Origin of the sequence: Aeromonas sp. SrichE-2G (genome assembly GCF_017939565.1) — a bacterium.
Classification (GTDB): domain Bacteria; phylum Pseudomonadota; class Gammaproteobacteria; order Enterobacterales; family Aeromonadaceae; genus Aeromonas; species Aeromonas taiwanensis.
This window is the reverse complement of sequence record NZ_JAGKRG010000006.1, coordinates 1-56,585: the sequence shown is the minus strand read 5'-3', so window position 1 is coordinate 56,585 and position 56,585 is coordinate 1. Positions and strand designations below refer to the sequence as shown.

The 56,585-nt window shown below is 63.6% G+C and carries 51 protein-coding genes and 1 tRNA gene (1 of these 52 running past the window's edge); 16 read left to right on the top strand and 36 right to left on the bottom strand.

Translation table 11 applies throughout. From position 1 onward, the window contains the following. From mshE to J9885_RS10075, 8 genes are all read right to left on the bottom strand, one after another. Positions 1–1,416, bottom strand: partial view of an MSHA fimbrial ATPase MshE gene (gene mshE / locus J9885_RS10110; protein WP_210549262.1) — the 5' portion only. Its footprint begins 297 nt before the window's first position; only the first 1,416 of its 1,713 coding nucleotides appear in the window; the start codon lies at positions 1,414–1,416; its stop codon lies off the left edge, out of view. Between the two features lie 80 nt (positions 1,417–1,496). Further along, positions 1,497–2,684, bottom strand: coding sequence for a tetratricopeptide repeat protein (locus J9885_RS10105; RefSeq protein ID WP_210549260.1), 1,188 nt, complete (start codon positions 2,682–2,684; stop codon positions 1,497–1,499). Continuing rightward, positions 2,681–3,571, bottom strand: coding sequence for an AAA family ATPase (locus J9885_RS10100; protein ID WP_043756868.1), 891 nt, complete (start codon positions 3,569–3,571; stop codon positions 2,681–2,683). Before J9885_RS10100 ends, J9885_RS10105 begins: the two co-directional genes overlap by 4 nt. A 95-nt stretch (positions 3,572–3,666) precedes the next feature. Beyond that, on the bottom strand, positions 3,667–5,349 hold the full coding sequence (gene mshL, locus J9885_RS10095) for a pilus (MSHA type) biogenesis protein MshL (RefSeq protein WP_134696239.1): 1,683 nt from the start codon (positions 5,347–5,349) through the stop codon (positions 3,667–3,669). Positions 5,350–5,419: 70 nt separating this feature from the next. After that, on the bottom strand, positions 5,420–5,722 hold the full coding sequence (locus J9885_RS10090; RefSeq protein WP_210549528.1) for an MSHA biogenesis protein MshK: 303 nt from the start codon (positions 5,720–5,722) through the stop codon (positions 5,420–5,422). Positions 5,723–5,777: 55 nt separating this feature from the next. Further along, entirely contained in the window at positions 5,778–6,425 is a 648-nt protein-coding gene (pilO, locus tag J9885_RS10085) for a type 4a pilus biogenesis protein PilO (RefSeq protein ID WP_210549258.1), read from the bottom strand. Further along, the gene (locus J9885_RS10080; protein ID WP_210549255.1) at positions 6,425–7,018 is read right to left on the bottom strand and encodes a PilN domain-containing protein; all 594 of its coding nucleotides are present in this window, start codon (positions 7,016–7,018) and stop codon (positions 6,425–6,427) included. Before J9885_RS10080 ends, pilO begins: the two co-directional genes overlap by 1 nt. Continuing rightward, on the bottom strand, positions 7,015–7,881 hold the full coding sequence (locus J9885_RS10075) for an MSHA biogenesis protein MshI (protein ID WP_210549254.1): 867 nt from the start codon (positions 7,879–7,881) through the stop codon (positions 7,015–7,017). The genes J9885_RS10080 and J9885_RS10075 overlap by 4 nt, the downstream gene beginning before the upstream one ends. A gap of 69 nt (positions 7,882–7,950) precedes the next feature. Between J9885_RS10075 and J9885_RS10070 the strand changes: the two genes are divergently transcribed. Further along, the gene (locus J9885_RS10070) at positions 7,951–8,898 is read left to right on the top strand and encodes a pyridoxal-phosphate dependent enzyme (RefSeq protein ID WP_210549252.1); all 948 of its coding nucleotides are present in this window, start codon (positions 7,951–7,953) and stop codon (positions 8,896–8,898) included. Positions 8,899–8,929: 31 nt separating this feature from the next. Here J9885_RS10070 and J9885_RS10065 read toward each other — a convergent pair whose 3' ends face one another. Further along, positions 8,930–10,849: an EAL domain-containing protein gene (locus J9885_RS10065; RefSeq protein WP_210549250.1), complete on the bottom strand. Its 1,920-nt coding sequence runs from the start codon at positions 10,847–10,849 to the stop codon at positions 8,930–8,932. A gap of 514 nt (positions 10,850–11,363) precedes the next feature. Here J9885_RS10065 and J9885_RS10060 point away from each other — a divergent pair. Further along, on the top strand, positions 11,364–12,884 hold the full coding sequence (locus tag J9885_RS10060) for an EAL domain-containing protein (protein WP_210549248.1): 1,521 nt from the start codon (positions 11,364–11,366) through the stop codon (positions 12,882–12,884). Positions 12,885–13,057: 173 nt separating this feature from the next. Continuing rightward, positions 13,058–14,155, top strand: a complete 1,098-nt coding sequence (locus tag J9885_RS10055) for a calcium:proton antiporter (RefSeq protein WP_210549246.1) — start codon at positions 13,058–13,060, stop codon at positions 14,153–14,155. Positions 14,156–14,401: 246 nt separating this feature from the next. On the opposite strand, the gene hutH is transcribed toward J9885_RS10055, so the two are convergent. The 10 genes from hutH to ftsY form a co-directional block, all read right to left on the bottom strand. Continuing rightward, the gene (gene hutH, locus J9885_RS10050; RefSeq protein WP_210549244.1) at positions 14,402–15,934 is read right to left on the bottom strand and encodes a histidine ammonia-lyase; all 1,533 of its coding nucleotides are present in this window, start codon (positions 15,932–15,934) and stop codon (positions 14,402–14,404) included. Between the two features lies 1 nt (position 15,935). Next, positions 15,936–17,639, bottom strand: a complete 1,704-nt coding sequence (hutU, locus tag J9885_RS10045; protein WP_210549242.1) for a urocanate hydratase — start codon at positions 17,637–17,639, stop codon at positions 15,936–15,938. A gap of 45 nt (positions 17,640–17,684) precedes the next feature. Further along, positions 17,685–18,635: a formimidoylglutamase gene (gene hutG, locus J9885_RS10040; protein ID WP_210549240.1), complete on the bottom strand. Its 951-nt coding sequence runs from the start codon at positions 18,633–18,635 to the stop codon at positions 17,685–17,687. After that, positions 18,628–19,863, bottom strand: coding sequence for an imidazolonepropionase (gene hutI / locus J9885_RS10035; protein WP_210549238.1), 1,236 nt, complete (start codon positions 19,861–19,863; stop codon positions 18,628–18,630). Before hutI ends, hutG begins: the two co-directional genes overlap by 8 nt. 156 nt (positions 19,864–20,019) lie before the next feature. Next, complete coding sequence (hutC, locus tag J9885_RS10030; protein WP_043756830.1) at positions 20,020–20,724, bottom strand: histidine utilization repressor; 705 nt, start codon at positions 20,722–20,724, stop codon at positions 20,020–20,022. A gap of 9 nt (positions 20,725–20,733) precedes the next feature. After that, on the bottom strand, positions 20,734–21,393 hold the full coding sequence (can, locus tag J9885_RS10025; RefSeq protein ID WP_042076162.1) for a carbonate dehydratase: 660 nt from the start codon (positions 21,391–21,393) through the stop codon (positions 20,734–20,736). Positions 21,394–21,520: 127 nt separating this feature from the next. Further along, positions 21,521–22,375 carry an RNA polymerase sigma factor RpoH gene (gene rpoH, locus J9885_RS10020; RefSeq protein ID WP_043756826.1) on the bottom strand — a complete coding sequence of 285 codons (855 nt, stop codon included), beginning with the start codon at positions 22,373–22,375 and terminating at the stop codon, positions 21,521–21,523. 452 nt (positions 22,376–22,827) lie between these two features. After that, on the bottom strand, positions 22,828–23,781 hold the full coding sequence (ftsX, locus tag J9885_RS10015) for a permease-like cell division protein FtsX (RefSeq protein WP_210549236.1): 954 nt from the start codon (positions 23,779–23,781) through the stop codon (positions 22,828–22,830). Further along, positions 23,781–24,449, bottom strand: a complete 669-nt coding sequence (ftsE, locus tag J9885_RS10010; protein WP_042076158.1) for a cell division ATP-binding protein FtsE — start codon at positions 24,447–24,449, stop codon at positions 23,781–23,783. Before ftsE ends, ftsX begins: the two co-directional genes overlap by 1 nt. Before the next feature lie 131 nt (positions 24,450–24,580). Next, the gene (gene ftsY, locus J9885_RS10005; RefSeq protein WP_210549233.1) at positions 24,581–26,302 is read right to left on the bottom strand and encodes a signal recognition particle-docking protein FtsY; all 1,722 of its coding nucleotides are present in this window, start codon (positions 26,300–26,302) and stop codon (positions 24,581–24,583) included. Positions 26,303–26,412: 110 nt separating this feature from the next. On the opposite strand from ftsY, the gene rsmD reads away from it, so the two are divergent. Both rsmD and J9885_RS09995 read left to right on the top strand, forming a co-directional pair. Beyond that, entirely contained in the window at positions 26,413–27,042 is a 630-nt protein-coding gene (gene rsmD / locus J9885_RS10000; RefSeq protein ID WP_210549231.1) for a 16S rRNA (guanine(966)-N(2))-methyltransferase RsmD, read from the top strand. A 110-nt stretch (positions 27,043–27,152) separates the two neighbouring features. Continuing rightward, on the top strand, positions 27,153–27,467 hold the full coding sequence (locus tag J9885_RS09995; protein WP_043756809.1) for a DUF1145 domain-containing protein: 315 nt from the start codon (positions 27,153–27,155) through the stop codon (positions 27,465–27,467). 37 nt (positions 27,468–27,504) lie between these two features. On the opposite strand, the gene J9885_RS09990 is transcribed toward J9885_RS09995, so the two are convergent. Together J9885_RS09990 and fabR are read right to left on the bottom strand one after the other, a co-directional pair. Continuing rightward, positions 27,505–27,870 carry a YijD family membrane protein gene (locus J9885_RS09990; RefSeq protein WP_134697068.1) on the bottom strand — a complete coding sequence of 122 codons (366 nt, stop codon included), beginning with the start codon at positions 27,868–27,870 and terminating at the stop codon, positions 27,505–27,507. 19 nt (positions 27,871–27,889) lie between these two features. Then, positions 27,890–28,510 (bottom strand): HTH-type transcriptional repressor FabR, encoded by a 621-nt coding sequence (fabR, locus tag J9885_RS09985; protein WP_043756803.1) that lies wholly within the window; start codon positions 28,508–28,510, stop codon positions 27,890–27,892. A gap of 149 nt (positions 28,511–28,659) precedes the next feature. Between fabR and J9885_RS09980 the strand changes: the two genes are divergently transcribed. Beyond that, a complete protein-coding gene (locus J9885_RS09980) occupies positions 28,660–29,778 on the top strand; it encodes a fatty acid desaturase (RefSeq protein WP_210549229.1) in 1,119 nt (372 codons plus the stop codon). A gap of 470 nt (positions 29,779–30,248) precedes the next feature. On the opposite strand, the gene J9885_RS09975 is transcribed toward J9885_RS09980, so the two are convergent. Continuing rightward, entirely contained in the window at positions 30,249–31,502 is a 1,254-nt protein-coding gene (locus tag J9885_RS09975) for a phospholipase D family protein (protein ID WP_210549227.1), read from the bottom strand. Positions 31,503–31,577: 75 nt separating this feature from the next. Between J9885_RS09975 and J9885_RS09970 the strand changes: the two genes are divergently transcribed. Then, complete coding sequence (locus J9885_RS09970) at positions 31,578–31,739, top strand: hypothetical protein (protein ID WP_167576917.1); 162 nt, start codon at positions 31,578–31,580, stop codon at positions 31,737–31,739. A gap of 4 nt (positions 31,740–31,743) precedes the next feature. Here the strand turns inward: J9885_RS09970 and J9885_RS09965 are convergent, their stop codons facing one another. The 3 genes from J9885_RS09965 to tatA all read right to left on the bottom strand — a co-directional run bounded on the left by J9885_RS09965 (position 31,744) and on the right by tatA (position 33,912). Continuing rightward, positions 31,744–33,207: a lytic transglycosylase F gene (locus J9885_RS09965; RefSeq protein WP_210549225.1), complete on the bottom strand. Its 1,464-nt coding sequence runs from the start codon at positions 33,205–33,207 to the stop codon at positions 31,744–31,746. Positions 33,208–33,434: 227 nt separating this feature from the next. Next, complete coding sequence (locus J9885_RS09960; protein WP_043756792.1) at positions 33,435–33,737, bottom strand: YfcZ/YiiS family protein; 303 nt, start codon at positions 33,735–33,737, stop codon at positions 33,435–33,437. 10 nt (positions 33,738–33,747) lie between these two features. Beyond that, complete coding sequence (gene tatA / locus J9885_RS09955; protein ID WP_043756790.1) at positions 33,748–33,912, bottom strand: twin-arginine translocase TatA/TatE family subunit; 165 nt, start codon at positions 33,910–33,912, stop codon at positions 33,748–33,750. A 293-nt stretch (positions 33,913–34,205) separates the two neighbouring features. On the opposite strand from tatA, the gene J9885_RS09950 reads away from it, so the two are divergent. After that, positions 34,206–35,183: a LysR substrate-binding domain-containing protein gene (locus J9885_RS09950; RefSeq protein ID WP_210549223.1), complete on the top strand. Its 978-nt coding sequence runs from the start codon at positions 34,206–34,208 to the stop codon at positions 35,181–35,183. 36 nt (positions 35,184–35,219) lie between these two features. Here J9885_RS09950 and J9885_RS09945 read toward each other — a convergent pair whose 3' ends face one another. Both J9885_RS09945 and J9885_RS09940 read right to left on the bottom strand, forming a co-directional pair. Continuing rightward, positions 35,220–35,819 (bottom strand): YhgN family NAAT transporter, encoded by a 600-nt coding sequence (locus J9885_RS09945; RefSeq protein ID WP_043756783.1) that lies wholly within the window; start codon positions 35,817–35,819, stop codon positions 35,220–35,222. Between the two features lie 102 nt (positions 35,820–35,921). Beyond that, the gene (locus tag J9885_RS09940; RefSeq protein WP_134697063.1) at positions 35,922–36,167 is read right to left on the bottom strand and encodes a YecH family metal-binding protein; all 246 of its coding nucleotides are present in this window, start codon (positions 36,165–36,167) and stop codon (positions 35,922–35,924) included. A 208-nt stretch (positions 36,168–36,375) separates the two neighbouring features. Here J9885_RS09940 and J9885_RS09935 point away from each other — a divergent pair, with 208 nt between their 5' ends. Continuing rightward, complete coding sequence (locus J9885_RS09935) at positions 36,376–37,659, top strand: dicarboxylate/amino acid:cation symporter (protein WP_167576919.1); 1,284 nt, start codon at positions 36,376–36,378, stop codon at positions 37,657–37,659. Positions 37,660–37,676: 17 nt separating this feature from the next. Here the strand turns inward: J9885_RS09935 and J9885_RS09930 are convergent, their stop codons facing one another. Both J9885_RS09930 and J9885_RS09925 read right to left on the bottom strand, forming a co-directional pair. Next, positions 37,677–37,991, bottom strand: coding sequence for a DUF2007 domain-containing protein (locus J9885_RS09930; protein ID WP_043756772.1), 315 nt, complete (start codon positions 37,989–37,991; stop codon positions 37,677–37,679). A gap of 243 nt (positions 37,992–38,234) precedes the next feature. After that, the gene (locus tag J9885_RS09925) at positions 38,235–39,137 is read right to left on the bottom strand and encodes a LysR family transcriptional regulator (protein WP_134697061.1); all 903 of its coding nucleotides are present in this window, start codon (positions 39,135–39,137) and stop codon (positions 38,235–38,237) included. A 97-nt stretch (positions 39,138–39,234) separates the two neighbouring features. Between J9885_RS09925 and J9885_RS09920 the strand changes: the two genes are divergently transcribed. Together J9885_RS09920 and J9885_RS09915 are read left to right on the top strand one after the other, a co-directional pair. Next, positions 39,235–40,287 (top strand): HlyD family secretion protein, encoded by a 1,053-nt coding sequence (locus J9885_RS09920; RefSeq protein ID WP_210549221.1) that lies wholly within the window; start codon positions 39,235–39,237, stop codon positions 40,285–40,287. Then, entirely contained in the window at positions 40,287–41,840 is a 1,554-nt protein-coding gene (locus J9885_RS09915; protein ID WP_210549219.1) for a DHA2 family efflux MFS transporter permease subunit, read from the top strand. The genes J9885_RS09920 and J9885_RS09915 overlap by 1 nt, the downstream gene beginning before the upstream one ends. A gap of 62 nt (positions 41,841–41,902) precedes the next feature. On the opposite strand, the gene J9885_RS09910 is transcribed toward J9885_RS09915, so the two are convergent. Then, complete coding sequence (locus tag J9885_RS09910) at positions 41,903–42,529, bottom strand: lysoplasmalogenase (protein ID WP_043756759.1); 627 nt, start codon at positions 42,527–42,529, stop codon at positions 41,903–41,905. Between the two features lie 172 nt (positions 42,530–42,701). On the opposite strand from J9885_RS09910, the gene J9885_RS09905 reads away from it, so the two are divergent. Next, the gene (locus J9885_RS09905; RefSeq protein WP_005332188.1) at positions 42,702–42,860 is read left to right on the top strand and encodes a hypothetical protein; all 159 of its coding nucleotides are present in this window, start codon (positions 42,702–42,704) and stop codon (positions 42,858–42,860) included. Between the two features lie 369 nt (positions 42,861–43,229). On the opposite strand, the gene J9885_RS09900 is transcribed toward J9885_RS09905, so the two are convergent. The 5 genes from J9885_RS09900 to J9885_RS09880 all read right to left on the bottom strand — a co-directional run bounded on the left by J9885_RS09900 (position 43,230) and on the right by J9885_RS09880 (position 50,647). After that, positions 43,230–45,794 (bottom strand): TRAP transporter permease, encoded by a 2,565-nt coding sequence (locus tag J9885_RS09900; protein WP_210549216.1) that lies wholly within the window; start codon positions 45,792–45,794, stop codon positions 43,230–43,232. Positions 45,795–45,881: 87 nt separating this feature from the next. After that, positions 45,882–46,853 (bottom strand): TAXI family TRAP transporter solute-binding subunit, encoded by a 972-nt coding sequence (locus tag J9885_RS09895; RefSeq protein ID WP_042076184.1) that lies wholly within the window; start codon positions 46,851–46,853, stop codon positions 45,882–45,884. 543 nt (positions 46,854–47,396) lie between these two features. Continuing rightward, positions 47,397–49,550 carry a S9 family peptidase gene (locus tag J9885_RS09890; protein WP_210549215.1) on the bottom strand — a complete coding sequence of 718 codons (2,154 nt, stop codon included), beginning with the start codon at positions 49,548–49,550 and terminating at the stop codon, positions 47,397–47,399. 295 nt (positions 49,551–49,845) lie between these two features. Then, positions 49,846–50,277: a DUF411 domain-containing protein gene (locus tag J9885_RS09885; RefSeq protein ID WP_043756752.1), complete on the bottom strand. Its 432-nt coding sequence runs from the start codon at positions 50,275–50,277 to the stop codon at positions 49,846–49,848. A 46-nt stretch (positions 50,278–50,323) separates the two neighbouring features. Beyond that, entirely contained in the window at positions 50,324–50,647 is a 324-nt protein-coding gene (locus J9885_RS09880; protein WP_210549213.1) for a hypothetical protein, read from the bottom strand. 229 nt (positions 50,648–50,876) lie between these two features. On the opposite strand from J9885_RS09880, the gene J9885_RS09875 reads away from it, so the two are divergent. The 4 genes from J9885_RS09875 (at position 50,877) to J9885_RS09860 (ending at position 55,031) form a co-directional block, all read left to right on the top strand. After that, positions 50,877–51,479 (top strand): NAD(P)H-dependent oxidoreductase, encoded by a 603-nt coding sequence (locus tag J9885_RS09875; protein ID WP_210549211.1) that lies wholly within the window; start codon positions 50,877–50,879, stop codon positions 51,477–51,479. A 37-nt stretch (positions 51,480–51,516) separates the two neighbouring features. Next, positions 51,517–53,373, top strand: a complete 1,857-nt coding sequence (locus tag J9885_RS09870) for a monovalent cation:proton antiporter-2 (CPA2) family protein (protein WP_210549210.1) — start codon at positions 51,517–51,519, stop codon at positions 53,371–53,373. Then, positions 53,370–53,756 carry a SirB2 family protein gene (locus tag J9885_RS09865; protein WP_210549207.1) on the top strand — a complete coding sequence of 129 codons (387 nt, stop codon included), beginning with the start codon at positions 53,370–53,372 and terminating at the stop codon, positions 53,754–53,756. The genes J9885_RS09870 and J9885_RS09865 overlap by 4 nt, the downstream gene beginning before the upstream one ends. A 288-nt stretch (positions 53,757–54,044) precedes the next feature. Then, a complete protein-coding gene (locus J9885_RS09860; RefSeq protein WP_043756739.1) occupies positions 54,045–55,031 on the top strand; it encodes a WYL domain-containing protein in 987 nt (328 codons plus the stop codon). Positions 55,032–56,329: 1,298 nt separating this feature from the next. Here the strand turns inward: J9885_RS09860 and J9885_RS09855 are convergent. Then, a tRNA-Asp gene (locus J9885_RS09855) sits at positions 56,330–56,406 on the bottom strand. Between the last annotated feature and the right edge of the window lie 179 nt (positions 56,407–56,585).

Genomic DNA, 56,585 nt, shown 5'->3' with positions numbered 1-56,585 from the left:
CTGCCCCTCGTCCGGTGCTGTCTCGCAGGCGCAGTGTTCACACACCCGCCGCACCAGGCGCTGGGCCACCACGGCCCGCAGCGCACTCGCCACCAGGTAGCCTGGCGCCCCCATGTCGATGAGACGCAGGGCGCTGGTGACGGCGTCGTTGGTATGCAGGGTGGTCAGCACCAGGTGACCCGTGATGGCGCCGCGCAGGCCGATCTCCACCGTCTCGTTGTCCCGCATCTCCCCCACCAGAAGGATGTCCGGATCCTGGCGCAGAGTGGAGCGCAGTACCTGGGAGAAGGTGAGCCCTATCTTGGGGTTGACCTGTACCTGGTTGATCCTCGGCAGACGGTATTCCACCGGATCTTCCACCGTGATGATCTTGTGGCTCGCCTGGTTGAGCTCGGAGAGCGCACCATAGAGGGTGGTGGTCTTGCCGCTGCCGGTGGGGCCCGTCACCAGGATCATGCCGTGGGGACGCTTGAGCTGGCGGCGGAAGCGCGCCAGCATGGCCGGCGGCATGCCGGTCTCGACCAGGGAGAGGATGCCGGAGGACTGATCCAGCAGGCGCATCACCACGGACTCGCCGTACTGTACCGGCATGGTGGACATCCGCACATCCACGTCGCGGCCGCGCACCTTCATGTTGAAGCGGCCATCCTGGGGCAGCCGCTTCTCCGAGATGTCGAGCCCCGCCACCAGCTTGAGGCGCAGCACCAGCGCCTGGGCGATGCGCACCTCGCTCAGTATGTTCTCGTGCAGCACGCCGTCTATCCGCTGGCGGATGCGCAGCACCTTCTCGTCCGGCTCGATGTGGATGTCGGAGGCCCCCACCTGCACCGCGTCCTCGAACAGGGAGCGCAGCAGCTTGGCCACCGTCGCCTCTCCCTCGTCGGCACCGGTATTCAGGCCGCTGTTGCCGAGCTCGAAGCCGGTCTCCTGGTGCTCCTCGTGCAGTTGCACCGCGAAGTTCTCTATCTCCCGGGTGCGGCGGTAGAGGCGGTCGAAATACTCCAGCAGCTGCCCTTCCCTGGCCACCGCCAGCACCAGCTCCCGCGGGCTGAGCAGGGCGGCGATGGCGTCGAGGGCGCTCAAGTCGGCGGGGTCCGACATCACCACGGTGACCTTGTCGTCGGTGAGGTTCACCGCCAGCGCCCGGTAGCGGCGCGCCTGCACCTCGGGCAGCAGGGTCACGGCCGAGGCGTCTATGGTTAGGTTGTTGAGATCGAAGAAGGGCACGTCCAGCTGGCGGGCGAGGAAGGTCAGCAGCTGCACCTCGCTGATGAAGCCGAGATCGATGAGGGTGGTGCCCAGCTTGCGGCCGGTGTGACGCTGCTGCTGCAGGGCGAGCTGCAGCTGATCATCCGAGATGATCTGCTCCTGAACCAGCAGGTCGCCGAGGCGCATCTTCAGTCTGGGTTGTGCCATTTACACTCCGAATCGGTTGCTTCACTCCCGCCCTTGGGCCGCCCGACCTGTGCCGGTCGCCCCCGGGTCACGGCGGGTTCTTAGGGGTTCAACTGGGCGATGCGCTGCTCCAGCCACTGGGTCGAGGCCTCGCCCAGCTCGCCGTGCAGCTGGGCGTTGCGATAGGCATCCAGCGCCCGCTGGCGGTGGCCCTGGCCGTCCTCGGCCACGCCGAGCCCCAGCCACCAGCGCCCCTGATCCGGCTGCTGGCGCAGCAGCCTGACGTACAGCTCGGACGCCTGGCCGGACTGGCCCAGCTCCTGGGCGAGCCCGGCCCAGGTGGCGTAGTAGTCGAGGTTGGTGGCCAGCTCGGGCCGATAGCCGGTGAGCCAGTCCAGCGCCTTCTGGCGCTCGCCACCAGCGATGGCCACCCGGGCCAGCAGCAGGCGCAGATCGGCCTGGGCCGGATCCAGGCTCAGCCCCTCCTCCAATACACGAGCCGCCTCCGCCAGCCGCCCCGCCCCGTAGAGCAGGCCCGCCAGCTGTTCGCGCGCGCCCTGATTGTGGGGGTCATGGGCCAGCACCTCGTAGTAGTTGTCCTGGGCTTCCTGCATCTGTCCCTTGGCCATGGCGGTGGTCGCCTTGCGTTCCGCCAGGGCGGCCAGCTCGGAGGGGGAGAGCTCCACCGTCTCGATCTTCAGGATCCCGGGTTTACGCGGGGCCGGGACGGCCGGCGCCGCCTCCTGTGCCTCCTGCTCTGCGGCCAGCTCGGCATAGAGATCCGGCTGCAACTCCTCGTCGCTCGGGATCGCCTCGTCCACCGGCACCTCGTCTACCTGGTTCTCATCCGCCAGATCCTCATCGGCCTGGGCCCCGGACGCCGGCTGGGCCTCGTCGACAGGCGCCTGCGTCTGGGCCGGGATCGACGCCCTCGCGGGGGACGCCGCCAGCACGCTCGTCCCACCCACCGAAGAGGCGCTGGGCACTGCCGTGCTCACCATCGCAGGGAGAGCGGACGAAACGATTGGAGTGACAACCGCAGACGACACCTGGGCCGGAGATGCGACGGCCCGGAGCTCGACCCTCGCCGTTGGCTGGGTGGCCCGCTGGCTCTGCTGCCAGTAGATCCAGGTGCGCCAGCCGAGGATCGCCAGGGCCAGGGTACACAGCAGGGTCAGCACCAGCATCCACCAGCCCTGCTGGCGCACCGGCGCCACGTAGACGGCGCCCTCCTCGGCGCCCGGCTGGCGTCGCTCCAGATCCTTCAACATCTGATTGATCACGCTCATGACCAGACTCCATAGGCCAGGGCGGCCCCCAGCAACAGCAACAGGGGCCACCAGCGGGAGACGCTGCGCACACCGGCATCATCGGTATCGCGGATGGCGAGACGCACCAGGGCGCTGTCGACCCGGCGCACCCCGCGGCCGTAGGCCAGCATCAGGCACTTCTGGGCCAGCACGTTGATGAGCCGGGGGATGCCGCGGGAAGCCCGCCACAGCCGGCGCAGGGCTCGCCCCTCGAACAGCGCAGCCCCGCGATAGCCCGAGACTTGCAGCCGGTATTCCAGATAGGCCCGGGTCTCGTCGAGCCGCAGCGGCCGCAAACGGTAGGAGAAGCCGATGCGCTGGCGCAGCTGGCGCAGATGGGGTTTGCCGAGCCGCTTATCCAGCTCGGGCTGGCCGAACAGCACGATCTGCAGCAGCTTGCTGGATTCGGTCTCCAGGTTGCCAAACAGCCGGATCGCCTCCAGGGTCTCGTCCGGCAGGGCCTGCGCCTCGTCGATGAGCACCACCACCCGGCTTCCCTGCCTGTGCAGGGCGATGAGGTGTCGGTGGATGCGATCCGTGAGATCCAGCTCGCTCTCCCCCGCCAGCGGCAATCCCAGCTCCAGGGCCAGGGCAGTGCGCAGCTCCCCCGGGGTGAGGTGAGGGTTGGGCAGCCAGGCCAGGCGCACCGGGTTCGCCTCCGAGCCCAGCTCGCTCAGCAGCTTGCGACAGAGCAGCGTCTTGCCGGTACCCACCTCGCCGGTCACCTTGATGAAGCCCTCTCCCTGCCCCAGCGCCCAGTTGAGCACCTGCATCGCCTCCTCGTGGGGCGGCAGGCCGTAATAGAAGCCGGTGTTCGGGGTCAGGCCGAAGGGGGCCTCCCGCAGGCCGAAGTGGTTCAGATACATGTTCCCTCCCCGTTCCCGTCAGCCCCAAGACTGGGGGCAGCTGCGGCAACAGGCCGGCGAGATGGCGCTGGCACTATGGGGGTGCGCATCATGGCTTAGCCCTTGGGCGGATACCACTTGTCGAGCAGCTCGGAGGAGCGTTGCAGCTCCTGCTGCCAGGTGTCCTTCTCCACCACGGTCGGCTTGAGCATGATCACCAGCTCCACCTTGCGGTTGCTCTCGCGGCGGTTGGTGAAGGCCTCGCCGACCCAGGGAATGTCCCCGAGCAGGGGCACCTTGCTGACGATCTCCTGCTTGTCGGTCTTCATCAGGCCGCCGATGACCACGATGTCGCCGTTGTTGGCCTGCACCACGGTATCCGACTCGCGGATGGAGCTCTTGGCGAGCGGCAGCACCAGGGGATCGGTGGTGCCGACGTTGATGGTCTTGCTCTGCTCCTCGGTATCGATGACGGAGGGGTGGATGTGCAGCAGCACCCGGCCCTGCTCATCGATCTGCGGCGTCACGTCCAGGGCAATGCCCGAGAAGAAGGGGGTCAGCTCCACGTTCGGGGTGACGATGGGGGCCGAATTGCCCGAGGTGGTGGTGGTGGTCGAGGCGTTGGTGACGAAGTACTCGTCCGTCCCCACCTTGATCACCGCTTTCTGGTTGTTGGTGGCGGTGACGCGCGGGCTCGACAGGGTGTTCACGTCCCCCTGGGTCTTGAGCAGGCTGACCGCCACATTGAAGTTGCCGTCGGAGATGGTGAAGCCGGCACCGCCCCCCAGTGCCCGGAAGATCTGGTTGGGGGTCGAGGCGATCGGGCTGTCGAGCAGGGAGCCGCCCCCCGTGATGCCCTTGCCGCCGTCCCAGCTCGCGGAGAGACCGCTCCAGTCCACCCCCTGTTCGTAACCCTCGTTGAGGGAGACTTCCAGGATCCGTGCCTCCAGCACCACCTGGCGCTTGAGGTGTTCGCCGGACTGTTCCAGGAAATCGCGCACCGCCTTGAGCTCCTTCGGATAGGCGCGCACCGTGACGAGGCCCGCCTGGGGGCTGGTGATGACAGCTCTCCCCTCGCCGCTGCCGATCAGGGTCTGCAGGGCATCCCGCAGATCGGTCCAGTAGTCGTTGTTGCTGTCCGTCTCGATCCGTGTGCCGTTGCTGTTGCCGTTACCGTTGTTGCCGTTGTCGAAGCTGTTGCTGTTGTTGTTGCTGCCGCTATTGTTCAGGCCGTTGTCGAAGTTGTTGTTATTGCCGTTGTCATTGTTGTCGTTGGCCGTCACCCCGCCGGTGCTCACCGAGGTGCGAGAGAGGCCGCGTCTGGCCATCATCAGGTAGTTGACCGGGATGGTCTCGGTGCGCAGGCCCGCCGGATAGACGTGGAAGACGTTGCCCTTGCGCTGCACGTCGAAGCCGTACATGTCCCCCACCGTGGCCAGCGCCTCCTGCAGGGTCACGTCTTTCAATTCCACCGAGATGACGCCCGCCACCCCGGGGTGGACGGCGACGCTGTAGCGGGAGCCCTTGAACAGGGAGCCGAAAAATTCCACCGCATCCACGTCGTGGGCCGCGATGCGCATCCGCTTCTCGGGCACGCTCAGGGGCTGCTGGGGACGGTTGAGCTGCAGCAGTTCGCTCTGCACCGAGGGAGGCAGGGTGGTCAGCGGGGCGGTCGGGGTCTGCTCGCTCATGGCCTGCTTGATCGCATCCTTGGCCTGTACCGGCTCGGGATGACGATAGGTAGTGCAACCCGCCACCGCCAGTGCGAGGGGAAGCAGACAAAAAGGGTGTTTTTTCATGTTATTCGTGCACCTGACTCGCAATGAAACTCGACACATCTGGCCCGCAGCATCCCGCGCGGCAACCACTTCACATCCGGATCTTGCTGCCAAACAGGGTCAGTGTCTGGCGCTTGCCCGCCTTCTCCAGCACCACGCTGTCGGCGCTGATGCCCACCAGCCGGAACCCGTTGACCTGCTGGCCCACCCGGTAGCTCTGGCCGTTCAGCACCGCCAGGGCAGGCCCGTTGCCCAGGATGACGCTCTGCAGACGGGGCAGGCCGGCCTCCCTGGTCGCGTTCGCCGCCGGCACCGAACCGGCCAGGGGGGTGGTGGGATCCTGCAACACCTCGGCCTGGGCCAGCGATCCCAGCAGGCAGCCCCACAGGGCCAGCCAGCGGCAGGACGAGAGCGCGAAAACGCGGGATCCCGTCCCGCCGATACGCCACTTAACCACGGATAAACTCCTTGCTGGTGCTGAGGGTGTAGATCTCCATCTCCACCACCGCCTTGGGGTGCTCGACCACCCTGTAGTCGAAGCCCTTCCAGTAGAAGTGGCGAGGCAGGGCCTCCAGCGCCTTGAGGTACTGGTAGACGTCGAAATAGCCCCCCTCCAGCTGAAGCCGGATCCCGTGCCGGAACAGGTTGGCCTTCTGCTGCCCGGCCATCAGCGGCTCGGGTTTGAGGGTGGTGAGCGCCAGCATATGCAGGTTGGCGGAGCGAGACAACAGGGCCTCCAGCACCGCCGGCATCTCCCGGGCCGGGATCAGATCCACCGTCTGGGCCTGCAGCCTGGCATCCAGCTGGGCCAGGGAGGCCTCCACACTGGCCAGCTGCTCCCGGGCGCGGGCGTTGGGATCCCGCCCCAGCCGGGCCTGCTTGCCCTGGTTCTCCAGGGTCAGGATCTCCAGATCCCGCTCGGCTGCGGTCAACGCCTGCCGTGCCTGGTTCAGGCGGGTATCGGCGGCATCCAGCCAGCCATAGACGCCGGCGGCGCCCAGCAGGATCACCCCGGTCAGCAGGATCAGGACCCGCTCCCGCAGGCTGAGGGCGGCGACCCGCGTCGCCCATGCCTGCCACTGTGCCTTCATCTCCATCAAGGGGTCTCCCGCGCTATGCCGCTGAGCTGGAAGGCCAGCTGGCCCTGCTTGTCCCGGCTCAGGGTGAGCTCGCCAAACTCCTTGCCCGCCAGGGAGGACGTCTGCTTGAAGCGGTTCACCCAGGCGGGCACATCCTGGCTGCGTTCGGCCACCCCGGAGAGGTTGATCCGCCCCTCGCTTATCTCTATCCGCTGCAGGGAGAGACGGGCATCCCGCAGGCGGGCCAGATCCGCCATCACGCCGGCGTACCCCCGGGATTTTTGCAGGGAGAGGTCGCCGAGCTGCTGCATCAGCGCCTGCTTGGCCCCCAGTTCTTCCCGCTTGTCGGCCAGTTGCTGCTGCAACCTGGCGTCCGCCTGGTGGCGTGCCAGCTCGCCGTCGAGCCGTGCCGCCTCGCCGCGCTGCACGTCGAGCTGCGCCCGCAGTTGGGCCAGCTCGCGATCGACGCCCCGCTGCTGCCAGCCATAGGCCAGGGTGACCGCGGCCAGCACCAGCAGAACGGCTCCCCATACCAGGCTCATCTGGGAGAGGCTGGCCCACAGGCGCCTTGGCCGGAATTCGGCCCCATAGAGGTTGATATGATGCTTCATCGCTCGCTCCTGCCCAGGGCCGCGCCATAGGCGCAGAGGTATTCAACCCCCGCGAGGACCGCCTTGTTGGCCATGGCGGAGACCGGGAAGCCGAAGGCCTGCTCCAGGTGGCGGACCAGCAGCCCGATGGCGGAAGAGGCGATGGCGAGTTGCAGCTGGCCCGGCTCCGGCAGCTTGAGGTGGCCGGCCAGGTAGTCGATGGAGCGCTGGAGCTCCAGCGCCAGCCCGTCGAGCTGTTCGATGTCGGGCTCACGGGGGCCAGTGAGGGCGGCAAAGCCGCGCAACTGGCGGGAGAAGCAGAGCCCGCCCCGGTGGAAGACCAGCAGTTGCAGCTCCTGCCCCCTGGGTTGCCAGAGCAGCATGCGCACCGTCTGATCCTCCTCGTAGAGGGCCGTCATGGCCAGCTCGTCGCTGATGATGGCGTCCAGGGTGGCCACGCCCTTGACCGCGTCCGCCACCAGCTGGATCCGGCTCTTCGGCACGCAGATCACGTTGATCCTCGGGCTGCCCGCGGGGGGAGTCGGCAGATCCACGTAATCCATGGCGAGCTGCAGCACAGGCTCGTTGACGAAGTCCTTCACGGCCCAGGGCAGAGCCCCCGCCATCTCGGCATCGGGCACGGCGGGCTTGTCGATCTGGATCTGCTGATAAAGGCTGGCCCCGAGGGCCACCCGCACCTTAGACTTGGCCAGACCGTGCTGGGCGAACAGCTCCGTCGTGGCCCTGGCCCATTCGTGGGGACCATTGACGGCGCGACTGGTGAACACGGGCGCGGATCCCGGACAGGCCAGCAGGATGCGATCGCTGGCCAGCAGGAGTCCGACCTGATGGCTGGGAGGCGAGCGTCTGAACAATGATTTCATCTGGACCTGCACCTGGCGGTATGAAACGGATTAAACCTTAACATAAACAGGCGATTAGCCTCCAACTTTATGACAGACGATGCCTTGAAGGACGAGGGGGCGCCCTCCGGATGCAATCCGATTGAACCTCTGCAACTTCCCTCCCCCCTGCACCGGATCCACCACCCGCTGCTGACGGCCCATGGGGTCACGCTCTGGTGCAAACGGGACGATCTCATTCACCCGAGCCTGTCCGGCAACAAGTGGCGCAAGCTCAAGTACCATCTGCAGCAAGCCCGGGCACAGGGCAAGACCCACATACTGTCGTTTGGCGGTGCCTACTCCAATCACATCCACGCCCTGGCGGCGGCAGGGTGCAGATTGGGGCTGCGCACAACAGGCATCATACGCGGCGAAGCCGCCAGCGTCAGCAACGCGACCCTGAGCGCCGCCAGAGGCTGGGGAATGGATCTCGTTTTTGTCGATCGCCAGAACTACCGGCGCCGCCAGGATCCCGCCTGGCTGGCCCAGTTCGAGGATGCCGACACCCTGATAGTCCCGGAGGGGGGGAGCAGCCCGCTGGCCCTCCCCGGGGTGGCTGAACTGGTGGACGAGCTGCCCTTCTCGCCGGATCTCTGGGTGTTGCCCTGCGCCAGCGGCGGCACCCTGGCAGGGCTCATCGCGGGCAAGCGTGAACGGGAGCGGATCCTGGCCATCGCCGTGATAAAGGGGGGAACCCAGCTGCGTGACGAGGTGTGCCGGCTCCATCCCGGGGCGGCCACCACGGAGGGTTGGCGCATCGCCCTGGATCACCACGACGGCGGCTACGCCAGGTTCAGCCCGGCGCTCTGGCAGTGGGTGCAGGCGTTCAGCGCCGAGACCGGCCTGCCGCTCGAACCCATCTACAGCGGCAAGGCGATGTGGGGACTGTTTAGGGAGCTGGAGGCCGGCCGCATCCCCCGCGGCAGCGAGGTGGTCTTCCTCCACACCGGCGGCCTGCAAGGGCTGGCGGGGCTGCGGGAACAGGGACGCCTGTAGTCGTCCTCCCTGTTGTCGCCCCGCCGGGCGGTCAGACGGACATGGTGAGCGGCGCGGGCTCGGCGAACCAGGGCCCCTGCCCCGCGTGCACCCCGAGGTGGCGCAGCATCTTCCACTCGTCGCCGCTCTCCACCCCCACTGCTATCACCCGGGTCTGGGTGTTGGCGCAACCCCCCACCAGGCTGCGCACCGCCATCTGGTTGACCTGGCGCAGGTGGATCTCCCGCACCAGGCTGGGATGCAGCTTGAGGAAGTGGATCTCGAACTCCTTGATGTACTGGGTGCTCACCACGTCCTGGCCCGCGTGATCGATGGCCAGCCTGCAACCCAGCATGCGCAGCGCCCGCAGCGGTCGCTTGAGCGCCTCGTAGTGGCGGGTCACCTGGGATTCCGACAACTGCAGGATCAGCCCCTCGTTGGTGCTGCGTGGCAGCTGGAACAGCTCGAAGAAGAGCTCGCGCTGGAACTCCCGGTTGAGCAGGTTCTGGGCGCTGAGGGAGAGGCTGACGGGGCAGCTCGACGCCGGCCGCTGGCGCAGCAGGCGCAGGGTGCTGGCGATCACCAGCCGGTCCAGCGGCAGCAGGAGCCCGGCCTTCTCCGCCATGGGCATGAAGACCCCCGCCTGCAACTCCCGCCCCTGCTCGTCGTGGATGCGGATCAGCAGCTCCTGCTGCAGCACCACCTGATCCCGCTCCTGCTGTACCGGCTGCAGGTAGAAGGAGATCCCCTGCTCCTCGATACGCCGGGAGATCAGGGTACGCCAGCGCACCGTCCCCTTGTTGCTCGCCTCCTCGTTGAGGGACTTCTCGAACAGGAACCAGCCGCTGTGCCCCTGCAGGCGCGCGCTCTTGAGCGCCAGCTCGGCCTCCTCCTGCACCTTGAGCAGGGAATCGTCCGCCTGATAGCAGACGGCCCCCAGATAGACGGCCGTCTCCACATTGACCGACTCCGGCCAGTGCAGACGCTGCAGGCTCTTGAGCAACTGGCTGGCGCCGTCCACCATCTCGCTCTCGGACATGTTGGGCAGCAGCACCGCAAAGACCTGGCCGGCATAGCGGGCCTGCAGAGCGCCGCTGTGCTTGCGCACGAAGGTACCGATGGAGGCACTCGCCTCCATCAGCAGATCCTGGCTCGGGCGACTGCTGAGCTCGGGATCCAGCTCCTCCAGACCGGCCAGCTCGATCAGCAGCACACCGCCACTGATCACGCTCGCCTCCATGATGGCGCTTTCCAGCCGGTTGTCGAAGAAGAGGCGGTTGCCGATGCCCGTCGTCTTGTCGACGAAGGCGTTGCTGCGGATGAAGTTGTCGAACCGGCTGCGCTCCTTGCGGGCGTCCGCCAGCTCGGCCAGCAGGTAGTCGAGGGCCTGGCTGGCGGGAGCCGGCCACTCCTCGGCGGGATCATGGGCCAGCTTGGTGAGCTTGCCGTCCAGGATCAGCTGGGCGCGATCCGCCAGCAGCTCGGCGCCGCGCAGCTGCTGGCGCAACCAGCGGATGGAGTACCAGAGCCCGAACACCACGATGAAGACCCCGAAGGAGATGCCGAACATGGCCCGCATGGAGTACTCGAACTCCTTGAACGGCCTGTCCAGCTTGAACTCGGCCCGCATGCCGGCCTGGTTCGGGATCGCCTTGCTGTAGGGGATCAGCAGGCTCTCGTCCGTCTGCTGCTGCACGTCGCGAAACCAGTAGACCCGCTGCTTGTCCTGGCGGATCTCCAGCTCGACCACGTGGGAGGCGCGCAGCAGGGAGGGCAGCCAGCGGGCCAGGGCCTGCTGGTCGTCGGTCACCCCGAGCTGCTTGTCGATGATTTCCACCAGGGAGTCGACCCGGTTCTGCTGCAGCTCCATCCCCATCTGGCGGAAACTGAAGACCCCCCCCAGCATCACCATGGCCATGGCCGAGATCACGCACAGGGTAATAAAGGAGACGAGTTGAGTGGTCAGTTTCATGTGCCTTTCCGTAGCCGACAGCATCCATTGACCCTCATGGTATCAGCCTTGGCCAAAGGGCGCCTATGGATGAAGATCCCGCTTCTGCAAATAAGCGATGGCAGGCGTCAGACCGCTGCGCCACGGCGTGCGGGAAAAATGGGGAACGGGAGCGAAATCAGGAAGAAAGGAGGTGACAAACGGGCAGAAAAATGGTCCCACTATGGGGACCAAAAGAAACACTCATATCAAAACTAACACTCTGTGCTACTGACAAAAATAGATACAGGAGTATTGAACACACGGTGAGTCAAACCGCACTGCTACTCTAGCCATTTCAGATAAGCTGGACAATTGTCATTTATGACAGGTCAGCGATTGAATCTTCACCGCTCGCTTTGTCATATTGGTTGTTTATCAAGGAATTAGCATTTTTGTTCCAAGTGTGACCGATTCGACTCAAATCGATGTAGCTAATGTTATGCTGGTTGAGCCTCAATCGAGTGACCTTGTTTCATGGAAGAAGGGTTTCCCTATGTCGACACGCTCTCCGTTATGGATTTCTTTGGGGCTGTTCTGTGCCCCCCTCCTCCTGATGCTGCTTCTCAGCCCCCTGCTGACCGACTGGCTGGCTCGCCACCTGCTCGAGTCGAAGGGAATGGAGCTGGCGGAGTTCCAGAAGGAACGCACCCGGATACTGGATCACCATGTGCCCCTCCAGCTGGATCGCTTCGTCTTTGACTGCGGCCCCAAGGACATGGCCCTGCTGAGAGAACCGGAATATTACAACCGCCATATCCGCCTGGCCGGCCTGCAACTGGCCAATGGGACGGGCTGCTCGACCCTGGGGCTTGCAGTCCCCCTGCTGTCCGGTGCGACTATGCCTACCGACCCGGGTCTCCACTTCACCAGTACAGTCCCCATGTTCGACACCGAGCGAGAGACACTGGTCTACGGGAAGCGCGACAATAACCTGGCCTTCTGGGTCCTCGACAGCAGCTGGAGCCATGAGTTGCTGCGCACTCCATGCGACGACTGCTTCTACCTCGAATTCAACCACAAGGATCCGGCCCGGGCCGGGCTCTACTTCCCCCGGGGCAACAAGCACATACGGGAAGAGGCAAACGCCATCCGCGTGACCAGCATGGACGAGCTCCATCGGGTGGAGCAAGACCTGTGGGCGGGCAAGGCGTTGCACGACTATGCGAGAGGCCAGGTTCGCCATGACGGCCTCTGGTTCGGCGGAGCCCTGGGGCTGCTGCTGGTCGCCGCCTACTGGGGGCTGCGCAACTACCGGCGCTCCCTCAAGGGCCTGCTGCAGGCCGGGCTGGCACGCAAGGAGTTCATCCCCTTCTACCAGCCCGTGGTGGACAGCCGTACCCGGCAGGTGGTGGGGTTCGAGGCCCTGCTACGCTGGCAGCGGGGGGGCGGCCTGGTCCCCCCAGGGGCCTTCATCGGTTATGCGGAGGAGCAGGGGCTGATCCTGCCCATGACCAGCCAGTTGCTGGAGAAAGTGATCGCCGATCTGCCCAAGCTCGCCGACGGACAGTGGGTCAGCGTCAACATAGTGGCCACCCACCTCGAGCACCCCCACCTGCGCGAGCTGCTGCAGCAGAACGACTGGCCCTCCCCCATCAGGCTGACCTTCGAGTTCACGGAGCGTGAGCCCATCAAGGATATAAAGACCGCCATGGGGGAGATCACCACGCTGCAGGAGAAGGGGTATCACATCAAGCTGGACGATTTTGGCACCGGCTATGGCGGCTTTGCCTACCTGCAGCGCCTCGGCATCCGCCAGATCAAGATCGACAAGATGTTCGTCGACACCATAGGCACGGACGATCTCAAGCGCAGTGTGCTGGACGCCATCATCGCCTTCGGCCGCAAGTCGGGTATGGAGATGATCGCCGAAGGGGTCGAGACCCAGGCCCAGGTCGACTATCTGAGCGAGCATGGCGTGTATCTCATCCAGGGTTATGTCTATGCCAAACCCATGTCCCTCAGCCAGTTGAAGATCTGGCAGATGGCCTGGAGTCAGAGCCGCGCGAGCACCTGATGGCGGCGCCGGATCCAGGTGACGGGTCCGGCGTCCTCGTGATTTGTAACAAAATGATTTTCCCCTGAACGGACAACAGCCTTTATCATCTGCGGGTGCGTCACGCCGGTGACGACGCCAAGTCGCTCCATACCCTGTCGGCCACCGCCGCCCCGAGATGAGAACCACTGCCTATGAAGTCATTTATCCGCCAAGAGATTGCCCTGCCCGCCGGCCTGCTGACCCTGCTCTTCTTCAAGACGCTCGGCAGCGAGCTGCTGACGGAGGCAACCCCCCTTGCGGTGTACCTGCCGGTGTCGCTGCTCCTGCTGGCCGTCGTCACCTGGGCCATCTTCTCCGTCGTCCGTCACTCCGATGCCCTTGCCATCAAGCTCGGCGAACCTTTCGGCACCCTGATCCTCACCCTGTCAGTCATCTCCCTGGAGGTGGTGATGATCTCCTCCGTCATGCTGACCGGCGAGCCCAACCCCACCATGGCCCGTGACACCATGTTTGCGGTGGTGATGCTGGTGACCAACGGCCTGGTGGGCTTCACCCTGCTGTTTGGCGGCTGGCGCTACCACACCCAGAACTTCAATCTGGACGGGGTCAAATCCTATCTGGTGGCCATCATTCCCCTGGCCCTGCTCTGCCTGGTGCTGCCGAACTTCACCCAGGGGGGCTCCCAGGGCGGCCTGTCCGGCGCCATGTCCTGGATGCTGATCATCATCTCGCTGCTGCTCTACGGCGTCTTCCTGCTGATCCAGACTCGCAGCCACAGCCACTTTTTCGTCGACAGCGACCACGAGGATCACGAGGAGCACCACGGCCCCCTGCAGAGCAACGTCTATCACACCCTGCTGCTGCTGGCCTACCTGGTGGTGGTGATCCTGCTGGCCAAGACGCTGGCCATCCCCATCAATCACGGTGTCCATGTGATGGAGGCCCCGGCGGCCCTGGGTGGCTTCATCGTCGCCTGTATCGTGCTGGCGCCGGAGGCGGTCGGCGCAATCAAGGCGGCCTTCAACAACCAGCTGCAGCGCGCCATGAACCTCTACTTCGGCTCCGTGCTGGCCACCATCGCCCTCACCGTTCCCTCGGTGCTCTTCATCGGCTCCCTGGTGGGCCACGACGTGCGCCTCGGCCTATCCCCGGCCGACATGGTACTGCTCGTCACCACCCTCATGGTGTGCAAGGTGACCTTCAGCAGCGGCCGCACTCACGCCCTGCACGGCGCCACCCATCTGGTGCTCTTCGTGGTCTACCTGTTCCTGATGTTCGAACATGGCTAACGGCGCCAACTCTTCATGGTGCTCTTCGTGGTCTACCTGTTCCTGATGTTCGAGCATGGCTAACGGCGCCAACTCTTCATGGTGCCCTTCACGGCCCACCGGTGCCTGATATTCGAACACGGATAACAGTGTCCGCAGCTGGTCAGCCCGCTCCCGATGGCCAAGGACAGGAGCGGCACCCAAAGCCCAGAAATAAAAAGACCGCCCCATGGGCGGTCTTTTTTTATGGTTTGCTCAGGCTTCGATTCAGAGGCTGGGCAGGGTCCCGGCCGGGATCAGGTCGTTGTAGCTGGCACGGCCCAGCAGCGCGGCCGCCGCCTCGATGTCCGGCGCGAAATACCTGTCCTTGTCGTAGAAGCTGACCTCTTCACGCAGACGGCCCTTGGCCAGCTCGATGAGCTCGGTAGAACGCAGGGGCGCGCGGAAGTCGAGCCCCTGGGCCGCCGCCAGCAGCTCGACTGCCAGGATACCGCGGGTGTTCTCCGCCATGTCCGCCAGACGGCGACCGGCGAAGGTGGCCATGGAGACGTGGTCCTCCTGGTTCGCCGAGGTGGGCAGGCTGTCCACCGAGGCCGGGTGGGCCAGGGTCTTGTTCTCGGAGGCGAGCGCCGCCGAGGTAACCTGGGCGATCATGAAGCCGGAGTTCACGCCACCGTTGTTGACCAGGAAGGCCGGCAGACCGGACATGCGCGAGTCGATGAGCAGCGCCATGCGACGCTCTGACAGGGAACCGATCTCGGCGATGGCCAGCGCCAGGTTGTCGGCGGCGAAGGCCACGGGTTCTGCGTGGAAGTTACCGCCGGAGATGATCTCTTCATCATCGGCAAACACCAGCGGGTTGTCGGAGACCGCGTTGGCCTCGCACACCAGCACCTCGGCCGCCTGACGGATCTGGGTCAGACAGGCACCCATCACCTGGGGCTGGCAGCGCAGGGAGTAGGGATCCTGCACCTTCTCGCAGTTGTGGTGGGACATGCCGATCTCGCTGCCATCCACCAGCAGGTGACGGTAGCAGGCGGCCGCATCGATCTGGCCACGCTGGCCGCGCACCTCGTGAATGCGGGCATCGAACGGACGGCGGCTGCCGAGGGCCGCCTCCACGCTCATGGCACCGATTGTGATGGCACCGGCGTAGAGGTCTTCGGCGTGGAACAGCCCTTCCAGCGCGAAGGCGGTGCTCGCCTGGGTGCCGTTGAGCAGGGCCAGCCCCTCTTTCGGCGCCAGGGAGATGGCCTCCAGGCCTGCAATCTTCAGGGCAGTGGCGGCGTCGATCAGCTCACCCTTGTGGCGCGCCTTGCCTTCCCCGATGAGCAGGCAGCTCATGTGGGCCAGCGGCGCCAGGTCGCCGGAGGCGCCGACGGAGCCCTTCTTCGGCACCACGGGATAGACCTCGGCGTTGATGAGGCGCATCAGGGCCTCCAGCACCACCAGGCGGATGCCGGAGAAGCCGCGGGCCAGGGAGTTCAGTTTCAGCACCATCATCAGGCGCACGGTGGCGTCATCCATGTACTCGCCGATGCCGGCGGCATGGGAGAGCACGATGGAGCGCTGCAGCTCGTCCAGCTGCTCCACCGGAATGCGGGTGTTGGCCAGGAGGCCAAAGCCGGTGTTGATGCCGTACACCACGCGATTCTGCTCGATCACCTTGGTGACCACGGCGGCGGAGGCGTGGATCCCCGGCAGAGCGGACGGATCCAGGCTGACGTGTACCGGCTCGCGGCTAACGCGGCGCAGGGTGTTGAGGCAGAGCTTGCCCGGTTGCAGATTGAGTTCAAACATCTTATTTCACCCCTTTACCGGCTGCGTGCAGCATCGGCAGATCCAGTTTCGCCTCGTGGGCGCAGTTGATGGCAATCTCGTAGCCCGCGTCCGCATGACGCATCACGCCGGTGGCCGGGTCGTTGCGCAGCACGCGGCCGACCCGCTTGGCGGCGTCGTCGCTGCCGTCACAGACGATGACCACGCCGGAGTGCTGGGAGAAGCCCATGCCGACACCGCCACCGTGGTGCAGGGAGACCCAGGTCGCGCCGCCTGCGGTGTTGAGCAGGGCGTTGAGCAGCGGCCAGTCGGAGACGGCATCGGAGCCATCCATCATGGATTCGGTTTCACGGTTCGGGCTCGCCACCGAACCGGAGTCCAGGTGGTCGCGACCGATGACGACCGGCGCCTTCAGCTCGCCGTTCTTGACCATCTCGTTGAAGGCCAGACCGAGGCGCACCCGATCCTTGACCCCGACCCAGCAGATACGCGCCGGCAGGCCCTGGAAGGCGATGCGCTCACGGGCCATGTCGAGCCAGTTGTGCAGGTGGGGATCGTCCGGGATCAGCTCTTTGACCTTCTGGTCGGTCTTGTAGATGTCTTCCGGATCGCCGGAGAGCGCGACCCAGCGGAACGGACCTATCCCTTCGCAGAACAGCGGACGGATGTAGGCCGGGACGAAGCCGGGGAAGTCGAAGGCATTCTTGACCCCCTCTTCCAGCGCCATCTGGCGGATGTTGTTGCCGTAGTCCAGGGTCGCTGCGCCGCGGGCCTGCAGGGTCAGCATGGCTTCAACCTGACGGGCCATGGAGCGGCGGGCGGCGACATTGACCTCTTCCGGCGCGCTCTTCTGCAGATCGCGCCACTGGGCCACGCTCCAGCCCTGGGGCAGGTAGCCGTGTACCGGGTCATGGGCGGAGGTCTGGTCGGTCACCACGTCCGGGGTGATGCCGCGGGCCACCAGCTCGGCGAAGACGTCGGCGGCGTTGCCGAGCAGGCCGACGGAGACGGCGGTGCCGCTCTGTTTGGCTTCCTCGACCATGGCCAGCGCCTCATCCAGGCTGTAGGCCTTCTTGTCGACGTAGCGGGTCTTGAGGCGGAAGTCGATGCGGGTCTCGTCACACTCCACGGCGATCATGGAGAAGCCGGCCATGGTGGCGGCCAGGGGCTGGGCGCCGCCCATGCCGCCGAGGCCCCCGGTCAGGATCCAGCGGCCCTTGGGCTCGCCGTTGAAGTGCTGGTTCGCCACGGCGAAGAAGGTCTCGTAGGTGCCCTGGACGATGCCCTGGGTACCGATGTAGATCCAGGAGCCGGCGGTCATCTGGCCGTACATCATCAGGCCCTTCTTATCGAGCTCGTTGAAGTGCTCCCAGTTGGCCCAGTGCGGCACCAGGTTGGAGTTGGCAATCAGCACGCGCGGCGCGTCCTTGTGGGTCTGGAACACGCCGACCGGCTTGCCGGATTGCACCAGCAGGGTCTGATCATCCTCGAGACGGGTCAGTACCTCGACGATCTTGTCGTAGCACTCCCAGTTGCGGGCGGCGCGACCGATACCGCCGTACACCACCAGGGACTGGGGATGCTCGGCCACTTCCGGATCCAGGTTGTTCATCAGCATCCGCAGGGGCGCCTCGGTGAGCCAGCTCTTGGCAGTCAGCTGGGTACCGTGGGGAGCACGGATGATCCGGCTCGGATCGTGGCGGGGATCCTGGTGTTGTACAGACATAGACACTCCTTGTTTATCGATACGGTCAGGCGGCGCGGTGCGCCGCTACTTGGTCAACTGGTGGACCAGGCGCGCGGCCACTCGGGCACTGCGGTTGTCCTGATCCAGGTTCGGGTTGTACTCGGCCAGATCGGCGAGCCTGAGCTTGCCGCTGGCCCGGATATGGGCGATCAGGGGTTCGATGACGGCCAGCTCCACGCCGCGGGCGGCGGGAGCGCTCACCCCCGGCATCACGGCGGCGGGCAGCACGTCCAGATCGATGGTGAGATAGAGGTGGTCACAGCGGGCAATGAAGGCATCCAGCCCCGCCAGCAGCACCGGCAGATCGGCCTGGGTCATGGCGTCATCCAGCATGTGCCACACCCCCAGCGCCTCGGCGCGGGCAAACAGCGCGGCGGTGTTGGCGGTCTCGGCCACCCCGAGGCAGGCGTAATGGAACGCCGTGCCCTGGGCCGCGCACTGTTCGGCGATCTGGTAGAAGGGGGTACCGGAACTCGCCTGCTCCTGCTTCATGCGCAGATCGAAGTGAGCGTCGAAGTTGATGATTCCGACCTTGCCACGGCCAGCGTTCTGTTGCAGAAGGTGGCGGTTGAGGCCGCTCCAGCTGCCGAAAGCCACCTCGTGGCCGCCCCCCAGCACCAGCGGGAACTGGCCCTGTTCGAGGGCAGCGGCGACCCGCTCGGCCAGCCGGCCGTGGGCGGCATCGAGATCCCCGTCCTCGCAGCGCACGTCGCCGCCGTCATAGACGGGCTGGTCCAGGTGCCAGGCGCTGTTGGCGAGCAGCTTGCGCACCGCCAGCGGTGCACCGGCGGCACCGACACGCCCCTTGTTGCGGCGCACCCCTTCGTCACAGGCGAAGCCGAGCAGTACCACGCCGGGTTCACCCCGTCCCTGCCAGGGTTGCACCTTGTCGTGCCAGCGCAGGGCCAGGGCGCCGTCTTCCGGATCCTGGCGACCCTGCCAGACCGACATGTCGACCGGGTTGAACTTATCCATGGAGCGTCTCCTCGCCGTTGAGTACCCGGCTCACCAGCTGATCGACGCCGATGAGGTAGCTGAGTTCGGCCGGATGGCCGCAATTCCAGATGAGAAAATCGGCCTGCATGCCCACTCTCAGCTGCCCCAGGCGCTCCTGCTCGCCGAGCGCCCGGGCGGCGTGGCGGGTCACCCCGGCCATGGCCTCCACCGGGGTCAGGCCGAACAGGGTGCAGGCCATGTTCATGGCCATGCGCAGGGAGACGATGGGGGCCGTACCCGGGTTGATGTCGGAGGAGACCGCCATGGGCACACCGGCACGGCGCAGGGCCTCCACCGGTGGCAGCTTGGTCTCTTTCAGGAAGTAGAAGGCGGTGGGCAGCAGGGTAGCGACCACCCCGCGATGGGCCAGCGCCTGGATGCCGTCCTGATCCAGGTATTCCAGATGGTCCACCGAGAGGGCGCCGAAGTTGGCGGCCAGCGTGCTGCCTCCCAGGTTGGAGAGCTGATCCATGTGCCCCTTCACCGCGAGATCGTACTGGGCCGCCGCCAGATAGACCTGCTCGGTCTGGGCCAGGGAGAAACCGATGTGCTCGCAGAAGACGTCTACCGCATCGGCCAGCCCTTCTTCGGCCGCTGCCGGGATGATCTCCTGGCAGATGGTCTCGACCCAGGAGTCGGGATCGTCCCGATACTCCGGCGGCACCGCATGGGCCGCCAGCAGGGTGGTCCTGACCCGGATGGGCAGGGCGTCGCCCAGACGGCGGGCGACCCGCAGCATCTTGAGCTCGTCCGCCAGAGTCAGTCCGTAGCCGGACTTGATCTCCACCGTGGTGACCCCTTCCCGGATCAGGGACTTGATCCGCGGCAGGGCCAGATCGTAGAGCTGATCCTCGCTGGCTGCTCGGGTGGCCCTCACCGTGGAGAGGATGCCACCCCCCTTGCGGGCGATCTCCGCATAGGGCACGCCTTTCTGGCGCAGCTCGAACTCTTCGGCTCGGCTGCCCGCGAAGATGAGGTGGGTATGGCAGTCGATGAGGCCGGGGGTCACCAGCCTGCCCTTCATGTCGCGCCAGTGGGCGGGATAGGGCCCCTTGAGATCCTGCATGGGGACCATGGCGTGGATCCGCCCCTCTTTCACGCCGAAGGCGTGGGGCTCCAGCAGACCGTAGTCCGCCAGATCGGAGCGCAGGGTGGCGGGTGTCACGTTGAGCCAGACCCGCTCGCAGTTCAACAGTTCCTTGTTCATACCGACCTCTAAATGTATATACAATAATTTATAGCCGATCTCTGATGAGAAAGAAAGGATCAAGTTCACATCTTGATAACAGCGGCTTCATTAGAGTTTAAACACAAAAAAGCCCACCGAGGGGTGGGCTTTTAAAGGCTTAATTTGTATATACAATCATGCGAGGCGCGTCTTGGAGCTCAGCTTGTAGCGGGAGCCCGGCGAGAGCAGCCTGGCATAGGAGACCAGGTAGCCATCCGACCAGGTGCGCCGGTGCAGCAGCAGGCAGGGGGTATCGACCCGTACCTGCAACAATCCGGCTTCCCCTGCGCTCGGCAGCACGGCCTCCACCACGTGTTCCATCTCGGAGAGGGGGCAGACTTCCATCAGATAGCTGTTCGGCGTCTGCTGGGTGAAGTCCTGCTCGCCGTAGTCCGGCAGGCGCTCCGCATCGACGAAGCGCTCCTCCAGCTGCAGCGGCTCCCCGTCGGCCTGGTGGACGATGAGGCTGTGAAAGGTGGGCGCACCCACCCGCAGGCCCAGACGCACCGCTACCTTCTCGTCGGCGGCCTGGCGTTGCAGGCGGATCACGCGTGCACTGTACTGGCTGCCACGCTCGGCGATTTCGTCGGCGATGTTGCGAATGGCCAGCAGCGGCGACTCGGTGCGCCTGTCGGCCACGAAGCTGCCGGATCCGGCGGTACGCACCAGCCAGCCCTCGGCCACCAGTTCACGCAGCGCCTTGTTGACCGTCATCCGGCTCACGGCAAACTGCTCGCACAGGGCTGCCTCGGTCGGGATCCTGTCGCCCGCCTGGTAGTGGCGTTCGCGGATCCCGTCCAGGATGTGCTGCTTTATCTGCAGGTAGAGTGCGGGGGCCACCTAGGCGCCTCAGCGACGGCGGTGGGGCGGACGCATGTCCGGCCAGGCGCGGTAGACGTCCGGGATCTGGTCCGGACCGCTGATGCAGAGATCGAGATCGTGCAGCAGGCCGTCCTTGATGCCATAGATCCAGCCGTGCACCGCCAGCTCCTGCCCCTTGCGCCAGGCATTCTGGATGATGGTGGTGTGGCAGACATTGGCTACCTGCTCGGCCACGTTCAGCTCGCACAGGTAGTCGAAGCGCTCGTGCTCGTCTTCGATGGCCTCAAGCTCTTCGCCGTACTTGAAGTAGACGTCCTTGATGTTGCGCAGCCAGTTGTCGATGAGGCCCAGCTCCTGGTTCTGCATCGCCGCCTTGACGCCGCCGCAGCCATAGTGGCCGCAGACGATGATGTGCTTCACCTTGAGCACTTCCACCGCGTATTGCAGCACGGAGAGGCAGTTGAAATCGGTGTGCACCACCAGGTTGGCGACGTTGCGGTGGACGAAGACATCCCCCGGCAGCAGCCCCATCAGCTGGTTGGCGGGCACCCGGCTGTCGGAGCAGCCGATCCAGAGATACTCGGGGGCCTGCTGGGCGGACAGGGTAGCGAAGAAATTGGGATCCTCGGCCTTGATCCGTTCCGCCCACTCGCGGTTATTGGTAAACAGGTCGTTCAACAGTTTCACTTCTGCTCTCCCTACTGTGGCAGTGGCGGCAACATACCATACACAAGGGTAACCAAGGCAAGGCCGACCAGCACCCCGTGAAACAAAAACAGGGCCATCAGGCCCTGCTTAATCTCGGCGGAAGCCCTCAGGCATCCATCGCGTCTTTCAGCTTCTTCAGCGCGTTTTTCTCGAGCTGGCGGACCCGCTCCGCGGAGACGCCGTAGTTGTCGGCCAGCTCCTGCAGGGTGGTCTTGCTCTCTTCATCCAGCCAGCGGGCACGGATGATGTGCTGGCTGCGCTCGTCCAGAGTGGCCATGGCCGCGCTCAGACGGCGGGTGGCGTGGCTGTCCCAGTTGTCGTTCTCGATGGTGGCGGCGAGATCAGAAGACTTGTCTTCCAGATAGTGCACAGGTGCGAAGCCACCCTCGTCTTCATCGTCACCGACCAGATCGAAGGCCTGATCGTAATTGCTCATGCGCGCTTCCATCTCGGTGACGTCCGCGGCGGAAACCCCGAGATCGGCGGCCACGGCCTGCACCTCTTCGTGGTTCAGCCAGCCCAGACGCTTCTTGGACTTGCGCAGGTTGAAGAACAGCTTGCGCTGGGCCTTGGTGGTCGCCACCTTGACCATGCGCCAGTTGCGCAGCACGTATTCGTGGATCTCGGCCTTGATCCAGTGCACGGCGAAGGAGACCAGGCGCACCCCGACACTCGGGTCGAAGCGCTTGACCGCCTTCATCAGGCCGATGTTGCCTTCCTGCACCAGATCGGCCTGAGGCAGGCCATAGCCGGAGTAGCTCTTGGCCACGTGAACGACAAAACGCAGATGTGACATGACCAGCTGGCGGGCAGCCTCGAGATCACCGTCCTGCTGCAAACGCATCGCCAGTTCGCGCTCTTCCTCTGCGCTCAGCACAGGGATCGAGTTGACGGCCTGGATATAGCCTTCCAGACTACCTTGCGGAATCAGAGCCATAGTGCGCTGCAATGAAGTTCCCATGTTCTACCTCTTACTTTTCAATCGAATCAGTCTAACACCCTGAGAAGACGTGTCTACCGACCAGGTATCATTCTGCGGGCTGCATCATACATAACCCCAGCATGAACCCGGCCTATCTTAGGCTGACGGCATGAATCATAAATGAACAATCAAAAAAAAGGGGTCACAGTGAAGGACCCCCGAAAAGTAGCATGCTAAGTCCATTGTTGCGGAGCTCGCAACCTTCACATGCTTGCCAAGTCAGACGAGCAAGGCATAGGGGCCATACCCGTATAAATTTGTCGAACTAGTAGACCGCTAACAAATTGGAAGGTTCCCAAGACTCGGAGAAGCGCCTGATGATTCAGGTACAATTCAGATTACCCCGAGAAAGTGGGCCTTGCCAGAAACGGGCCACTCTTTTACTTGATCCAGTTCTCAAAATCCAGTGCTTTGCACTGCTGGTAAATTCATCAGGAAGGTTCGATGTCGCGAATATGCCTGTGGACCGAAAACCAGGAGGCGATCAACCCCAGCAAGGCCCCGAGCAGTATGAGGTTGAAGCCGTCGAACGCCCCCATCCCCACCAGCCGGAAGTTGCTGTTGTAAAGTCCCGCCAGCTCCTTCACCACCCCCTCGCTCCAGATCACCATCACCTCGGTCAGCCACCAGGCCAGCATGCCGCCGATGACACCGAACCAGATGCCGGTATAGAGGAAGGGACGATGAATGAAGGCATCGGTCGCCCCCACCAGCTTGAGCACCTCGATCTCGGAGCGCTGGTTCAGGATATTCAGGCGCAAGGTGTTACCGACGATCAAGAGCACGGCGGAGAGCAGCAGGACGGCGATCCCCGTGATGGTGTGGCGCAGCAGGTTCATGATCCCCTGCAGCCGCGTCAGCCACTGCAGGTCCAGCTTGCCCTGCTCGATGCCGGGTTCATTCTCCAGCTTGGCGAGCAGCTCGGCGGCCCCTTCCGGGCTCTGCCAGCGCGGATCCGGGATCACGCTCAGTACCGGTGGCAGCGGGTTGCTGTCGAGGTAATCCAGGGCATCGCCGAAGCCGGAGATCTCGCGAAACTCCTTGAGCGCCTCGTCCCGGTTCATGTAGGTAACGGACTCCACCTCGGGGTAGAGCAGGATCCGCTGCTTCATGTCGAGGATGCTCTGCTCCGGCAGATCCTTGCGCAGATAGAGGGAGATCTGGGAACTGGTCTGCCAGCTCCCCTCCACCACCTCGGCGTTCTTCAGCAGCACGTGGAAGCAGGAGGGCAGCGCCAGACTCACCCCCAGCACCGCCAGGGTCATCAGGGAGGCGAGCGGATTGCGCCACAGCTCTCCCAGGCTGGCAAAGGCCTGACGCACGTGATCCACGCCATACATCATCAGGCGACGCAGCGGCGGCTGTTTATGACGAACAATAGCCATCAGAGTTCCTCCCCGGACGAGTACATGCGCCCTGCCTTGAGGGTCAGGGTGCGATAGCGCATGCGGGCAATCAGCCCCAGATCATGGGTGGCGATCAGCACGGAGACGCCGAAGCGGTTGAACTCCTCGAACAGGCGCATGATGTCCATGGAGAGCTGGGGATCCAGGTTGCCGGTCGGTTCATCCGCCAGCAAGAGTGGCGGCTTGTTGACGATGGCGCGGGCGATGCCGACCCGCTGTTGCTCCCCCCCGGAGAGCATGCGCGGCTGGTAACGCTCCTTGCCGAGCAGGCCCACCTTGTCGAGCGCCGCAGCCACCCGCTTGTTGATGTCGGCGTGGCTGTAGCCGTCGATGACCAGGGGCAGGGCCACGTTGTCGAACACGGTTCTGTCCATCAACAGGCGGTGATCCTGGAAGATCATGCCGATCTGGCGACGAACGTAGGGGATCTGGCTGCGCTGGATGTGGCTGACGTCATCGCCGTGGAAGAAGACGCGACCGTCGGTCGGGCGCTCCATCACGCTGATGAGCTTGAGCAGGGTGCTCTTGCCCGCCCCCGAGTGGCCGGTCAGGAAGGCCATCTCCCCCTTGCGCAGGTGAAAACTGACCTTCTGCAGCGCCTGGTGGCCACCGCTGTATACCTTGCTGACCTTGTCAAAACGAATCATAACGGTTCCCTGACAGTGACAAACCCCGATCGGTATCGAGGGGGATCATACCCTGAGAGTGACAAGCCCCGACCTGAGTCGGGGCTGGGACACTGGCTCATCGCGGCTGAGCTGGCGCATCGCGGCCAGACTCATTCATCGCGACTGAACAACGCCTCGATAAAGTCGTTGGCCACGAACGGACGCAGATCGTCGATCCCCTCGCCCACCCCGATGTAGCGGATCGGGATCTGGAACTTGTCGGCCACCGCGAAGATGACGCCCCCCTTGGCGGTCCCATCCAGCTTGGTGAGGGTGATGCCGGTCAGGCCCACCGCCTCGCTGAACAGCTTGGCCTGGCTCAGGGCGTTCTGGCCGGTGCCCGCATCCAGGGTCAGCATGATCTCGTGCGGCGCTTCCTCGTCGAGCTTCTTCATCACCCGCACCACCTTCTTGAGCTCCTCCATCAGGTTGCTCTTGTTCTGCAGGCGGCCGGCGGTGTCGGCGATCAGCACGTCGGCGCCGCGTGAGCGGGCAGCCTCGATGGCATCAAAGATGACGGAGGCGGAGTCGGCGCCGGTGTGCTGGGCGATCACCGGAATGTTGTTGCGCTGACCCCACACCTGCAGCTGCTCGACGGCGGCGGCGCGGAAGGTGTCGCCGGCGGCCAGCATCACGCTCTTGCCCTCGGCCTGGAACTGTTTGGCCAGCTTGCCGATGGTGGTGGTCTTGCCGACGCCGTTCACACCGACCATCAGGATCACATAGGGCTTCTTGCTGGTGTCGATGACCAGGGGCTGCTCCACCTTGGCCAGCATGGCACCCATGTCCTGCTTGAGCAGGCCGTAGAGCGCCTCGGCGTCCTTGAGTTGCTTGCGATCCGCGTGCTGCACCAGACCCTCGATGATGCGGCTGGTGGTATCCACGCCGAGATCCGCGGTCAGCAGCTGGGTCTCCAGCTCCTCGAACAGATCGTCATCGATCTTCTTGCCACGGAACAGGCCGAAGAAACCGGAACCGATGTTCTCCTTGGTGCGTACTAGGCTGCGCTTGAGACGGGCAAAGAAGCCCTCCCGCTGCGGCTTGTCCTGGGTGTCGTCCTCCACGGCGGCGGCCAGCGGCAGGGCAGCCAGGGCGGCGGCCTCCGCCTCCATCTCGGCGACCAGGCGCAGATCTTCCGCGCGCTGGGCCTCTTTAGCGAGACGGGCTTCCTCGGCTGCCTGAGCTTCGGCAGCAATACGCGCCTCTTCCGCAGCGCGAGCCTCGGCGGCAACACGGGCCTCTTCCGCGGCCTGAGCGGCGGCGGCAACACGGGCTTCTTCCGCGGCCTGAGCCTCGGCGGCAAGGCGAGCCTCTTCAGCGGCGCGAGCCTCGGCGGCAAGGCGAGCCTTTTCAGCGGCGCGGGCTTCGGCGGCAAAGCGAGCCTCTTCCGCAGCCTGAGCCTCGGCAGCAAGGCGGGCCTCTTCTGCGGCGCGAGCCTCGGCGGCAACACGGGCCTCTTCCGCAGCGCGAGCCTCGGCGGCAACACGGGCCTCTTCCGCGGCCTGAGCCTCGGCGGCAACACGGGCCTCTTCCTCGGCCAGCAGGGCGTCATTGACGATCACCGGCTCCAGCTCGGACGCACACTCCTCGACCACTACGGGGCCATGGTCATCCAGCTCGGCGGAGGGGGCGCACTCCTCTTGCACACCAGCATTCTGTGCGCTGGCCGGCGTCTCGACAGCCTCGGGCTGCGCGGTATCGGAAACGGGGGCAGGGCTGGTCGCGACCTCGGGACCTGGCTCGGGGGTGGCTTGGGGTGTCTGTGGTTGGACGGCCTCAGCCTCTTCTTTCTTGCGGCCGAAACCCAGCCAGGAAAACAAACCTTTTGCCATCTAAAAATACTCACATCAAAGGCTGACTGCTAAGATAGCCGTCCCTCGGCGGGTCGGCATAAAAATGAACCGCCTTATACTATCACTTTATTTTCTGACGACGAAACGCGATGCCCAGAGTGAAATCCAGCCGTAGCAGCCCGAGCAAGAGCCCGGCCCCCCAGGGGCGAGCGGGCGTGGTAAGAATCATCAGCGGCCAGTGGAAGGGTCGCAAACTGCCGGTCAGGGATGTGGAAGGTCTCAGACCCACCACGGATCGCGTCAAGGAAACCATCTTCAACTGGCTGGCGCCCCATGTGCGCGGTGCCCGCTGCCTCGATCTGTTTGCCGGCAGCGGCGGCCTGGGACTGGAGGCGCTGTCCCGTTACGCCGAGCAGGTGACCCTGATCGAGATGGACAAGGGCGCCGCCGACCAGATCAGGAAGAATCTGGCCGTGCTCGGCAGCAGCCAGGGCCAGGTGATCCAGGCCGATGCGGTGAGCTGGCTGCAAGGCCCGGTCACCCCCTTCGATCTGGTGTTCCTGGATCCGCCGTTTCGCCGCGAGCTGCTGCCCCAGGTGTGCGACCTGCTGGAGCAGCGCGGCTGGCTGGCGCCAGACGCCCTCATCTATCTGGAGCGGGAAAAGGAGATGGCCGATCTGGCCCTGCCCGCCAGCTGGCAATTACTCAAGGACAAGCAGGCCGGTCAGGTCTGCTATCAGCTCTATCTGCGGGACACCAGGAATGACGCTGAAGTTTAAAGGGGGGAGATGGGCGCAGTGCCCCTCCCCGTCAATCTGGACAACGAATCAAGGACAGGCAGGTCGATCACATCAGGTCTGCCATCAACTCTATGTACGGGAGGTAGGTGATGAAGCGGGTGTTTAATCTGTTGGCGATGGGGGTATTGCTGTTCTTCTGGTTCGGCGTGGCGCTCGCCCTGCTGGGCACCCTGCCCGGCAAGCTCAACGGCTTCCTGCCGGTCTGCGGCGTCATCGTGATACTGATGCACTGGGTACAGGCGAGCATGATCAAGGCGGCCTGTAAACCCTACTTCGCGGTCACGCGCCTGGAGTTCACCCAGGTGTTGATCTTCGGCGTGTTCGGCATGATGGAGATCCGCGCCAAGCTGCAGGCCATCATAGACGCCAGACAGAAGGGCGAGAACCCGCCCAGGGTCGACTAGCGTCGAACCGCCATGCCCGACCAGAAGGAGTGATGCGTCACTCCTTCGTTGTTTTTCCGAGGCTGATCCCGAGCCTGATGGAGAGCACGGCGAGCAGCAACAGCATGGCGATGAGGGAGAAGAAGTTGCTGCCAAGCTCGGGGTACTGCACCTTGATCAGGGCAGAGTGGCCGAACGCGCCGATGAAGAAACAGAGCAGGATGCAGCTGGGGGTATTGCCCACCATGGGCTCCTGGCGGTAGTACTGATAGAGCTGGCTGGCCGCCAGCAGCAAGGCGATCAGGGGGAAGAAGGAGAAAGGCACCACGGATTCAGTCACCACCGCGAGAAAAGCATCACCGCAGATGCCTATCAACAGGGCCAGTAACAGGGGCTTCTTCGGGATCGGGGTCGGTTCGTGCATGGGGCTGTCCATCCTTGCGTTAAGAGAGTGATTCGCGACGCTTGCGGTTCTGTACCTCGGCGCCCATAGCGATCATCCGCAGCTGGCTGATAGTGCGCTCCGACAGGGCCCGGCACTCTTCACTGGTCATGTCGAGGGCATCGGCGCCGGCACTGAAGACGATGGTCACCATGGCCTCGGCCTGGATGTAGGCCTCTTCCCGTGGCGCCTCCGTGGTGGCCTCCAGATAGTCGGTCAGCTCGGCGATGAAGTGCTGGATCTCCCGGGCCACCGCCTGGCGGAACGCCGCCGAGGTGCCGGAGCGCTCGCGCAGCAGCAAGCGGAAGATGTTCGGGTTGTTTTCGACAAATTCCATGAAGGTCTGCACCGAGGTGCTGATGACGCTGCCGCCACCGGCGATGCGCTGGCGCGCCTGGCGCATCAGCTGACGCAGGGTCAGGCCACCCTCGTCCACCAGGGTCAGCCCCAGCTCCTCCATGTCGCGGAAGTGACGATAGAAGGAGGTCGGCGCTATGCCCGCCTCCCTGGCCACTTCCCGCAGGCTGAGGTTGGAGAAGCTGCGGTTGGCACAGAGTTGACTGAACGCCGCCTCGATCAGCGTACGCCGGGTCTTTTCTTTTTGTTGCGCGCGAATACCCACGAAAACTGTCACCTTGAGATGAGCGAGGCCAGATGATAACCCGAAGGGAGGGGCGGGATCAGGTTTGTCTCCGACTTTTTTACCATTGACCCGCATTCCGGCTCAATGGAGAATAGTGAACAGCTGTTCGCTGAAAGGAACCGAGTGAGATGGAACGCCCCCCGATCATCATGACCAACACCCTGCTGTTTGCCCTCTCCGGGCTGACCGCACTGATCGCCGTGCCCTGGTACGGCATGACCCATGGCTATGACCTCTGGCAGTGGGGCAGCTTCCTGCTGCTGTTCTGCTATTGCGGCATCTCCATCACCGCCGGCTACCACAGGCTCTGGTCCCACAAGGCCTACAAGGCGCACCCCGCCCTGCAATGGATCTTCGCCATCGGCGGGGCCCTCGCCCTGCAAAACTCGGCGCTGCACTGGTCGTCCGATCACCGTCGCCACCATCGCCACGTGGACGACAACCACAAGGATCCCTACAGCGCGGGCCGCGGATTCTGGTTCTCCCACATCGGCTGGATGCTGCGGGAATACCAGCGCGACACCTATCACGACTACACCAATGTGCGGGATCTGCAGAACAACCCCATCGTCGCCTTCCAGCACAGGCACTATCTGGCGCTGACCCTCTGCACCAACATCGGCATTCCGCTGGTACTGGGGCTCGTCCACGGGGATCTGCTCGGCATGCTGCTGCTGGCGGGAGTGCTGCGCATGGTGATGACCCACCACACCACCTTCTTTATCAACTCCCTGGCCCACATCTGGGGCAGCCAGCCCTTCACCGATCGCAACAGCGCCCGGGACAACGGCATCCTGGCCTTCTTCACCTTCGGCGAGGGGTACCACAACTTCCACCACCTGTTCGAGAACGACTATCGCAACGGCATTCACTGGTGGCAGTTCGATCCCACCAAGTGGCTCATTCGCAGCGCCGCCTGGTGCGGTCTGGCGAAGGACCTGAGATCCTGCCCGGAGGAGCGCATCGAGCAGGCCAGGCTGGAGATGCAGCTCAAGCGCGCCCAGGCAAGGCTGCACAGGGGAGAGGACAGGGAGCGGTGGCAGGCCCTGCTGCAAGAGGAGTACGACAAGCTGAGCCTGCAGATACAGCACTACTACGCCAGTCGCAAGTCCCTGCTGGAGCAGCGCAAGCGCACGGCCATGGCACGCTACGACAGGCTCAAATTGCAACTGGAGTATCGCACGCTGCGCGATGGCTTCCTCGCCAGCAAACGCAACTGGAGCCGCCTCCTGGCCGGCATTGCCTGACGTCGGAACGCCTTGCCGACAAGACCGCCTCCGGGCGGTCTTTTCATTGGTCCCGGCTGGAAGCGGGCATAAAAAAATGGGGCGACATTCGCATGTCACCCCCTCGCAAATAGCATGTTCCATATTGGGATCCGGCAACGACGGGGAGCCGTTGTGCCTCACGGGTTTCCGCTCCCGATCCGCGCTGCCAGCCGAAGCAATCCGGCCAGCCCATTTCCCCTGCTGCTTTCGCCCACACGGCAGACCAGCCGCCGTGTTTGTCCTTGCAACCGAAATACTACGCAGTTCAGTAAAATAAAAAACCGCTTTATCCGGCCCGCCATGGAGACCGGGTGGCGATCGCATCGCCAGCCTCAAGAGATAAACCGATTAAAAACAATACGATAAAATCCCAACCTGGTTTTGGATGGCAAACGTTATCCTCGAAGGCGCACAAGGCTTTGCGAGATCTCGCACAAGCCCTGCGCCCCTCACAGCCAGCGGTGCAACGGTAACCAATCGCTCAATTGCGCCAGCAGCCGCCGCCATGCAGAGGGGGACGCCGCCACCGGGTGAACGGCCTGCTGCAACCAGCCATCGATGAGTTGCTGCAACTCGTCGCACAGCACCGGGCACCTGAGGTGCAGCATCAGCTCGGTGTTGAGCATCAGGGAGCGGGGGTCCAGGTTGAAGCTGCCGAGCAGCGCCTCCTCCCGCCCCATCAGGATCAGCTTGGCGTGCAGGCTGACCTCCTCCCCCACCAGCTCGAACAGCCCTATCCCCTGGCGTTCGAGCCAGGGGCGGTGACGCCGATAGGCGCCATACACCAGGGGGACGTCCGTGCTGGCCAGGGAGTTGGTCAGGATCTCGATGCCGACCCCCGCCCTGCGCTGCCCCCTGAGCTGGCGGCGCAGGCTCCGGGTCAGGATCAGGTAAGGGCTCACCAACCTGAGGTCCCCCAGATTGCCGGCCAGCTTGCGACCCAGCAGAGGCGCCGTGGCGGGCCGGGAGACCAGCCCCTTGCCGGGCCGGTCAAACCAGCACTCCCCCCGCCCGGGGTGCCAGCGCAGGGAGACAGGTTCGTCGTCGAACAGGCTGGCGGGCAGATCGTAGACGGCAGCCACCGCGGGCTCGGTCAGGGTCAGCAGGAAGTCGTTCAGCACCGTGACCTCGGCGGGCGACAAGGCGCGCCGCAACAGGCGCCGCACGGGATGGCTCCAGCGGCTGTACCAGAACAGGTCGAATCCCTGCTCGGCCTGCTGGCAGAGCGGGCCCCGGCAGAGCAGATCCAGATCGATGAAATGGGGGGGTGGCCCGAGATCGAAGTAGCGGTCGCCGATGTTGCGCCCCCCGATCACCGCCTGGCAGCCGTCCACCAGCAGCAGCTTGTTGTGCATACGGTGGTTGATGCGCCGAAAGCTCAGCAGACCCTCCAGCAGCAGGGTCAGGGGGCGCCAACCCCTCAGCCAGAACGGGTTGAACAGGCGCACCTCGATGCCGGGCTCTGCCGCCACTGCTTCCAGGAAGCGGTTGTCGCCCCCATAGAGATCGTCGATGAGCAGCCGGATCCGGACCCCGCGCCTCGCCGCCCGGATCAACTCGGCCAGCAGCAGCTTGCCGCTGCCGTCTTCCTCCCAGCTGTAGTACTGGGCCAGGATCCGGTGGCGGGCGTGGCGGATCAGCTGGCAACGGGCCTTGAGGCCGTCACCGGGGTTATCCAGCAGGGCGAAGTCGGCGGTGAGCAAGGGTCATCTCCCTGTCATCTGGTCGTGGCATAACCCAGACAACCGCCCCGATCGCCACGTGTCAAGGAGCCGATGATGGAACTGCGCGACCACCCCTCTCTCAGCCAGGGCCCCCAGGCCAGCCAGCCGGACCCGACCCCCGCCAGGCTGCTGATGCCTTGGTACCTGCAACACCAGGATCTGGGTTGGGACCCCCTCCCCCCGCTTCACGGGGATCGCCTTCCCGGGCGGCACTGAGCGTTCAGGGTTGCACCGCCTCGATGGCCTCCGACTTGCCCTCCAGCTGGGGCAGGCTGAAGCGGTAGCCCACGTAGTATTTGTAGATGGTACCGACGTAGTTGATGGGCCCCTGGCCCACCTCGTTGGCCACCAGCTGCTCCACGTTGCCGAACCAGACGTTGGGATCCAGCCCCCGCTCCCCGGCCTTGGCCTGCAGGGCCTTCACCCGGTTCGGGCCCGCGTTGTAGGCGGCCAGCGCAAACAGGTGGCGGTTGACCCTGTCCATCCCGGGGTCGTTGAAGTAGGTATCGAGAATGAGCCGCATGTAGCGGCAGGCCGCCTCCACATTCCCCTCCAGGCTGGTGAGCCTGGCGCCGCGGATCCCCACCTCGCCCCCGGTGCTCGGCAGCAGCTGCATGATGCCAACTGCCCCCCGGTGGGAGCGGACATTGGGGTTGAGCCCCGACTCCTTGTAGGCCAGGGCCGCCAGCATCAGCCAGTCCAGCCCGTACTTGTCGGCCTGGGTTTCCAGCACCTTGCGGATGGTCGACAGGCGGCCCAGGGGATCCGGCGCCAGTATGTTGCTCATCTGGTCGCTCTGGGCCAGCAGGCGGCGCAGGGTCATGTCGCTGTAGAGGGTGCGCTTGCTCGACTCCGAAATATAGGCGTTCACCGCCTTGAGCAGCTCCGGGCTGTTGTTGCGCAGGGCCCAGGCGCTGCGCCCCTGATCCCGCAGCGGGATCAACCTGTGGGCCTTGAGCCCCCCTATCATGTCGAGCCAGATCCGCCCCTTGAAGCTGTCGGTGACCGTCAGCGGGATGATGCCGGCCGCCACCATCTCCAGCAGGTCCCCGTCCTGCAGGTACTCGGGTACCGTCTCTATGTAGACGGGGGGCAGCCCCAGCTCGCGAAACAGCCAGTTTAGCTGGCGCAGGCTCTCGTAATAGCTGGAACTGGCCCGCACCCAGATCCGCCGGCCGGAGAGCTGGGTGATGCGGTTGAAGGCAGGCAGATCCCGCTGGCTCACCACCCACTCCTCGATGGGGGAGATGAGCGGCTGGGAGAAGGTCACCTGCTCGCGCCGGGTCGGCGTCACCGTCAGGTTGGCCGCCACCAGATCCCCGCGCCCCTCGGTGAGGTAGTCCAGCAACTTGTCCTGGCGTACCGGGATGTAGATGATTTTGAGCTTGAGTTTATCTTTGGCCAGATAGGTCCGGTTCAACCAGCGTTCGAACCCCTGCAGCTGATTGACCAGTATGCCGTACTGGGCCCCCTTGTCGAAGAAGAAGAAGCCCCGCTCATAGACCACCAGGGCCCTGAGTTCCTTCTTCTCCAGGATGTGATCGAGATCCCCGGCCTGGGACAGGAGCTTGGGTTTGACATCCGGGACACGTGAAGGCGTTGCGCCAGACAGAGGCATGGGATCCGCCGCCAGCAGGGGGAGAGAGCAGAGGGCCAGCAGGGCCCAGATCCATCGCCGTATCATGATCCAGCCACCTCATCGTGGGCCGACTCGCGTCGGGGGAAGCGTCAGCAGAACGACGTCTGTGGCGCCTGCGCCTCATGGCAGGGGCCATGGCGGTGCGGGCGCGCGTCCGCCCATCGGCTCGTTCCGCTCTGGCACCGGGAACGTCCGCGGGATAACTCACTATACAACGGGGAAGGCTATTGGAGGGGCAATACGGCAGGCGAGCCTGCCGTTTCATCACGAACTCAGAGCGAGCGGGCACGCATCTCGAAGATCAGTTTCTCGGCGGTGCAGGTAAATTGCAGGCGGGCCTTCAGGATCACACCGTGGGCACCCTGGCTCAGCTCGCTGCTGCTCTTCGCCTCGGCAGTCACCTGCCGGGCCAGCGCCTCATAGGCCGCAAGCTTGGCGCGGGCATCGGCCTCTTCCGCCGCCTCGATCACCAGCTCCATCACGTCATCACCCTCGCCGATGATGGTCCCGATCTCGGCGAAGCAGCCGCAGCTGTCACAGGTCTCGTTCAATTCCACTTTCTCGTCTACAGACATATGTTTACTCCTACTTATTCCGGATATTGCCATCGTCACGCAAGGCGTTACGAAAATCTCTGATGGCGGCGCCCAGGTCCTCACCGGCGCCGGCCAGGCGTTTGCTGCCAAACACCACCACCACGACGACGAGCAGGATCAGCAGATGCCAGATATGGATTCCACCCAGCCCCATAGGGATACTCCTGACAGATTAGATACCCTGAGGTTGTATCAAAAGAAAGCGCCTCGATTGTTGGGCAAAATCAAGGCAGGTGCAAGTTGGCGGGAAAATCGCTCAGATGCGGACGTTAGAGGCAAAAAAATACGGCGACCTGGAGTCGCCGTATGAATCAGTGCTACTTGTCCCCTCAACCGCTACATCCTGTACCAGCCGCCACCAAGGCGAGAGACGGATTGAGCATAGGATCGCCAAGATATGAAAACAAATGGTATAAATTCATCTAAGAATTGAAGAGGATTCATATCATGTTGCTGGAACAGTTGGGGCGCATAGACCTCAATCTTTTGATTATCCTGCAAGTCTTGCTGGAAGAGCGCAATGGCAGCCGGGCCGCCCGCCGCCTTCACCTGAGTCAGTCTGCCGTCAGCAAGGCCCTCGGCCGTCTGCGGGAAACCTTCGATGATCCCCTGTTCGTCCGCTCCGCCTACGGGATGGACCCCACCCCCCGCGCCCTGGATCTCCAGCAGCAGTTGCAGCCCATACTGCTCTCCCTGGACAACCTGATCCAGCCGCCGGATTTCGATCCGGCCAGCACGGAGCGGGAGTTCGTCATCGCCAGCATGGACAGCGCCTTCACCCTGTTCGCGCCCCTCTACCTGAGCGAGCTCAAGCGCCAGGCTCCCGGCATCCGGCTGCGTTACGAGGAGTGGACCGAGCACAGCCTGACCGAGATGAGTCAGGGTCAGGTGGACATCGCCTTCACGGTGCGGGAGAACTGCATCAACTCGGACTTCCGGCTCGACACCCTGCCCAACGCCATCTGCCAGCGGCTGCTCACCATCGACGATCTCACCTGCCTGGTGCAGCGGGATCACCCGGCCCTGCGCGAGCCCGGCTGGGATCTCGCCCGCTACCTCGCCTACCCCCATGTGCAGACCTACTGCGAGGGGCGGGATCGCTGGATGCTCGATCACAAGCTGGCGGAGCTGGATCTCTACCGCCGGATCGAGGCGACCGTGCCCTCCTTCGAGGCGGCCCTGCGCATGGGCATGCATTCGGACATGATAGTGACCCTCTCCCGGCTCTATGCCCGTCATGCCACCCAGGTCTACCCCCTGGTGCCACTGCCGCTGCCCATCGCCCTGGACAGCATCTCCCACCTGCTCATCTGGCATCAGCGCCACGAGGAGGATCCGGGGCACCGCTGGCTGCGGGAGACCCTGCTCACCCTCATCATGGGCAAGCTGGAGTCCCCCACCAGCGCGGTGGACACCGCCGCCTGACGCGCAAAAAAACGGGGCTGTTTCAGCCCCGCTTCGTCAGTTCTGGTTCGTCACCGCCAGATAGTGGTGCACGCCGTCCAGCAGCATCTGCACCGAGATCATCACCAGCAGCATGCCCATCAGCCGCTCCACCGCGGTGAGTCCTCGCTCACCCAGCAGCTTGTTGAACAGCTCGTAGAACATCAGGATCACGGCGCTGGCCCCCCAGGCCATCAGCAGGGCCAGGGACCAGTCCACCATCCGGGTCGGCTCCTGGTTCGCCAGCAGCAGCAGGGAGGCCAGGATGGAGGGGCCCGCAATCATGGGGATGGCCATGGGCACCAGGAAGGGTTCCTCCCCCGCCGCCAGCCCGGTCACGCCGCCCGGACTCGGGAAGATCATCTTGATGGCGATAAGGAAGAGGATGATGCCGCCAGCGATGCTGACCGCCTCCTGGCGCAGGTTGAGGAAGCTCAGGATCTGCTGACCGGCGAACAGGAAGCCCATCATGATGACCAGAGAGAACAGCAGCTCGCGGATCATCACCTTGCGCCGCCGCTTGGGATCGACATGGCGAAGGATCGAAAGGAAGACCGGCAGGTTCCCCAGGGGATCCATGATCAGAAACAGCATGACGGCAGCGGAAAAAGTGTCCATACAACGCCCAGGCAGAGCCTTTCAACAAGAGGGGAAAAGAGGGCGAAATATAACAAAGGTGGCGGGATTCGGCGAGCACCCAGGTGTGCCCGCCGCCAGGGATCACCCGTGGTTGCAGATCTTGTCGGCGCGGGTCTGGAACCCTTCGTCAGATTCGATGAACTTGCCGCGCTGGGCCAGGAAGGCGATCAGGGCCTCGGCATCCATCTCGCTCGCGCTGCAAGTATGGAAACGGGCATCGACGCCAAAGTGCGTCTCGATCGCCTGCTTCAGGCTGGCCCGGGTAAATTGCCCTCCCTGCGCCAGCATCATCTCCATCACTTCGTGGCCGTGTATCGACTGGGACATCTCAAACCTCGTTAATCATCATGTCAGATGCCAATTAAAACCAAAAGTCCGCGGCATGATCTTGATATAAGCCAACAAAGCGCCCTTTTTTGCGCCACCGGGGTGATCGTATTCACCGCTTTGTCGATAATGTGGCAACCTGACGGGGGGACGGCTACACTGGCGCCCCTTTTTGCCATCGCAGACAGAAAATAAGGACATTGGCGTCATGCTGTTCCATGGATTGGTCTTCAAACCCTGGCGGATCTGGACCCGCCGCCCGCTCTGGTTGAAGACACTGCTCGGCATGCTGACCGGGATAGGGCTGGGGCTCTGCTTCAATGAGCAGGCGCTGTTGCTCAAACCCGTCGGCGTCCTGTTCGTCAACACCATACAGATGCTGATGGTCCCCCTCATCTTCTGCTCCGTCATCGCCGGCCTCACTGCTCTGCTCAAGGGCAAGCGCCTGGACCGTATCGCCGGCAAGGCCATCGCCCTCTACCTCAGCTCCACCGCCGTCGCCATCTGCATCGGCCTGATGATGGGCTGGCTGCTGGAGCCTGGCATGGGTGCCAATATGGGTCCCTATGAGCGGGGGGCCATGGCAGAGCAGCCAACCCTGGCCAGCGTGCTGAGCCACCTGGTGCCGCGCAATCCGATGCAGGCCATGGTGGATGGCAAGATATTGCAGGTGATCGTGTTCGCCGTGGCCCTCGCCCTCGCCCTGAACGCCACCGGCCGGCGTGGCCGCCCCGCCATCCTCTTCTTCACTTCCCTGGCGGAGGGGATGTTCAAACTGACCCAGATGGTGATGTCACTGGCCCCCTACGGCGTCTGCGCCCTGATGGCCTGGATGACCGGCAAATACGGCGTCAGCCTGCTGCTGCCGCTGCTCAAGGTGATCGGGGCCGTCTACCTCGGCTGCCTGCTGCACGTGCTCGGCGTCTACAGCAGCCTGCTTATCCTGCTGGCCCGCCTCAATCCGCTGCACTACTTCAAGAGCATCGTCGACGCCCAGGCTGTGGCCTTCACCAGCAGCTCGAGCAGCAGCACTCTGCCCATCAGCCTGGCCTGCGCCGAGCGCCGGCTCGGGGTCTCCCCCGCCATCACCGCCAAGGTGCTACCCATCGGGGCCACCATCAACATGGACGGGACAGCCCTCTACCAGGGAGTGACCGCCCTGTTCGTGGCCCAGGCCTTCGGCGTGGATCTTCATCTGGTGGACTACCTGACCATCATCAGCATCGCCACCCTCGCCAGCATCGGCACGGCGGGGACGCCGGGCACCGGGCTCATGCTACTGACGCTGACGCTCACTGCGGTGGGATTGCCGCTGGAAGGGGTGGCGCTCATCGCCGGCATAGACAGGATCCTCGACATGGCGCGCACCACGGTCAACGTCTCCGGCGACATCCTGGTTTCCGTGCTCATCGCCCGCAGCGAGAAGGAGCTGGATCTCGCCACCTACCACGACGCCAGCGCGGGAGATGACATCGACTTCACCCTGCGCTGAGGCCGCGCGGGCGGCACTCAGTGGTCGTGGGGATCGTGATGGCAGCGCCAGCAGATGTCGAAATTGGCGCCGTTCTCCTCCCCGCACTGACCACACAACCAGCCGTTGCCCTGCCGCTGCTGGTAGCGTTCGATGATCCGCCCCGCCTTGCTGCGATCCTGCTCGCACACCATCAGGGTGACCTGCAGCAGATCCACCGGCAGCTCTCCCAGCGCGCCGGAGAGCCCCTCACCGCTCAGCCTCACCCTGACTCCCTCCACCTCCAGCGCCCCTTTGAGTGCGTGCGCCTCCAGGGAGTGGGAAGCCCGATACAAGTTAATCCACTGATCCATACGTTGTCCTCGAAACCGCTTGTCAGTGCCGCCAGCGCGACCCTCATGCCAGGGCGTATACCTCCAGGGAAGGGGAGGCCAGATACAAGCCAAGCCAGTGATCCATGAAAAATCTCTTCACCATTTCCGTATCGCAAGGCTCCCGCCCGAGTCATGCCGCCCGGGGCGACTGGTCCGATGGTCTGTGATCCACTATGGCCCGTCCCTGTCATCCCCACACCGGCACCCGCCCCCGGGCGCCGCTCACAACAGCTTGTCGATGCCATACTCGGGGCCGTTGGCCACCAGAAAATCGATGAATGCCCTCAACTTGCGCGGCATCAGCCGCCGCTCCGGAAACAGCAGGTAGATGGGCACCCTGGGTTGCTGCCACTCGGGCAGCAGCGACACCAGAGCTCCGCTCGCCAGCTCATCATGGCACAGCATGGCGGGCAGGGAGGCGAGCCCCAGCCCGGCCTTGGCCGCCTCCCGGGCACAGGTGATGTTGTTGACCTGGAAACGGGAAGGCGGGTCCACCAGCACCTCGCGCTCCTCCCGCTCGAAACACCAGTGAGAGGACAGAAAGCCGCTGCTGACCGCGATCCGCTCGTGGTGCACCAGATCCTCTGGCCGGCCTATCGCCGGGCTGCGCGCCAAATAGTCCGGGCTGGCGCACAGCAGGCGCTCCGTGCTCCACAGCCGTCGTGCCGCCAGGTTGGAGTCGCTCATGTCGCCGACCCGCACTATGGCATCCAGCCCCTCGCTGATGGGATCCACGATGCGATTGGTCAGCTCCAGCTCCACCCGCAGCCCCGGATAGGCCTGCAGAAAGTTGGCCACCAGCCTGCCCACCACCAGCTGCCCCGTCTCGATGGGTACTGCCAGCTTGAGGGTACCGGTCACCTCCTGCTGGCTGGCGCTCAGCATCAGTTCTGCCTGGGCCAGCTCCTCCACCGCCTTGCTGCAGCGCTGGTAGTACTGCTCACCCGCCTCGGTCAGGGTGAGCTGGCGGGTAGAGCGGTAGAGCAGCCGCGCCCCGAGGCGCTGCTCCAGCTCGGCGATGCGCCGGCTCACCGTGGCCTTGGTCATGCCCAGCTCCTGGGCGGCGGCGGTGAAGGAGCCCTTGTCGACGATGCGCACCAGAATTAGAGCTGCGTTCAGGTCCATTGTCTCACCAGTGAAACTGTATATCTCATGAATGGATACTAATCGAAACAGTTTCGCGATGTTAGCCTGCCCGCCACAGTTCAGGAAAACCAATATCATGAGTCAACACAAGAAGATCCCCCTGCTGGCCGCCCTGCTGCTGGCACTGCTGGGCATGCTGTTCGCCGCCTACTGGTATCTACATGGCCGCTACTTCGAGAGCACCGACAACGCCTACCTGCAAAGCGAGGTCACCGGCATCGGCTCCAAGCTCTCCGGCTACATCAGCGAGGTGCTGGTGACCGACAACCAGGCGGTGAAGGCCGGCCAGCTCATCGCCCGCCTCGACGACCGCGAATACAAGACCAGGGTGGCGGAGGCCGAGGCCGACCTGCGCCTCAATCAGGCGACGGCGGAGAATCTCGCCGCCACCCGTACCCAGCAGCTGAGCCTCATTCGCCAGGCCGAGGCCAAGGTCAGCTCCGCCAATGCCGAACAGGTCCGGGCCCAGCAGCAGGTGCGCCGCGTCAGCCAGCTCAATGAGCGCCACTACAGCTCCCAGGACAGCTTGGACGAGGTGCGCGCCGGCTTGCAGGTCAACCAGGCCCAAGAGCAGGAGGCCAAAGCCGCCCTGCAGGCCGCCCGCGAGCGGCTGCTGGTGCTGGATGCCGAAGCCAAGCAGAACCAGGCCAAGCTGGCCCTGAGTGAGGCTCAGCTTGAACAAGCCAGGCTGGAGCTTGGTTACACCGAGCTGCGGGCACCGGCCGACGGCATCATCGGCAAGCGCAGCCTGCGGGCCGGGCTCTACGTCCAGTCCGGCATGCAGGTGGCCAGCCTGGTGCCGCTGCAGCAGGTATGGGTCGAGGCGAACTTCAAGGAGACCCAGTTGCAGCACATGCAGCCGGGGCAGAAGGTGGAAGTGATCCTGGATGCCTACCCGGATCAGCCGGTCGAGGGGATCATCGACAGCCTGGCGCCGGCCACCGGTGCCAAGTTCGCCCTGCTGCCGCCGGAGAACGCCACCGGCAACTTCACCAAGATAGTGCAGCGGGTGCCGGTCAAGATCCGCATCCCGGAGCCGGGTGCGCTGGCGGGCAAGCTGCTGCCGGGCCTCTCTACCGAGGTGATAGTGGATACCCGCACCCCTGAGCCCGTGGTGGCCGCCCACTGATGGAACCCATTCCACGCCGCAACTGGATCGCGGTCATGGGGGGCCTTATCGGCGCCTTCATGGCCATCCTCGACATCCAGATCACCAACGCCTCCCTGAAGGACATTCAGGGTGCCCTCTCGGCCACCCTGAGCGAGAGCTCCTGGATCTCCACCTCCTATCTGGTGGCGGAGATGATCGCCATCCCCCTGAGCGGCTGGCTGAGCCGGGGGCTGAGCGTTCGTCGCTACCTGCTGTGGACCACGGGCGCCTTCATCGTCGCCTCCGTGCTCTGCTCGTTCAGCTGGAACCTCACCAGCATGATCGTCTTTCGGGCGCTGCAGGGTTTCACCGGCGGAGCCCTGATCCCCATGGCCTTCTCCCTCATCGTCAGCCTGTTGCCGCTGCAAAAGCGGGCCACCGGCATGGCGCTGTTCGGCCTGTGCGCCACCTTCGCCCCCGCCATCGGTCCGACCCTGGGGGGCTGGCTGACGGAACAGATGTCCTGGCACTACATCTTCTACCTGAACGTGCCGCCGGGACTGCTGGTGATGGCCATGCTGGCCCACGGCCTGGACCGGAAGCCGGTGGACTGGGAGGTAATCAAGCGGGTGGATCTGGTCGGCATCCTTACCATGGCGGTGGGGCTGGGTCTGCTGGAAGTGGTGCTGGAGGAGGGCAACCGGGAGGACTGGTTCGGTTCCAGCTTCATTGTGCGGCTCACCGTCATCTCCGTGGTGGCCCTGGTGTTCTTCGTCATCAGCCAGCTGCTGCGCCGCCACCCCCTGGTCAACCTGCGGCTGCTGCACAACCCGCGCTTCGCCCTGGCCTGCTTCGCCTACCTGGTGCTCGGCATGGCCCTGATGGGCTCCATCTATGTGCTGCCCCTCTACATGACCCAGATCCACAACTACAACGCCCTGGAAATCGGCGAGGTGCTGATGTGGATGGGGTTGCCCCAGCTGCTGGTGCTGCCCCTGGTGCCCAAATTGACCCACAAGATAGACCCGCGCTATCTGGTGAGCTTCGGCTTTCTGGTCTTTGCCATCAGCTGCTTTATGAACGTCAACATGAGCGCCGACTACGCCGGCCCCCAGCTGATCCAGTCGCTCATCGTGCGGGCGCTGGGGCAGCCCTTCATCATGGTGCCCCTCTCCCTGGTGGCGACCGCCAGCCTGACCCCGGACGAGATACCCTCCTCCTCCACCCTGCTCAACGTGCTGCGCAACCTGGGGGGCGCCTTCGGCATCGCCATCATCGCGACCCTGATCGACAACGATACCCGGACCCACGTCAGCCAGATCGGCAGCACCCTGGCCGCCACCAGCATCGAGGGGCAGAGCTACCTGCTGCAGCTGGCCCAGAGCATGATGGCTCAGGGCTCGGATCCGGCACTGGCGCAGCAACAGGCCAGAGCCATGCTGTCGAACACCATCAGCCGCGAGGCAGCCATCATGGCCTACAACCAGGTGTTCTACGTGATGGGCATCTTCCTGCTCATCGCCAGCGCCCTGATGCTGCTGCTCAAGCAGCCTGCCCCGAGGGCGCCGGATGCCGAACCGGTCGAGGCGTGAAAACGGTGGAGATGGAATAGCAAAACGGGCCAGAAGGCCCGTTTTTCATTGCTGCCCGCCGGTCAGCCCGCCAGGGAGGCGGCGATCAGGAACTGGGCGGCGAAGTAGCTGGTCATCACCCAGGCCGTGGCATGGGGGAACGGACGACGGAAACGGTCGAGGGCCAGCATGCTGTCGGAGAAGAGGAACATCAGCGCCCCCACCAGGGCAGCGGCGCTGCCGGCGGTCAGAGAGGCATGCCAGGCGCCGGCGGCCACCCAGGCCATGGCGATGATCACCAGCATGTAGCAGAAGACGGGGATCCGCATCTCCCCAAGACTGCCCCACAGCAGGCCGAACACCAGGGCTGCCAGCCCCAGCAGCAGCAGGCCGTCCACCAGCTTGAGCACCAGGGGGCCCTGGGCAAAACCGACGATGTAGCAGAGGTGCGCGACAAGAAATGCCGCCAGCCCCTGGATGAAGCGATCCCGTGGCAACATCAGCAGTACGTCGCCAGCCAAGGAGAGGCAGAGGCCGAGCAGGATCCAGGCATGGGAGCCATTGTGATCGTCACTCTGGTAACCGAATGCCAGGGCGATGATGAACAGCATGGTCAGGGGCTTGCTGATATAGAACTGACGGGAGTCTGAGCCATAGGCCGCGCGGATGTGCCACCAGCCCGATGCGATGATCAAGAAACTCAATACCATACCCTGCTCCTCACCGACTGCGCGCGCTCGGGCGGCAACCCCTTTAGTGCACGCAAGAGTAGCAAATTCCCCCGGCCAGTGGCAGAGGGTGAGACATATGGCACCCTACACCTAAAGTCTAATTGCCCCTCCCTCGTGGCTCGGGCATAAGAGACAGCTCTGGAAGATCACCATGGAAGACGCTATGACCAACTACCTGCCCGCCATCGACATCATGATGTGCCACCTTGGCATCAGCTTTGAGCAAGCCTGCGAGCAGCTTGGCCTCAGCCCGCAGGAGCAGCAGACCCTCGACCAACTGCAAAAACAGAAGCAGACCCAGTCCAACTAATCCTCCCGGCATCGGCATCCCGATGTGCCACATGCCGGGCATCAGCTTCGAGCAAGCCTGCGAGCAGCTTGGCCTCAGCCCGCAGGAACAGTAGACCCTCGACCAACTGCAAAAACAGAAGCAGACCCAGTCCAACTAATCCTCCCGGCATCGGCATCCCGATGTGCCACATGCCGGGCATCAGATTCGAACAGGCCTGCGAGCAGCTTGGCCTCAGCCCGCAGGAACAGCAGACCCTCGATCTGCTGCAAAAGCAGAAGCAGTCCAACTAATACTCCGGGCATCGGCTTAGAGCAGGCCTGCAAACAGCTTGACCCCAGCCCACCATAGAAAACGGCGCCCGAAGGCGCCGTTTTTCATTGCACTGGTTTATGGGCGGGCAGCCCGGCGGCGTTGCAGCCAGACCACGGCGCCGAACAGCAGGAAGCCAGGCAGCCACATCAGCTCCTTGTTCCAACGTTCGGTGGGGGCCTTGACGCTCAGGATCTGCTGATCCATCTCCAGCCCCAGCTCGGCGGCCTGACTGCCGAAGGTCACGGTATCGATCAGGATCTTGCCATCCTGCTCATAGGTCTGGATCCCCAGCTTGGCCAGACGGTCCTCACCGCTCGCGCCATCCGGCACCGGCAACAGCACGGTGAAGCGGCGCAGCTTGCCCACCGCGTCCTCCCCTTCCATGCGCAGGCGCAGGGTACTCTCTGCCTCCACCTGACCCATGGTCTGGACCAGCTCGACCGGTGCCGTGTCACGGTAGGGGTCGTGCAGCAGATCCATCCAGAAGCCGGGGCGGAACAGGGTGAAGGCCACCAGCAGCAGCAGCACGCTCTCGTACCAGCGGCTCTTCACCAGGAAGTAGCCCTGGGTAGCGGCGGCGAAAATCAGCATGGCGATGGTCGCCACGATGAAGATCATCACGCCGTGGGCGAAGTCCACGTTGATGAGCAGCAGGTCGGTGTTGAAGATGAACAGGAACGGCAGCGCCGCGGTGCGCAGGCTGTAGTAGAACGCCGTGATCCCGGTCTTGATGGGGTCGCCCTTGGAGACGGCGGCCGCAGCGAACGAGGCCAGCCCCACCGGCGGGGTCACGTCCGCCATGATGCCGAAGTAGAACACGAACAGGTGCACGGCGATGAGCGGCACGATGAGACCGTTCTGCTGCCCCAGGGTGACGATCACCGGCGCCAGGAGGCTCGACACCACGATGTAGTTGGCGGTGGTGGGCAGCCCCATGCCGAGGATCAGGCTCAGCAGTGCGGTCAATATCAGCATGAGCAGCAGGTTGCCCATGGAGAGGAACTCCACCAGATCCGCCAGCACCAGGCCAACCCCGGTCTGGGAGACGGCCCCGACGATGATGCCGGCGGTGGCGGTGGCGATGCCGATGCCGATCATGTTGCGGGCACCGGCGATCAGCCCCTCGCGCAGGTCCACCATACCGTCGGTGAAGCTACCGTAGTCATGCTTGCCGTCCGTGCGCAGCCAGTTCAGCAGCGGACGCTGGGTCAGCAGTATGATGATGAGCATCACCGAGCCCCAGAAGGCCGACAGGCCGGGGGAGAGGCGCTCCACCATCAGACACCACACCAGCACCACCACGGGTAGCAGGAAGTGCAGGCCGGAGAGCAGCACGGCGCGGGTCTCCGGCAGCTCGTCCAGGGGCTTGTCCGGATCTTCCGACGGCAGCGGCTCGTTGCTCGCGGCTATCTTCAGCAGTCCCAGGTAGGCAGCGGCCAGCAGCACGCTGATCCCCGGCAGGGCATAGTCACCCAGCGCCGGCTTGAGCCAGCCCAGGCCATAGTAAACCGCCATGGAGAGGCCGCTGATGAGGGCGGCACCGAAGGCGAAGCCGGTCAGACGACGCAGCCAGGGGCGCGGCTGACGGTTGCCGATGGGCTCCATGCCGAGCTTGAGCGCCTCGAGGTGCACGATGTAGAGCAGCGCGATGTAGGAGATGGCCGCCGGCAGGAAGGCGTGCTTGATGATCTCCACATAGGGAATGCCCACGTACTCCACCATCAGGAAGGCGGCGGCCCCCATGACGGGGGGCATGATCTGGCCGTTGACCGAGGAGGCCACTTCCACCGCGCCAGCCTTCTCCTTGGAGAAACCGACCCGTTTCATCATGGGGATGGTGAAGGTACCCGTGGTCACCACGTTGGCGATGGAGGAGCCGGAGATGACGCCGGTCAGGGCCGAGGCCACCACGGCCGCCTTGGCCGGGCCGCCACGCAGGTGGCCGAGCAGGCTGAAGGCGAGCTGGATGAAGTAGTGGCCCGCGCCGGCACGCTCGAGCAGGGCACCAAACAGCACGAACAGGAAGACGAAGCTGGTGGAGACCCCGAGGGCGATGCCGAACACCCCTTCGGTGGTGATCCACTGGTGGTTCGCCAGCGCATGCAGGCTCACCCCGCGGTGGGCCAGCAGGGAGGGCATCCAGGGGCCGGCCAGGCTGTAGGCCAGGAAGACGATGGCGATCACCGCCAGGGCCGGGCCGAGGGCGCGGCGGGCGGCTTCCAGCAGGAGCGGAACGCCGACACAGGCGACCACGAAGTCCATGGTGGTCAGGTTGCCGGGGCGCTGGGCCAGCTGGTCGTACATGACGAACAGGTAGCTGGCGACGGCGGCCCCGATGAGGCCGAGGGCGATGTCGCCGAGCGGCACGCGGTCGCGCGGCGAACTGCGCATGGCCGGGAACACCAGGTAGGCGAGCAGGATGGCGAAGGCCAGGTGAATCGAGCGTGTTTCAGTGTCGTTGAGAACACCGATGCCGAGAGAAAACGGCAGCGGCGAAGCGATCCAGAGTTGGAAAAGGGACCAGATCAGCGCGAGGCCCGCGATGATCCAGCTCATCGTGCCCACCGGCAGGCGGGCTCCCACGTCCTGGGCGATCAGCTCCTCGGCCGAGAGCGCCTCTTGTTGTTGTGTTTGCTGCATAGTGTGACTCTGTTGGTGCTGCAATAAACGAGACTCGCTCCCCCGAAGGAGGAGCGAGTCAGGGGCACATCCGAAGCCGCAGCCGGATTACATCCAGCCACGCTCCTTGTAGTAACGCACCGCGCCTTCATGCAGCGGGGCGGAGAGACCCACCTTGATCATGTCGGCTTCCTTCAGGTCGGCGAAGGCCGGGTGCAGGCGCTTGAAGCGATCCAGGTTGTCGAAGACGGACTTGACCAGCTGGTAGACCACTTCCGGATCGGCCTTGGCGCTGGTGGAGAGCACGGCCTTGCCGCCGATGGACGGCGTCGGGTTCGGGCTGCCCTTGTACAGGCCACCCGGGATTTCGGCCTTGCTGTAGTAGCTCTTCTCGGCCAGCAGCTTGTCGATCTCGGGGCCGGTCACCGGCACCAGCACGGTGTCGGTGGTGGTGGAGGCTTCCTGGATGGCGCCGTTCGGGTGGCCGACGAAGTAGCTCATGGCGTCGATGTTGTTGTCACCCAGGGCGGAGGCCTGCTCGGCGGGTTTCAGCTCGGAGACCAGGCTGAAGGCGGACTTGTCCCAACCCTTCACGGCCATGATCTCTTCGAAGGTGTCACGCTGGCCGGAGCCCGGGTTACCGATGTTGACGCGCTTGCCCTTCAGATCGTCGAAACCGGCTACCTTGGCATCCTTGCGGGCCAGGATGGTGAACACTTCGCTCTGCAGGGAGAAGACGGCACGGATGTCGTCCATGGCCCCTTCGGCCTTGAACGGCTCGACGCCCTTCATCGCCTTGTACTGGTGGTCGGACTGCATGATGCCGAAGTTGAACTCACCGGAGCGGATGCCGTTGACGTTGGCAACACCGCCACCGCTGGCCGGTGCGTTGCACTTGATCTGGTGATCGGCGGCGCCGCGGTTGAGGAAGCGGCAGATGGACTGGCCCGCCACGTAGTAAACGCCGGTCTGACCGCCGGTGCCTATGGTCACGAAGCGCTCCTGCGCCTGTACCGGACCACCAAATGAGACACCGACCAGGGCCGCCGACAAGGCGCACGCCAAGGATAATCCTTTCATGTTCTTCATCCTTTTCATTGATTAATCCCACCCGTTTCCCGGGTGATTATGAGGCAGGCCCGCTCTGCGACGGGATTGCCTATACAGCCTCGTACGAGGAAATGGTCGAGCGACACGCGCTCTTCCATAAGCCACCATCATCCTGCGGTGAGATAATCAGCGTCATGCCGATCGGAGATGATCTGACCACGACCAGGTCAGTTCAAAAGCATCAACGCCCCGATTAAGCACATAACGCCAACATAAATCAAACAAAACAGCAAAATGGCGGATTTAAATAGCGAGAATTTTGAAGCGGATCATTCATTTCTCAATGGCAGATTAATTAGATGTGCCATCGAATGGAAGCAATAAAAAAAGTCATCAGATTCTTTCGTAACCCTTTGCTGGCAGGGATTGCAAGCCTGGTGTGTTATCTCGAAACGGCGACCATATACAGCATAATCGCGATGTCGAAGACGCGGTCATCGCCATAACGCAAGACCCCCGATCCGCTGCCGGATCGGGGGTCTGTTACAACTCGTTTTCATTCGATGCCGAGGGTCACGCCTTGCTGCCGGCCAGCTCCAGAATGAAGGCGAACTCCAGGGCGATATCCTCATAGGCCTTGAAACGGCCCGACTTGCCCCCGTGGCCGGCGTCCATGTCGGTGCTGAGCAGCAGCTGGTTGTCGTCTGTCTTCAGCTCCCGCAGCTTGGCCACCCACTTGGCCGGCTCCCAGTACTGTACCTGGGAATCGTGCAGACCCGTGGTCACCAGCATATTCGGGTAGGCCTGCGCCTTGACCTGATCGTAGGGGCTGTAGGACTTCATATAGTCGTAGTAGCGCTTCTGGTTCGGGTTGCCCCACTCGTCGTACTCGCCGGTGGTGAGGGGAATGGACTCGTCCAGCATGGTGGTGACCACATCGACGAAGGGCACCTGGGCCACCACGCCGCGATAGAGCTGGGGCGCCTGGTTGATGACGGCCCCCATCAGCAGGCCGCCGGCACTGCCCCCCATGGCATAGACCTGATCCCTGGCACCATAGCCCTGGGCCACCAGCGCCTCGGTGACGTCGATGAAGTCATTGAAGGTGTTCTGCTTCTTCAGCAGCTTGCCGTCTTCATACCAGGCGCGACCCAGCTCCTCGCCACCCCGGATGTGGGCGATGGCATAGACGAAGCCCCGGTCCAGCAGGCTCAGACGAGAGCTGCTGAAGTCCGGATCCATGCTGGCGCCATAGGAACCGTAGCCGTAGACCAGCAAGGGGTTCTGGCCATTGTGCTTGAACTTGTCCTTGCGATAGACCAGGGAGACCGGCACCTTGACGCCGTCGCGGGCGGCGATCCAGAGCCGCTCGCTGGCATACTGCTCGGCCTTGAAGCCCGCCACCGGCTGCTGCTTGAGCAGGGTGCGCTTGCCGCTGTCCATGTCGAGCTCATAGGTGGAGGACGGCGTGGTCATGGAGGAGTAGCCGTAACGCAGGGCACTGGTTTCCGGCTCCGGGTTGTAGGCGAGCCAGGTGACGTAGGCGGGATCGTCGAAGGCGATCTCCTTCTGCTCACCGCTCTGCCAGTTGACCTGGCGCAGCCGGGTCAGCCCCTGGCTGCGCTCCTCGAGCACCAGCCACTCCTTGAACAGGGCGTAGCTCTCCAGCAGCACGTCGGGATTGGGGGCGATCACCGCCTTCCAGCGATCCACCGGGCTCTCTTTGGTCTCGTACAGGCCGAAGTTCTTGCCGTCCTTGTTGGAACGCACATAGAAGCGGCCGCGATAGTGATCCAGGCTGTACTCGTGATCCGCCTGCCGGGGCAGGAACAGGCGCGGCGCCTGCACCGGGGTGTTGGCGTCGATGAGCCGCGCCTCGCTGGTGGTGGTGCTGGAGAGATTGATGACGATGAAGTCTTCCGAGGTGGTGGCGTAGAGGCTGACGTAGAAGCTGTCGTCCTTCTCCTCATAGACCAGCTGATCCCTGGCGGGATCCGTGCCCAGCTCGTGGCGATAGACCTGATAGGGCAGCAGGGTCTGGGGGTGCTTGCGCACGTAGAACACCGTCTTGCTGTCGTTGGCCCACACCAGGTTGCCCGAGGTGTTCTCGAGCTTGTCGGCGGCCCAGGTGCCGCTCTCCAGATCCAGGAACTGCACCTGGTACTGACGGCGGGAGAGGAAATCTTCCGCCACCGCCATCCAGCGGTTGTTGCGACTCACCTCCAGGGCGCCCAGGGAGTAGAACTCGTGGCCCTCGGCACGCTGGTTGCTGTCCAGCAGCAGGCTCTGGGCCCCATCCCCGTCCACCTTGCTGCGGGAGTAGATGGCGTACTCCTTGCCGGGCTCGTAGCGGGTCTGGTAGCGGTAACCATTCTTCACGTAGGGGACGGATTCATCCTGCTGGGGAATGCGGGCCACCATCTCCTTGTAGAGCTGGTCGCGCAGCGGCTTGGCCGGCTTGAGCATGGCCTCGGTATAGGCATTCTCGGCCTTGAGATAGTCCAGCACCTCGGGATTCTGCCGCTCGTCGTCGCGCAGCCAGTAGTAGTTGTCGACCCGCGTATCCCCGTGCTTCTTGAGTGTGTGAGGGTGCTTGGCCGCTACCGGGGGGAGCAGGGTGGACGAAGGGGAGGTATCGCTTGTAGGCATGGCTGGCTCTTCATTGGCATGGGTACAGGGTGCGGCAAGCAGGCAAGCCAGCAGCAACCCTCGGGAAAAGGTAAACATGTCGCATCCTCTGCGCGGTAACAGGGCTGACGGCCCCGGGGGAACGCCATGCATCGACGATCGCGCCACCCAACGGCAAGGCTGACGGGAGGGCATCGTCCCTGAGAAAACAAATTGGCGTTCAATCTGCCCCTTGTCGTTCTGGGTTGCAAGCGATCCCCTGACATTCCCCCCAAATCGACGAAAAAGGGCCGCCATCTCGCGATGGCGGCCCCTCTTGCTGACCATGGGCGGCACGGGCTCGCTCAGGTGTGCCTCACATGATGAAAGTGTGCCCGCTCAGGGTCAGCCTGCATCAGCCGGGATAGCTCGACCAGACCTTGGTCGCGCCCTCCTTGTCGATGCTCAGCACCTCATAGGGCTGGCCCGGAATATCCATGCCCGGCGCACTCTGGGGCATGCCCGGAATGGTCAGACCGCGGATCGCCGGTTTTTCCTTGAGCAGCTTCTGCACGTCGGCAGCGGGCACATGCCCCTCCACCACATAGCCATTCACCACCCCGGTGTGGCAGGAAGCCAGCTGTGGCGTAATGCCGTGCTGCTGCTTGATGGGATCGAGCTGCTCGGTTTCCACGACCTTGACCTCAAAGCCGTTCTCTTCCATGTGCTTGACCCAGGTCTTGCAGCAGCCGCAATACTTGGACTTGTAGACGGTCATCTGCTCGGTTGCCAGGGCAGACAGACTGATGGTGCTGGCCAGCACGGCCAGTAACAGGGACTTGTACATAACTCACCTCGGATAAGAAGAAATGCCCAGAAAAGGGGGGATCGACTCAGCAGAGGTGACGGGGCGGGCGTTCCAGCCGCTCCAGCGGCGCATCCGGCGTGAACAGGGAGGGGGAGACGAAGGTTGGCGCGTCAGGCTCAAGTCTTGCGACCGTCAGGCTATCGCTGGCAAGCACCGTCATGGCGAGGGCCGAGGTGAAGCTGCCGCAGGGCATGGCCTTCTCCAGGGTGCGTTCGCTCTGGCTGCAATGGGGCGTCAGGGTACAGAGATCCGTGGCGGCCTGGCTGCCAAACGACATCAGCACCATCAGCAGGCCCCACAGGGGGAGCCAGCGGCGGGCGCGAGCGAATTGGCGACGGGTCAGGACCATGACAGGACTCATTGACGAAAGATGGGGCTATGGTAACCCCTGGCCCAGGGTGAGGGTCAAGCCCGTCACCTGAGGGAGATCAAAAGAAGAGGCAATAGAGGCAAATCGGCGCCGGCCCTGGTGTGAACGCCCCGTCAGTCGACATGGACAGTGGCGAGCCGGGGCGCTTCTTGATAACGTCGCAACTCGATGCACCTTTGCCGAGTCCTTCCCTTCAGGTTATGACCCCATGAAACGCATTCTGGTTATCTTCTCTCACCCGGCACTGCAGAGCTCCCGGGCAAACAGGCAGCTGCTGCAGGCGATCGACGGTCTGGAGGGTATCACCCTGCACGACCTCTACCACCACTACCCGGACATGTACATCGACGTGAAGCGGGAACAGACCCTGCTGTCGAACCACGACATCATCGTCTTCCAGCACCCCTTCTACTGGTACTCCTGCCCCGCCATCATGAAGGAGTGGATGGATCTGGTGCTGGAGTATGGCTACGCCTACGGCCCCGAGGCCCATGCCCTCAGCGGCAAGCAGTGGCTCTCGGCCATCACCACGGGGGGCGCTCCCGAATCCTATTGCAGCGCCGGTTACAACCAGCGCCCGCTGCTCGACTTCCTGCTCCCTTTTCAGCAGACGGCGCAGCTGTGCGGCATGACCTGGCTGCCCCCCTTTGTGCTGCACTCCTTTCACAAGATGCGGGATCCGGAGGCACTTCGTCGCTGCGGCCAGGACTATCGTCAGCTCCTGTGCGCCCTGCGGGACGAGCAGTTGACCCCGGCCCAGCTCACCGGCACCTCCTACCTACGCGATCTCCTGGGGGGGCTGTCATCATGAGGCAAGAGACAAGACCACAAGGGCGGAGGAATCACTGATGGGACACGGACTGCTGTTTGACGCCTTGATCTATCTTTGTGCCGCGGTGATCGCGGTGCCGCTGGCCAAGCGCTGGGGGCTGGGTTCCGTGCTCGGCTACCTGCTGGCGGGCATCATCATCGGCCCCTTCCTGCTCGGGCTGGTGGGTGAGCAAAAAGATGTGATGCACTTCGCCGAGTTCGGAGTGGTGTTGATGCTGTTTCTGGTCGGCCTGGAGCTGCGCCCGGCGCTGCTGTGGCAACTGAAGGGGCCCATCCTCGGCACCGGCGGCCTGCAGGTACTGCTCACCAGTGCCGTCCTGACCGGGGTGGCCAGCCTCATCGGGTTGCCCTGGCAACAGGGGCTGGCCATCGGCCTCATTCTCGCGCTCTCCTCCACCGCCATCGTGCTGCAGAGCCTGCAGGAACGCAGGCTGATGCAGAGCGAGAGCGGCCGCTCCGGCTTTGCGGTGCTGCTGTTCCAGGACATCGCCGTCATCCCCATACTGGCGATACTGCCGCTGCTGGCCATCGCCCCGATCGCCAGCAACGGCGGATCGGAACTCGCCGGCTGGCAGCACGGCCTGCTGGTGGTGGCCGCCATCGCCGGCATAGTGCTGGGCGGCCACTACCTGATGCGGCCGGTGTTTCGCGCCATCGCAGAGGCCCATATGCGGGAGATCTTCGTCGCCGCCGCCCTGTTGCTGGTGATCGCCATCGCGGTGCTGATGGAATCCGTGGGGCTCTCCCCCGCCCTCGGATCCTTCCTCGCCGGTGTGGTGCTGGCCGACAGCGAGTATCGCCACGAGCTGGAGGCAGACATAGAGCCGTTCAAGGGGTTGCTGCTAGGCCTCTTCTTCATGTCCGTGGGGGCCGGCATCGACTTCAGCCTGTTTGCGGCCCATCCCCTGCTCATCCCGGCCCTGGTGCTCGGCCTGATGGTGTTGAAGTGGCTGGTGCTCATGGGGCTCGGCTTCGCCATCCGCATCTCGCCGAGCCAGCGCTGGACCTTTGCCCTGGCCCTAGCCCAGGGTGGGGAATTCGCCTTCGTGCTGTTTTCGTTCGCCGCCCAGAACAAGGTGCTGCCGGGGGAGACCATCTCCCTGCTGACCCTGGTGGTGGCCCTCTCCATGGCGTTGACGCCTCTGCTGCTGATCCTCAACGATCGGGTGATCCAGCCCTGGTTCGACTACCGCAACCAGAGCGATGCCCCCGAACACGAGCAGCCGGAACTGGTGGAGCACCCCGTCATCATCGCCGGCTTCGGCCGCTTCGGGCAGATCGTGGGGCGCCTGCTCCACGGCCACGGCATCGGCACCACCATTCTCGAGCAGGACGCCAGCCAGATCGAGATGCTGCGCAAGTACGGCTATCAGGTATTCTACGGCGATGCGAGCCGGCTCGACCTGCTCCATGCCGCCGGTGCCCACAAGGCCAAGCTGCTGGTGCTCTCCATCAACGACCCGGCCACCTCCATCGCCGTGATCGAGCTGGTGAAGAAGCACTTCCCGCACCTCAGGATCCTGGCTCGCGCCCAGGACAGACCCCATGCCCACGAGATCCTGCGCCAGGGCATCGACAGCGTGCACCGGGAGACCCTGGGATCGGCGGTGGATCTGGGGGTCGAGGCACTGACCCAGCTGGGATTCCGGGCCAACCAGGCCTGGCGCGCCGGCCAGATGTTCAAGCAGTACGACAACCGGCTGCTGCGCGAGCAGGTCAACTACCTGGACGACGAGCACACCTATATCAACAAGAGCCTGCAATACCGCGAGATCCTCTCCGACCTGCTGCAAGACGATCAGGAAGGACAGGAGCGTACCCACGCCCACAACTGGAACAGCGGTCTGCCCGACAACGACAAGGAAGCAATATGATTGCCTATTATCCCCTGCTCAAACACCTGCACATGACCCTGGCCCTGGTCAGCCTGCTGCTGTTCCTCTATCGCTGGCTGCTGGCCCTCGGGGGCAGTGCTCGCCTGCAGCAGAAGTGGCTGAAGGTGCTGCCCCACGTCAACGACACCTTCCTGCTACTGCTTGGCGTGCTGTTGGCGGTGACGCTGCAGATGAGCCCGGGTCAGCAACCCTGGCTGATGGCCAAGCTGATCGCCCTGGTGGTCTACATCGGCCTCGGCGTCATGGCGCTCAAGCGCCCGGCCCGCGGCCAGAAGGTGCTGGCAGGTATCGCCGCCCTGGTGGTATTCGGTTACATGGTGGGCGCCGCCCTCACCAAGTCTCCCTGGTCCTGGCTGGCCTGATGACCTCCTGGGGGGGAGGCTTCTCTCCCCCCTCTCCCGCTCCTCTGTATCTCCGTTTGATCCTCATTTCCTCGCAGCCATCACGGCGGCGACAACCCTGACAAGACTTTATTTCAACCAAAACAAGCCTCAAACAACCCCTCCATATTGATGATTCACATTTATTATCAATAACTTGCAAGATTATGTATGAAAATGGCGACAGTTGTCGCAGCAAAACTTGCGACATAGACTGTCGCAACCCATGGCTAGGATACACTCAACGCTAAACCAGTGAAGGCAAGCACCATGAGTAAGAAGCTGTTACGACAACTGACCTTGGCGCGTTGCATCCCGCACCGCCCTTACAAGCTGACCGCCAGCCAACTCCAGGTAAAACTGGAAGAGGAAGGCATTCACGTCAGTCTCCGTACCGTGCAACGGGACCTGGAAGAGATGTCCGGCATGGGGTTGTTCGATCTCACCTCCGATGAGCGCAGCAAGCCCCATGGCTGGTGCTTCGAACGACACGGTCTCAACGACTTTGCCAACATCATGCCGCTCTCCCTGGCAGTAGCGCTGAAGACCTGGAGCGACCAGGCGAGCCAACTGCTGCCGGCCAGCGTGCTGACCGAATTGAACCCGCTGGTCGACAAGGCCGGCCAGGTGATCCGCGACAGCCAGAGCGAACTGGCCGAACGCTGGCTGGAGAGCGTGCATCAGTCGCCGCGTCCGTTTGCCGGCAACCCGGAGATCCGTCGCAGCACCCTGATCCGCGACGCCCTCTGGCGCGGCCGCAAGTTCAGCGCCGAGATCCAGCGTGTCATCAAGGAGCGCACCGTGTGGCTCTGTTATGACCGCATCAATCCCCTCGGCATCCTGAACCAGACCGATGGCCCTATCCTGCTCTGCACCCTGTCCGAGCTGGATCCCAAGGTCTATGGCATTCCGTTCGATCACATCAAGAACGTGGAGCTGACCAACTTCAGCGCGACCCAGCCGAAGGACTTCAATATCCAGAAGCTGATCCGCGACCAGGGTTATCAGGACGTTAGCGGCCCGATCCGCTTCGTCGGGCGCATCGATGCAAACTGCCCGACCCTGATCGACGGACAAATCCCGGGACACAACCCGCGAATGACCCGCTATGACAAACGCAGCGTGGTGGTCGAGACCGAAGTGCAGGACACACCCGAGTTTCGCTCCTGGCTGAACAACATGAGCGGCAACCTGGAAGTTCTGGCCCCCGAGTCCCTGCGCAAGGCATATCCGACACCGGGTACCCGAGTAAGCTGATCTCCCCAGCCATCCATGATGAAAAGCCGAGCCTGCGCTCGGCTTTTGTCTGTTTTTCACACATATTTATTCAATTAATTTTTAACTCTTACTCCCCTGATTGAACCCGCTGTACTATCGTTTTCCTGCCATTTTCTGCTTGTGAGAGATCTGCCATTCCCCCTGTAAGCCCCCTCAGTTTTGAACCGTGCGTGAAGCCATCCAGGGTACGGCATGCTTTCCACGGAAACTAATTAAGCTTCTGATATAGATGGAAAATCTATATCATCATCACACCTTAGTTCGCCAGCCAATCGATTCCAATGACTTCAGATGCCTTGTAGATGCGCTCGATTGCCTTAGTATGGGTCTCACAAGGACGAGCTGATTCGGCAGGATGCAGAAACAGCGCATAATCATGGAATAATCCACAGGACGTGGACAAGGAACACCTCGGGATGAGGCCGATGACCTGGATGGTTATCGCAAGGATAGACAGGACAACCGCGGGATGCGGTCGCTGGACACCTCGGGACGAGGATGAGTGGCACGGATAGTCACTCTCAAGGATGGCAAGGGAACCCCGCAGTAAGCGGCAGGAAGCGGCAGGAACCAGCTTCAGGATGAAGCGAGATAACCAGGGTGGTTATCTGTCAGGACGACACATGGAACACCACGGGATGTGGTAATGGACACCTCCAGGATGGAGAGGGTGAAGCAATCAGGATCGATTGCCAGGCTAGGATGGCCACAGGACACCCCAACGGAGTGGGAAGGGGAAATTCCAAAGGAAAGGATAGAGTCAAGGATTGCAGGGAGCATGGCAGTTCAGGGACTGGGCGACATGACTTGAGGGGACGGCAGACGCCGTCCCCTTTTCTTTATCTGTCTACCACAGCATCATTCCCAAGATAGCGAATCAGCGCCTGAGAAGGCCCCATGGTCATAGGCCTGCGGGCAGGTCATCAAGCTCTGAGCCAGTACCTGATATGACAGCTGACATTGACTGGGAGTGATAGCCTGACACGCGGGGCTCCAGATCGCTGCCGCCACAAGCGGCCTGGCAGGACTTCAACCTGCTTTCCTATATTCCTTCATCCCTAGAGCTATCAGAGGGGCCTGAAGTATCACTCAGAGCGCCCAGGACGTGGCCAGCGGTAGGATACAAGGGGCAATTGTTAGGTAAAGCAGAAAGCATCGCGTACCGCTCTAACGCTGACTGGTTGTTAAGCAAAAGACCTTCTCGCGGGGACGGACTTGGGGGATGGGAACATTCAGAAAAGAAAAAAGCCCAGTCTGTCGACTGGGCTTCTTGTTAGTGGCGGAGCGGACGGGACTCGAACCCGCGACCCCCGGCGTGACAGGCCGGTATTCTAACCGACTGAACTACCGCTCCGCATTCGGTTAGCTTTCGCTAAAGCTGTTGCTGCTTGTTTGTGAGGTGTCATCCTCGCAGCCAGTAACGTGATTTTGCACATCACTGTTTAATTGGGTGCCTGGCAGTGTCCTACTCTCGCATGGCGAATGCCACACTACCATCGGCGCTACAGCGTTTCACTTCTGAGTTCGGCATGG

What these genes read in the sequence shown, in the direction of transcription:
- J9885_RS10105 (WP_210549260.1), bottom strand. Translation starts at nt 2,684, where the DNA reads ATGAGCGTGATCAATCAGATGTTGAAGGATCTGGAGCGACGCCAGCCG.
- J9885_RS10100 (WP_043756868.1), bottom strand. Translation starts at nt 3,571, where the DNA reads ATGTATCTGAACCACTTCGGCCTGCGGGAGGCCCCCTTCGGCCTGACC.
- mshL (WP_134696239.1), bottom strand. Translation starts at nt 5,349, where the DNA reads ATGAAAAAACACCCTTTTTGTCTGCTTCCCCTCGCACTGGCGGTGGCG.
- pilO (WP_210549258.1), bottom strand. Translation starts at nt 6,425, where the DNA reads ATGGAGATGAAGGCACAGTGGCAGGCATGGGCGACGCGGGTCGCCGCC.
- J9885_RS10080 (WP_210549255.1), bottom strand. Translation starts at nt 7,018, where the DNA reads ATGAAGCATCATATCAACCTCTATGGGGCCGAATTCCGGCCAAGGCGC.
- J9885_RS10075 (WP_210549254.1), bottom strand. Translation starts at nt 7,881, where the DNA reads ATGAAATCATTGTTCAGACGCTCGCCTCCCAGCCATCAGGTCGGACTC.
- J9885_RS10070 (WP_210549252.1), top strand. Translation starts at nt 7,951, where the DNA reads ATGACAGACGATGCCTTGAAGGACGAGGGGGCGCCCTCCGGATGCAAT.
- J9885_RS10065 (WP_210549250.1), bottom strand. Translation starts at nt 10,849, where the DNA reads ATGAAACTGACCACTCAACTCGTCTCCTTTATTACCCTGTGCGTGATC.
- J9885_RS10060 (WP_210549248.1), top strand. Translation starts at nt 11,364, where the DNA reads ATGTCGACACGCTCTCCGTTATGGATTTCTTTGGGGCTGTTCTGTGCC.
- J9885_RS10055 (WP_210549246.1), top strand. Translation starts at nt 13,058, where the DNA reads ATGAAGTCATTTATCCGCCAAGAGATTGCCCTGCCCGCCGGCCTGCTG.
- hutH (WP_210549244.1), bottom strand. Translation starts at nt 15,934, where the DNA reads ATGTTTGAACTCAATCTGCAACCGGGCAAGCTCTGCCTCAACACCCTG.
- hutU (WP_210549242.1), bottom strand. Translation starts at nt 17,639, where the DNA reads ATGTCTGTACAACACCAGGATCCCCGCCACGATCCGAGCCGGATCATC.
- hutG (WP_210549240.1), bottom strand. Translation starts at nt 18,635, where the DNA reads ATGGATAAGTTCAACCCGGTCGACATGTCGGTCTGGCAGGGTCGCCAG.
- hutI (WP_210549238.1), bottom strand. Translation starts at nt 19,863, where the DNA reads ATGAACAAGGAACTGTTGAACTGCGAGCGGGTCTGGCTCAACGTGACA.
- rpoH (WP_043756826.1), bottom strand. Translation starts at nt 22,375, where the DNA reads ATGGGAACTTCATTGCAGCGCACTATGGCTCTGATTCCGCAAGGTAGT.
- ftsX (WP_210549236.1), bottom strand. Translation starts at nt 23,781, where the DNA reads ATGGCTATTGTTCGTCATAAACAGCCGCCGCTGCGTCGCCTGATGATG.
- ftsE (WP_042076158.1), bottom strand. Translation starts at nt 24,449, where the DNA reads ATGATTCGTTTTGACAAGGTCAGCAAGGTATACAGCGGTGGCCACCAG.
- ftsY (WP_210549233.1), bottom strand. Translation starts at nt 26,302, where the DNA reads ATGGCAAAAGGTTTGTTTTCCTGGCTGGGTTTCGGCCGCAAGAAAGAA.
- rsmD (WP_210549231.1), top strand. Translation starts at nt 26,413, where the DNA reads ATGCCCAGAGTGAAATCCAGCCGTAGCAGCCCGAGCAAGAGCCCGGCC.
- J9885_RS09995 (WP_043756809.1), top strand. Translation starts at nt 27,153, where the DNA reads ATGAAGCGGGTGTTTAATCTGTTGGCGATGGGGGTATTGCTGTTCTTC.
- J9885_RS09990 (WP_134697068.1), bottom strand. Translation starts at nt 27,870, where the DNA reads ATGCACGAACCGACCCCGATCCCGAAGAAGCCCCTGTTACTGGCCCTG.
- J9885_RS09980 (WP_210549229.1), top strand. Translation starts at nt 28,660, where the DNA reads ATGGAACGCCCCCCGATCATCATGACCAACACCCTGCTGTTTGCCCTC.
- J9885_RS09970 (WP_167576917.1), top strand. Translation starts at nt 31,578, where the DNA reads ATGGAACTGCGCGACCACCCCTCTCTCAGCCAGGGCCCCCAGGCCAGC.
- J9885_RS09965 (WP_210549225.1), bottom strand. Translation starts at nt 33,207, where the DNA reads ATGATACGGCGATGGATCTGGGCCCTGCTGGCCCTCTGCTCTCTCCCC.
- J9885_RS09960 (WP_043756792.1), bottom strand. Translation starts at nt 33,737, where the DNA reads ATGTCTGTAGACGAGAAAGTGGAATTGAACGAGACCTGTGACAGCTGC.
- tatA (WP_043756790.1), bottom strand. Translation starts at nt 33,912, where the DNA reads ATGGGGCTGGGTGGAATCCATATCTGGCATCTGCTGATCCTGCTCGTC.
- J9885_RS09950 (WP_210549223.1), top strand. Translation starts at nt 34,206, where the DNA reads ATGTTGCTGGAACAGTTGGGGCGCATAGACCTCAATCTTTTGATTATC.
- J9885_RS09945 (WP_043756783.1), bottom strand. Translation starts at nt 35,819, where the DNA reads ATGGACACTTTTTCCGCTGCCGTCATGCTGTTTCTGATCATGGATCCC.
- J9885_RS09940 (WP_134697063.1), bottom strand. Translation starts at nt 36,167, where the DNA reads ATGTCCCAGTCGATACACGGCCACGAAGTGATGGAGATGATGCTGGCG.
- J9885_RS09935 (WP_167576919.1), top strand. Translation starts at nt 36,376, where the DNA reads ATGCTGTTCCATGGATTGGTCTTCAAACCCTGGCGGATCTGGACCCGC.
- J9885_RS09930 (WP_043756772.1), bottom strand. Translation starts at nt 37,991, where the DNA reads ATGGATCAGTGGATTAACTTGTATCGGGCTTCCCACTCCCTGGAGGCG.
- J9885_RS09925 (WP_134697061.1), bottom strand. Translation starts at nt 39,137, where the DNA reads ATGGACCTGAACGCAGCTCTAATTCTGGTGCGCATCGTCGACAAGGGC.
- J9885_RS09920 (WP_210549221.1), top strand. Translation starts at nt 39,235, where the DNA reads ATGAGTCAACACAAGAAGATCCCCCTGCTGGCCGCCCTGCTGCTGGCA.
- J9885_RS09915 (WP_210549219.1), top strand. Translation starts at nt 40,287, where the DNA reads ATGGAACCCATTCCACGCCGCAACTGGATCGCGGTCATGGGGGGCCTT.
- J9885_RS09910 (WP_043756759.1), bottom strand. Translation starts at nt 42,529, where the DNA reads ATGGTATTGAGTTTCTTGATCATCGCATCGGGCTGGTGGCACATCCGC.
- J9885_RS09905 (WP_005332188.1), top strand. Translation starts at nt 42,702, where the DNA reads ATGGAAGACGCTATGACCAACTACCTGCCCGCCATCGACATCATGATG.
- J9885_RS09900 (WP_210549216.1), bottom strand. Translation starts at nt 45,794, where the DNA reads ATGCAGCAAACACAACAACAAGAGGCGCTCTCGGCCGAGGAGCTGATC.
- J9885_RS09895 (WP_042076184.1), bottom strand. Translation starts at nt 46,853, where the DNA reads ATGAAAGGATTATCCTTGGCGTGCGCCTTGTCGGCGGCCCTGGTCGGT.
- J9885_RS09890 (WP_210549215.1), bottom strand. Translation starts at nt 49,550, where the DNA reads ATGTTTACCTTTTCCCGAGGGTTGCTGCTGGCTTGCCTGCTTGCCGCA.
- J9885_RS09885 (WP_043756752.1), bottom strand. Translation starts at nt 50,277, where the DNA reads ATGTACAAGTCCCTGTTACTGGCCGTGCTGGCCAGCACCATCAGTCTG.
- J9885_RS09880 (WP_210549213.1), bottom strand. Translation starts at nt 50,647, where the DNA reads ATGGTCCTGACCCGTCGCCAATTCGCTCGCGCCCGCCGCTGGCTCCCC.
- J9885_RS09875 (WP_210549211.1), top strand. Translation starts at nt 50,877, where the DNA reads ATGAAACGCATTCTGGTTATCTTCTCTCACCCGGCACTGCAGAGCTCC.
- J9885_RS09870 (WP_210549210.1), top strand. Translation starts at nt 51,517, where the DNA reads ATGGGACACGGACTGCTGTTTGACGCCTTGATCTATCTTTGTGCCGCG.
- J9885_RS09865 (WP_210549207.1), top strand. Translation starts at nt 53,370, where the DNA reads ATGATTGCCTATTATCCCCTGCTCAAACACCTGCACATGACCCTGGCC.
- J9885_RS09860 (WP_043756739.1), top strand. Translation starts at nt 54,045, where the DNA reads ATGAGTAAGAAGCTGTTACGACAACTGACCTTGGCGCGTTGCATCCCG.